We start from the raw sequence: 57,671 nt of genomic DNA on the forward strand, positions 1-57,671 counted from the left end.
AGTAAGCAACCATCCCGGAGGCCGCTGACCTTGATCATAGGCGGCCAGAAAGCTGAGCTGATCGGCGAATTTCTCCTCCGGCAGTGGCATCTGATCGCGCGGAGCGCGCTGGTTGGGAGAGAGCATATCGAAGAGTTTAACGAGACCGCCTGCCGTTGGTGAAGCTTTGAGAAGCAGCCGTCTAGGCGAGCGCACCGTTATGCAGGTTGAAGGTGCCTGCTTGCGGGAAGATGTCCGTGGCGAGGAATGCGCCAGCCTGCTTGCAGGCCTCCACCGCAGCGGCCGTGGCGCTGCCTGTTGCAGCAATCCCCGAAAATCCTGCCCGTAGCGCATGCTTGACGACGCCTTCGGTCAGGGGAGCATCCACGAATAGAAGACCACCGGCCGTAGGCGAATCGTCGATAAGCAAGGATCCGATGAGCTTGTCGACGGCGGTGGAGGCGCCTAAGTCCTCGCGAACCAGGTGGAGCTGACCATTAGAGAACGCGGCGGCGGCGATGCCGGCTCCGGTCTTGGCCAACATTGGTGCCATTCTACGAGCCAGCGAGGGGATCTCGAGGATGTCAGGTGCCCCGAAAGCGCTGGGCACCACGGGTGTAATGGTAGGCGTGGATTCTGCGGTAGAAATAGTGGACGCGGGAACCCCGCAGGAGACACTAGTGTGCCTGGCCTGATAGGACGCGAGGCGGAGTACGGAGTGAGGGTCTAAGTCTACGTCGAGGGTGTTATAGGAATTTAGCCCTGAAGCATCCGCCCCCGAGCAGAAGCTGGCCTTGACCATGCCCGCCCTGTCCTGGATGATCCCCTCGCCAAAGAGGAAGCCGTTGACGAGCTCGATGTCGTGGCCGGGAACCCGCGCCACGCTCAGTACCCGAGTACCGTGCGCATTGACGTTGAGCACTGCCTCCTGCAGGAGGCGAAGTGGGCGATAGGCGCTTGTCACGGTAGTTGCATCACCGTGGGGGGACGCGGGTCCCTTTGTAGTGACAGTGACGTGACGGACTCGGCGTGCCGATGAAAGCCTACCCATAGCTGAACATTCCTCTATTCGAGAGACAATTGCAGCTGCATTCTAATGCCCCTAGCTCGCAGACATGAAGCTCAGGGGGTGCCCGCGCGGCGGGCGTGGCCTTGCACTTTGTGTCCATTGAAAGTGGTAGCCACGTGTGGACAATGGTAGAGTGGCAAGGTCAATTATGTATAAGTCTGCCTTTAGGGCTGTCTACGAAAATTAGTTCCCTCGATTGCGTTTGCCGTTTCCATCATCGGGATGGGGCACACTGCGACGAGGATCTCAGGAGGCCATGTGTCCGCCATACTTCAGGCATTTAAGGACGCGGATCTGCGCAAGAAGATTCTCATCTCGCTTGCGCTGATCATCTTGTACCGCATCGGTGCGCAGATTCCATCCCCCGGCGTCGATTACGCCTCGATTTCCGGTCGAATCCGTGAGCTGACCCAGGAGTCTGGAAGCGTCTACTCGCTCATCAACTTGTTCTCGGGTGGAGCGCTGCTGCAGCTCTCGGTGTTCGCCATCGGCGTGATGCCCTATATCACTGCATCGATTATCGTCCAGCTGCTGACTGTGGTTATCCCGCGCTTCGAAGAACTGAAGAAAGAGGGCCAGTCCGGTCAGGCCAAGATGGATCAGTACACCCGCTACCTGACCCTGGCGCTGGCGCTGCTGCAGTCTTCAGGCATCGTGGCACTTGCTGACCGTGAGCAGTTGCTTGGCCAAGGCGTGTCCGTCCTCAAGGAAGACCGCACCATCTTCGATCTGATCCTGCTGGTGTTCGTCATGTCCGCCGGCGCGATCCTGGTCATGTGGCTGGGCGAGATCATCACCGAGCGCGGCGTCGGCAACGGCATGTCGCTGCTCATCTTCGCTGGTATCGCCACCCGCCTGCCTTCCGACGGTGCGAACATCCTTTCCAGCTCCGGCGGCGTAGTCTTCACCGTCGTCCTCATCGCCGTCATCATTTTGGTGGTGGGCATTACCTTCATCGAGCAGGGACAGCGCCGCATCCCGGTTCAGTACGCCAAGCGCATGGTGGGTCGCCGCCAGTACGGTGGCTCTTCCACCTACCTGCCGCTGAAGGTTAACCAGGCCGGCGTTATTCCGGTCATCTTCGCCTCCTCGCTGATCTACATGCCCGTGCTGATCACCCAGATCATCAACTCCGGCTCGGCGACCGTGCCGGACAACTGGTGGCAGCGCAACGTCATCGCGCACCTGCAGACCCCGTCCTCGTACCAGTACATCATTTTGTACTTCGTGCTCATCATCTTCTTCTCCTACTTCTACGTCTCGGTGCAGTATGACCCGAACGAGCAGGCTGAGAATATGAAGAAGTATGGTGGCTTTATTCCTGGAATCCGCCCCGGCCGCCCGACGGCGGAGTACCTTGGATATGTGATGAACCGACTTCTGTTCGTCGGCTCCCTCTACTTGGGTATCATCGCAGTGCTTCCGAATATTGCCCTAGACTTGGGCGTTGGGGCTTCCTCCGCGCAGGCAACCCCGTTCGGCGGAACCGCAATCTTGATTATGGTTTCCGTGGCACTGACCACCGTGAAGCAGATCGAATCCCAGCTTCTGCAAAGCAACTACGAAGGACTTCTTAAATAATGCGACTCGTTCTCCTCGGCCCTCCCGGCGCTGGCAAGGGCACCCAGGCAGCCATCCTCTCCGAAAAGCTCGGCATTCCGCACATCTCCACCGGAGATCTGTTCCGTGCCAACATCGGCGAGGGCACCCCACTCGGTGTTGAGGCCAAGCAGTACATCGATGCGGGCAAGTTGGTGCCCACCGATGTCACCGCGCGTATGGTCAAGGCTCGCCTCGAGGAGGCAGACGCAAAGGACGGCTTCCTGCTTGATGGCTTCCCGCGCACCGTGGAACAGGCCGATATCCTTGCTGGCTTCCTTGAGGAATTCGGAACCAAGCTCGACGGCGTGATCAACTATCAGGTCTCTGAGGACGTGGTGGTCGAGCGCATGCTGGCCCGCGGCCGTGCCGATGACAACGAGGAGACCATCCGCACCCGCTTGCAGGTCTACCGCGAGGAGACTGCTCCTTTGATCGAGCACTATGGTGATCAGATCATCAGCATCATTGCAGAGGGCACCGTCGAGGAGATTAACGCTCGTACCCTCGAGGCACTGGGCAAGTAATCCTTCATGCGGGCACCGAGGTGCTCGAAGCCGGGTGAATCGCAAAGCCGCGATAACAACATAAGAGGTAGGCTCAGGCCAGCGCTTAGTTCGCAGGCTTGAGTCTTATCTTTTGTTCAACAGCAATGTTCGTGGCTCCGGGCGTGGAAAATTCCCCGGCACGCCTCCAGAGACTTCAACTACACAACTACAAATCAGTACGCGCTGCACAGAATCTACGCTGCGCAGCCACGACATAAGGACAATCATGGGCTTTCGCTCAAAGAAGAAGATGATCCCGGCCAAGACTCCGACAGAGCTAGATGCGATGGAGGCCGCGGGCGCGATCGTCGGCAAGGCATTGCAAGCTGTGCGCAATGAGGCCAAGGCGGGAATGACCACCCTCGACCTTGACCAGATCGCTGAAGAGGTCATTCGCTCGCACGGGGCCGTCCCCACATTCAAGGGCTACCAGGGTTTCCCCGGCTCCATCTGCGCCTCGGTCAACGACGTCATCGTGCACGGCATCCCCAATAAGGAGACGGTGCTCAAGGAAGGCGACCTGGTCAGCATTGATTGCGGCGCCACCCTTGACGGTTGGGTGGGAGATTCTGCCTGGAGCTTCGGCATTGGTGAGTTAGATACACGCGCACAAGCGCTGAATTCGGCCACCGAATGGGTACTCATGGAGGGGCTCAAGGCAATGGTGCCGGGCAATAGGCTTACCGACGTCTCCCACGCGCTGGAGTTGGCAACCCGCGCCGCGGAAAAGAAGTTCGGCGTGAAGCTCGGCATCGTTGACGGTTACGGCGGACACGGCATCGGCCACACCATGCACGAGGAGCCATACCTTGCCAACGAGGGTAAGCCCGGCAAGGGGCCAATTATCCAGGCTGGATCGGTTCTTGCGATCGAGCCCATGCTCACGCTGGGCAGCGTGGACAGCCTGGTACTTGACGACGATTGGACGGTCGTTACCGACGATGAGTCATGGGCGGCGCACTGGGAGCACACCGTTGCTGCTACGGACGATGGCCCGCGAATCCTCACTCCTCGAAACTAAGAACAGCCTGATTTTTTGTGAGGAAGATGGGGTAAAATCCCCGGTCGAGTTCTTATAACATGAAGAATCAAGTTATAGTGTCCGTATGAACTACAAGCCACGTCACGCACAGCAGGCGGTAACCAGCCGTAAGATCGCCGCGATGGCCGGTTCGGCCGCCGCCGCAACGGCCCTGTTGATGGCATCTCCCGCCACTGCTTCGGCACAGTCGGCTTTTTTGTCGTCGGGATTTGACATCAACGCGGCACTCGCCCAAATCAACCAGCAGACCCGCGAAAGCGCCTGGGGGGTACGCGTAGCCCTCGTTGCGCAGGCACAGGCCGCACTGCCGGCAGCTCAAGCCGCGCAGGCAGTCGCCATGATTGACGGTGCCGTCAACGGACTGTTCCCGGGCCTTATTGAAGAAATGACTCCGGCGCCTGCGCCAGCACTGGCCCCTGAACCGGAGCCGGCTCCGGTTGAAGCTGCCCCTGCCTTTGATCGTGGTTCGTGCCCTGACTGGGCCGAGGCCTGCATGGACATCAATGGTGGCCGCGCATGGCTGCAGTCCGGCGGCCAGGTCACCTACGTGGCGCCCGCCTCCGCTGGAGCCCCGGCCCCAGACACTGCTACACCGACCGGCGCTTTCAAGGTGCAGTACAAGGTCAAGGATGAAGTGTCGCGCCAGTTTAACAATGCGCCGATGCCAAACTCGGTGTACTTCACCCTCAATGGACACGCCTTCCATGCAGGTGCGGTTGGTGTTTTGTCGCACGGCTGCATCCACCTCAACTACGCAGATTCTGAGGTATTCTTCAACACCCTGCAGCCAGGCGACGACGTCTACATCTACTAAGAACAGAAGTTTCGGATTCGGGTGGAACCCAGCTCCGAATCACGCGCATCGTGACTAGCACACAGTCATCGCGTATCGCGTATTGAACACAAGCCCTCGAGATAACTTTTCTCAAGGGCTTGTGTTTTCTTTTGGGTAGCTGTAAGGTAGTCAAATGGTGTATGGGCATGTCTCGTGCATCAATAGGTAAGCAACTCAAATTTAGGGCTACCACCTGCATGAATTCCCTTGTTATCAAATGGGGGTAGGGGACAAAGATTATCCCGCAACCGGTTCATGCGTTGGGGCTCGAAGAAAAGTGGAGGCTATGGCTAAGGAAGGCGCTATTGAGGTTGAGGGCAAGATCATCGAGCCCTTGCCGAACGCAATGTTCCGAGTCGAACTCGATAACGGACACAAGGTTCTTGCTCACATCAGTGGCAAGATGCGTCAGCACTACATCCGTATCCTCCCGGAAGATCGCGTGGTAGTGGAGTTGTCTCCGTATGACCTCACCCGCGGTCGCATCGTTTACCGCTACAAGTAAAACAGAAGCCTCCTTGCTTCACTGACGCTGCGATGTTTCCAACCGGTTCGGGATTACTTGTGCCCAACCAAATTGAGATTTCCAAGTCGCGGTGTCACTCTCACCTTTGGCTGCGGTGGCCAAAGCCTCGTGTATCTCACCCCATCGTCCGGCGTCCGTCCGGGCAAAGTGGTGGTTGACGAGGACGAGTAAGGAGAAAACCACCGTAACAACCGGAAAGGTTTTGCCACATGGCACGTCTAGCTGGTGTGGACCTCCCTCGCAACAAGCGCATGGAGGTTGCACTCACCTACATCTACGGCATCGGCCCCGCCCGTGCCGCCAAGCTACTCGAGGAGACCGGCATCTCCCCAGATCTGCGCACCGACAACCTCACCGATGAGCAGGTTGCTGCTCTTCGTGACGTTATCGAAGCTACCTGGAAGGTCGAGGGTGACCTCCGCCGCCAGGTTCAGGCTGACATCCGTCGCAAGATTGAAATTGGCTCCTACCAGGGTCTGCGCCACCGCCGTGGCCTCCCGGTTCGTGGCCAGCGCACCAAGACCAATGCACGTACGCGCAAGGGTCCTAAGAAGACGATCGCCGGAAAGAAGAAGTAATACATGCCTCCTAAAGCACGCACTGGCGCACGCCGCACTGGCCGTCGCGTAGTCAAGAAGAACGTGGCCGCAGGCCACGCTTACATCAAGTCCACCTTCAACAACACCATCGTTTCCATCACGGACCCGAACGGTGCTGTTATCTCTTGGGCATCCTCCGGCCACGTCGGCTTCAAGGGTTCCCGTAAGTCCACCCCATTCGCCGCACAGCTGGCTGCTGAGAACGCTGCCCGCAAGGCAATGGAGCACGGCATGAAGAAGGTTGACGTCTTCGTCAAGGGCCCAGGCTCCGGACGTGAGACCGCTATCCGTTCCCTCCAGGCTGCTGGCCTCGAGGTAACCTCCATCTCCGATGTCACCCCACAGCCGTTCAATGGCTGCCGCCCGCCCAAGCGTCGTCGCGTCTAGTAGGAAAGGAAAAGGTAACTTACAATGGCTCGTTACACTGGCCCAGCAACCCGTAAGTCCCGCCGCCTCCGCGTCGACCTCGTCGGCGGAGATATGGCATTCGAGCGTCGCCCGTACCCACCGGGACAGGCTGGTCGCGCTCGCATCAAGGAGTCCGAGTACTTGCTGCAGCTTCAGGAGAAGCAGAAGGCAAAGTTCACCTACGGTGTCCTCGAGAAGCAGTTCCGCCGTTACTACGCCGAGGCTAACCGCCTGCCAGGCAAGACCGGTGAGAACCTCGTTGTTTTGCTCGAGTCCCGTCTGGACAACGTTGTTTACCGTGCAGGTCTGGCTCGCACCCGCCGCCAGGCTCGCCAGCTGGTCTCCCACGGCCACTTCACCGTAAACGGCAAGAAGGTCAACGTTCCTTCCTACCGTGTCTCCCAGTACGACATCATCGACGTTCGCGAGAAGTCCCAGAAGATGGTGTGGTTCGAAGAGGCTCAGGAGAACCTCGTTGACGCAGTCGTACCTGCTTGGATTCAGGTCGTTCCTGCAACCCTGCGCATCCTCGTGCACCAGCTGCCCGAGCGCGCTCAGATCGACGTTCCGCTGCAGGAGCAGCTCATCGTCGAGCTTTACTCGAAGTAATCGATCCGTGGCGCATATGTGCGCTACTACGCATTACTTTTCCCATCCTTTCCGCCCCATTCGACGTCAAATAGTGGTCGTCACACAAGGAGAGTTCAATGCTCATTTCTCAGCGCCCAACCCTGAGCGAAGAGGTCGTCGACGCTGCCCGTTCTCGATTTGTCATCGAGCCGCTGGAGCCGGGTTTCGGCTACACCTTGGGCAACTCGCTTCGCCGCACCCTGCTGTCTTCCATCCCGGGAGCGGCAGTCACCAGCGTCAAGATCGATGGTGTACTCCATGAGTTCACCACCATCTCTGGCGTGAAGGAAGATGTCTCCGACATCATCTTGAACATCAAGGGTCTGGTTCTGTCGTCTGAGTCTGACGAGCCAGTCGTGATGTACCTGCGCGCCGAAGGCCCAGGCGTGGTTACCGCTGGGAACATCGAAACCCCAGCCGACGTGGAGATTCACAACCCGGATCTGCACCTAGCCACCCTTAATGAGCAGGGTCGTCTTGAGATCGAGATGATTGTCGAGCGTGGACGTGGCTATGTGCCCGCCACCCAGTACTCCGGCGTAACCGAGATTGGCCGTATCCCGGTCGATCAGATTTACTCCCCGGTCCTGAAGGTGAGCTACAAGGTCGAGGCAACTCGTGTCGAGCAGCGCACCGACTTCGACAAGCTCATCATCGATGTCGAGACCAAGAACTCCATGGCCCCGCGCGACGCCCTGGCGTCGGCAGGCAAGACGCTGGTGGAGTTGTTCGGCCTCGCCCGCGAGCTGAACACCGCTGCCGAGGGCATCGAGATCGGCCCGTCCCCGCAGGAGACGGAGTACATCGCTGCCTACGGCATGCCGATTGAGGATTTGAACTTCTCCGTTCGTTCCTACAACTGCCTGAAGCGTCAGGAGATCCACACCGTCGGTGAGCTCGCTGAGTGCACCGAGTCGGATCTGTTGGATATCCGTAACTTCGGTCAGAAGTCCATCAACGAGGTCAAGATCAAGTTGGCCGGTTTGGGTCTGACCCTCAAGGATGCTCCGGAGGACTTCGATCCGACGCAGCTCGAGGGCTACGATGCCGAGACCGGCGACTACGTGGACCTGGACGCGGAAGATTCCGAGTAAAAAGCAATTTTCGGAAGGGTAGCGCACGCGCTGCTGCTTCCACGCGCTCACTAAACCTGTACACGAGGAGTACACAATGCCTACACCTAAGAAGGGCGCCCGTCTCGGCGGTTCCGCGAGCCACCAGAAGCACATTCTGTCTAACCTCGCGGCACAGCTTTTCGAGCACGGTGCCATCAAGACCACCGACGCCAAGGCGAAGATGCTTCGTCCCTACGCTGAGAAGCTCATCACCAAGGCCAAGGCTGGTTCTGTTGCCGATCGTCGCAACGTTGCCAAGCTTATCCCGAACAAGGACGTCGTGAACTACCTGTTCAACGAGCTCGCTCCGAAGTTCGAAAACCGTGAGGGTGGTTACACCCGCATCGTCAAGCTGGAAAACCGCAAGGGCGATAACGCTCCGATGAGCCAGATCTCTCTGGTTCTCGAGGAGACCGTCTCCGCCGCCGCAACCCGTACCACCGCTGCTGCTGCCGCAAAGGCAGAGGCACCAGCTGAGGAAGCCGCACCTGAGGCTACCGAGGCTGCAGAGGCTGAGGTTGCAACCGAGGCTCCGGCAGAGGAGTCCGCTGAGAAGTAATAACTTCTTTGCACTGTGAAAGGCGTCCCATTGGGGCGCCTTTTTTTAGCGCAAAACGATACCCACGGGGGTATAGTTGGTGGTGTCCGTTCCCGTCGCTTCTTTCGAAAGGATGCGCACAACCATGAAGCCCAACGAGTCCTCCACCGATCGCATCGTCCGCCTCGTAGCGGGAATTGTTGCCCTCGTCGCCGCCTATATGGCGGGCATGAATACAGTAGGCGGTATTATCTTGCTGGTGATCGGCCTCATCGCCGTGATCACCGGTGCCGTGGGTTTCTGCCCGCTGTACCGCCTGTTCAACTTCAGCACTAAGAAATAACCTCTAGGTCGCCTGCTGCTTGCCTTCGACACGGTGGCAGGCGGGTTGCCTTTGTCTCACCGAGGCGCACCGTTCCCGCAGTGTTTAGCATGCGGGGTCACGGCGGCCACTTGGTCGCACGGTGGCGCTCCATGCCTGGCGAGACAAGGTCTGGGCTTGCCCCACCAACGCCGGGCCGGGGTTGTTTAGCTACACACTACTCAAGGGGATTGCCTGTGAGCGATGCACGCGATGCGCTGGTACGTCTGCGCCTCGATCTGGCCTATGACGGTAGCGGCTTTCATGGCTGGGCCAAACAAGGACAGTCGCAGCTGCGGACGGTGCAAGCAGAGGTGGAGCGGGCATTAGAACTGATCCTGCGCGTGCCCGTCGAGCTGACAGTTGCCGGTCGCACCGATGCCGGCGTCCATGCCGCCGGTCAGGTGGCCCACTGCGACATCCCGGCGTCGAGTCTGGATACCCGCAGCATTGACGGTGACCCGACCCGACTTGTACGCAGGCTAGCTCGATTGCTGCCGGAGGACGTGCGTGTTCATGCTTGCACGTTCGCCCCGGCCGGATTCGATGCGCGCTTTTCCGCTTTACGACGCCACTACCGCTACCGCATCACCACCCATCCCCGTGGTGCCCTGCCCACACGGGTCACTGATACTGCCACCTGGATCCACCAGGTTGACCTGGATGTCATGCAGGCGACCGCGGATGCCTTCCTAGGGCTGCATGACTTCGCCGCGCTGTGTAAGCACCGCGACGGGGCAACCACCATTCGTGATCTTGAGGTCTTCGAATGGGCGGATGTCTCTACCACAGCCGAACCCTTGACCTTTGAGGCAACAGTGGTTGCCGACGCCTTTTGCTGGTCTATGGTGCGTTCCCTCGTAGGCGCCTGCTTGGTGGCAGGGCAGGGGCGCCGGCCCGCCGATTTCGCCACGCGCCTACTCGGTGAGACCGCCCGCTCATCCCTGGTGCCGTTGGCGCCAGCCAGGGGCCTGTCACTAGTCGGGGTGGACTACCCGGACGATGACCAGCTCGCGGCCAGGGCGGCTTCGACCCGCGCCATGCGCACGCGGGAGGAGATTGAACCCATCTAGCGCGAGCCAAGACGGTTGGAGAGCGCCAACTTGGTATAATTTCGCACGTCAACTGTGCCTATCAAGGAAGGTATTCGCTCGTGGAGTCGCTGCCGGAGATCACGCAGGTTGCCGTCATCGCCATAGCCGTGTTCCTGATCCCCGGCTTCGTGCTCAACCTCATTTCCGGAACGAAGCTCCCGTGGGCGATCGCCGCCGCGGTGCCCACCAGCTTCGCCATCTTCGGCTTCACCGGGTGGCTCACCGGGCAAACCGGCATCCGTTACGGCATCCCCACCGTCGCCGCGATGTGGATCCTGCTGTGCATCGGGGCGTTTTTCTTCCACCGACTAGTGCGCCGGCGCCGGTCACGAACCCAGCTTGCACCCGCCCCCGCGGCTCGCACGGGTTGGTGGCGCGCAGGTGGGCGTCGGAAAGCAAGAAATGCTGAAGCACAGTCAACCAGTAACGGGCAAGCAACCTCGCCCATGCAGGAGCCATCAACCACAACGGACGCTGCCGCAAGCACGCTTGCCGACGTTCACGGCGCCGCGCCCACTGCGGTGACTTCTACCGATCACGGCGCCCCAATGGTCATCGCCCCAAGTCCCAGCCAGCCGGGCACCGGCGGGGAACAAGGTTTTCTTTCTCGCCACAACGTGACCTGGATCCTGCCGGGACTGGGCGCTATCGTGGGGTGCCTCCTTTTCCTGCGCGCTAGCATCAAGCAATTTGCCGGATTCGAATACACGCTGGGCGATATCTTCCAAGGCTGGGATGTGCACTGGCATGCCAGCGTGGTGCGTTGGGCAATGGACTCCGGCATCGTCGATCCCACGCGCATGGGCGAGCTGCGCAACCTCGACGGACACGCCACGATGTACTACCCCTCCGGATGGCACGCCGGCGCGGCGCTGGTCGGCGATATCGCAAAAATCACCCCGATCGAGGCAACCAACCTGACCGGTTTCGTACTTCCGGCGCTTGCTCTGCCACTGTCCGTGGCATTGCTGGCCTGGCGGATCGTGGGGAATCGAGGGCTGATGGCTCAGCTGGGCGCGGGTCTGGCGGGGATTGGAATCTACGCCTTCCCGACTGTGTTCTGGATCGGCAACTATGTCGGCGCCTGGCCCTACGTGGCGGCCATTTGTATGACCGGAATTGTCATCGCCTTGTTCATGTCGGTGCCTACCAACCCAGAACGAGCGCTGGCGGCAGGGCTATCCTTCATGGCGGTGGTGATGGTCCACCCCTCTGCCGCAACCGTCGTCGTGGTGTTCTTGGGTCTCTGGTGGCTGGCCAAGCTTGTTTTCCAGCCAAGTACCCCGGCCGCCGGGTTTTCCGGTGGGCTCAAGGTGCGCGCCAGGGATTTTGGCCTGCTGGCGCTGACGGGTGGCATCGCCGGAGCGTTGCTGCTGCCACAGCTGCTGGCCGGTTCCGAGACCACCGAAGAAGTGGCGGCCTATACAGACATCCAAGAAGTGACCCGCGCCGAAAGTTGGGGACAGGTCTTTACGATGGCCACCCGCCACACCGACGAATTTGGGCAGCTGAACTGGGCGCCGATGTTGGTGCTCGCCGCCATCGGCGCGATCGTTGCTGCTTGGAAGCTCAACCTGTGGGCACACCTGACCTTCGCCTTCAGCGCCTGGGTCACCACCAACTCCATATGGCCGTACCCTCAGCCCTGGGATCGCTGGCTCGAGGTCATCGGCGCGCTGCACTACAACTCGGCGCACCGGCTCATCATGCCGATCGCTATGCTGCTGTGCGCGGCAGCCGGTGTCGGCGCCGCCGCCCTCATTCGGCTGATCAGCGGATCCGTGCTGCGGAGCGACATCGCCCGACGCATCAGCGCCGTCGTGTCCATCATCTGCGGATTGGTAGTAGGGGCAGTGTTCGTACCGCTCGTGGAACCGGCAGTACGCGAAGGCGCGGACTTTGCCATCGGTAGCCCCCACGATTCCCGCCTTGTCGGTGACGCCGACCGACGCGCCTTCGACTGGCTGGCCAAGCAGCCCAAGTCCTACGAAGGAACCATCATGGGTGAGCCTGCCGACGGCCACGGCTGGATGTATGCCTACAACAGCCTTCCGGCCATCATGAAGCACTACGCACTGCCCACCTATGATGACGGCAGCGCGGAGGACCTGCTCGTGCAGTACGCTCACCTCGTCGGCGCCGGCAATCATGGCGACGCCCGCACCCGCAACAAGGTCGACTGGGCCTATGATGCGCTCGAAGTCAATTACTTAATGGCCTCACCGCCGAACTTCTGGGCCTTCCAAAAAGAAAACCGGGCGCTAAACTCCTGGCTGTATACCTCCCCGGGCCTGACTCTGGTCTACAAGGACGGCCCGATCGCCATCTTCGCCGTCAATGCCCACTTCAGCGATGCGCAACTAGAAGCCATGCGGGAGGCCGGCTCACCGGATCCGCTACCGGAACAGCTCACCTACGGGGAATTGGGGATCGACCTGGAAGCCACCGTCGACGAGCTGGCCGGCACAGGGGCACCTGGCACCGCCGACATCGAGCTCGACCGCGGCGACACCTCGCAGGCACCCGAAAGTGGAACCGATGACGATGGCAACGAGTATCTCTACGGCGATGCCACCACAAAACGCGACGTCAACCCCTATAACGTTCCGTATTATCACCGTCCGACGGTCAAGGATCAGGGCGGAATTGATATAACCGAGGTCACACCGGACCCCGTATCTTACTAGGCTGGAGGGGACTGTTTCTTATAGCCGTGGCTCAACAGATAGGAGAGGCCTATGCCGCGACTGTCCCCCACAACAAAAGTCCAAATCAGCGGACACAAATTCCTCAAACGCCGGCTCGCCCACGGGCTCGCATTCGGCGACATCCGCATGATCCACGACCCCCTAGCACGCAGGCGCCGCTCCCTCATTTTCGGGCTGGCCGCCAGCGCCCTCGTTGCCATCGGTGCCGGTGCTATGGCGCTTTTTGCCCCAGCCGCCCATCCCGGCGACGCGCCCATCCTCAAGGCCGACAGCGGACAGCTTTACGCCAAGATCGACCAGCGCTATCACCCCGTGCCAAACCTAACCTCTGCCAGGATCATCGTCGGGCAGGCCGCACAACCAGCCGACGTCTCAGACCCGCAGCTTGGCGAGCTACCCAAGGGGTACCCGGTGGGGATCGTCGACGCCCCGGGGATCTACTCGCAGGAACGCCACGAGGGTCAATGGCTGGCCTGTCACACCAGCCAGCCTGCGACAAGCCGCACGCAACAGGCAGTCGAAGAAGTCACCGTCGTGGCCGCAGGCGTTGGCCCTGCCCAACTCAGCCTTCCCCAGCCGTTGTATGCCCGCGCCGACGGGCAAGAATATGTAATCACCAACGCCGGTCGTTACCTGCTGCCGCCGGCGGATACTACTGAGGGCCGCCAGTGGCGCCGGGCTTTGGCCATCGCCCCGGACACCCCGGTGTGGCAACCGCCTACCCAAGTCTTATCGCTGGTTCCAGAGCAGCCCTTCATTATCCCGCCCGCAACCAGCCAGCTTTGGCACTCCGCCGGTGGTAGCTACCTGCACACCGGCGACGGCTTGGTAGCCATGAGCCCAGCGCAAGCGCTAACGCTCGCTGCCGCCGGATATACCTCGACCGAAGTACTGCCAGCGCAGCTTGCCACCGTTGCGGAGTCAGCCACCCCGGTTTCGCTTCCCGACGCCCACGGCGGCTTCATGGACATAGGCGGTACCTGGAAGCAGTCAGAGGGGGAACACCAGACCCTGTGCGTTGGCTCAGATGGGGCACTCGGGGTAATGGATAAAGATTCGCTGCCTGCGGGGCAGGAGCTGGCTGGCGAGGCCGTGGCCACCCACTACGTTGGACCGGGGGCTGCGGTGGCAGTAGACACCGGGTCCGGAACACACGTGGTCTCAGAGACCGGGCGCCGGCACCGCCTAGACGACACCTCCTTAGACATCATTGGTGCAGGCCAGCCTACTGCAGTCGACTGGAATCTGTTGCGCTTATTGCCCGAGGGCAGCGTGCTGGGGCCCGCAACAGCAGCCCTCGCACTGGACTAGATTCCCGACTTCGTTCCCGTCGCGTGCAAGAGTGCGACGGGGTGAGGGGCTGGTATCGACCGCTTCGGTCAAGCGTTTCGGGGCAGGGAAGGCAGGCGTGGGACGAAAGCCGGTCTCAAGCGGAGATTGAGGCCTGTGATGGTCCTGTCAAAGTGGCCAAAGAGGTTACTGCCTGCAGTGCAGGCGTGTAGAATCGTGCAAGATCACACAATGGCAACACGAAGTTCCCGCTGCTGTCCCTGAAGGACACGATCCAGAAGCTGGTGCTAGCCCGGGGAATTGTATAAAGAGAGCTGGAGCCTATGGCCACGATGCGCGATTCTGTAGCGGAGAAAGTAGACAAGATCTCCGCTCATCACGAGTCGCTGAAGTCGCGGCGCTTCGGCTTCCTTGTTCGTCCATTGACACTGGCTATCGGATGGCTCGTCGTGACCATCGGACTGGTCACCATCCCATTCCCGGGACCTGGTTGGCTGACCGTGTTCGTGGGAGTTGGAGTGCTCTCGCTGGAAGTTCATTGGGCACATCGCCTGCTGGGCTGGGGCGTGCACAAATACGAGGCCTTCTTTGCCTGGTATCGGAAGCAGTCGCGCGCCAACCGCTATTCCATCATCACCGCTACCTGCGCGGTGGCCTGGGTCGCCGTCGGTGGCGCCACCTTCGTGGCGTGGAAGATGGGTGCAATCCCGGCACTAGACCCAGTCATCGAGGCGATGGTGTCGAGCTAGACCACGGCTAAACAGGACACAACCCACCACCATCAAGGCGCCTATACCGAAAAGGGTTACCTTCTTCGGCAGCGAAGATTCGCACACCGTTGCCGGAATAATTGAACGCTCACGAGCATCGACCGGTCCCTCCGGGAGATGCTCGATTACTCTTTGCGCGTTCACGGCACCCGTGGACGGATCCGCGGTTGCTACCAGCATTTCGCGTAGCTGCGAGGCGGGAAGCTGCGGATAGCGCTGGCGAAGCAGCGCCGCCAGACCGGAGACCACGGGCGCGGCGAAGCTGGTTCCTTCGAAATAGCTGATCCCTGCGCCCTGAAATAGACCCGAGCTCATGGTATCGCCGGTCAGACCTGCTGGCACGTAGCCCGGGGCGCTTAACCCGCCCGGAGCATCCAAGGCATAGTCGCTTTGCCGGTGAGGGTCGTCATGCGCGGTAACTGCGATGACAGTGGGGAAGGAGGCGGGAACCACCTGCGACCCTCGCGGACAGTGCGTGGCCTCGTTGCCTGCGGCCGCAACCACAATCGCTTGTTCAGCCTCGGCACGAGCTAATGCCTGTTCAAGGACCTCAAAGTCGATCGGTGCTGCTGGATCCACGCAGCTGACCACGGACAAATTGATGACCTGCGCCCCATGATCAAGCGCACGGTGGATCCCCTCGCTCATGGAAGAAACGGTGCCCGCGTGAGTGAGCTCCTCGCTGTTTTGCCTGGATGAGGTCTGGCGTACCGCGACGATTCTCGCCTGAGGGGCGATACCCACGATGCCGTCGCCGGTATCGCGAGCGGCGATGATTCCGGCGACGACCGTTCCATGCGCATCGCAATCATAAAGCGCTGTCTGCCCGCCTATCAGGTCTCCGCCGTCAACTACCTCACCCAGACGCGCTGAAGGGGCGACCCCGGTATCGATGACGGCAACGGTGACCCCGGTTCCGTTGGCAAGCGCATGCACGCCGCGCAGGTTGTCACCGCGATCCGCCTGTGCGGCCAGCGCTATCCCATCGGCGGGCGCGCCCACCGCGCAATGATCTTGGGCAAAAGCAGGCATGCTCGCCGGGGCGAAGCCGGGTAGGCCTACACCCGTCAACAACGGTGTGGCCGCACAAAGAGCGAGCAGAATCGAGTATTGCTTTTTCATCCGAGCCCTCGCACAAGTTCAAAGAGTCCAGTGAGATGCAGCGCAATCGGCAACAAGGAAAACAACGCCAACGACTCAATACGCTCCAGCCAAGCAATCGTCGTCGGCTCCAGCCGGGGAACCGCTTGTGACCACAACGGCGCCGCCGCGACAATAAGCGCCATGACGGCAGAAAGGACAATCCCGAACGCATAGGCGCGGGCATCTGGGCCAGGTGCCGCCAACGCCATAGCAACGACGGCGAAGGCTGCGGTCAACCACGAAGACCAAGTACATAACGGATGCGCCTGACGGTGCGCGTGAAGACCCAAAGCGATGAAGGTCACCAGTGCCAAGATCAGCGCAGCCCACCCACCGAAGAACCCGAGACCACAAAGACCACCCACAATACTCACCGCACAACCCACGTGGATGCCAGCATGAATATCAATGGCAGCGCGGGCATCACCATCCGGATCAGCGGGGAGATCATCGCTTTCCTTGAGATCCGCACCGGCACTGGGCAGCCGCGGCACCGCCAGACCCGCGCAGGCCCCGGCGATGGTCGTGGCTGCCTGCATGCCCACCACGCCAGCGACCACTAGCAATGCGTACAATCCACGCAGCCACTCCGTCGGGGACTGGCCAAGCTCTGGGCGAAGCAGCCAGGCCGCAGGAGTCGCCGCGGCCAACGCCACTGCCAGCGCGCCCACCGCAAAAATGGATATCGTTGCCACTGATGCCAATGGCGATCGTGCCACATGGGGCCCCATTCCCGCGGCGTCTTCGGAACTCAATGTGCCATTATTGCTAGGCCACGGTGCGGTCGTTCCACCGCGAATCCTCGTTGCCAAGAGCACCCAGACCGCGACCACGTAGAGCACCGCGGTTGTCGCACCGATGAGGAGCGCAATGGCAGTTTCGGCCGCCGGTCGCTGAAAAACATGAACCCCACCCACCGCGAGCGTCGCGGCGCATGCCGCCCACAGCGCGCCGGGAACCGTTGCCATGATCCCGCGTGGCCAAGCCACCAACACAGTGCTGGTTACAGCCAACACCGTTGCCTTCAAGGCCAGTGGGATGGTGACTACTGGGTGGGAAAGGAGAACCGCAAGTGCTGTAAGACCGATCAGCATGCTCGCTGTCGACGTGTTACTCGCAGGGCGAATGCCCTGGGCCGCATCAACGAGTGCCTCGGCCGAGTCCTTGACCACCGGAGCCGGTTCCTTGCGGCGCGGGCCAAGCAGCAGGATCGTCCCATCGGCCACATCCAGCTCCGCGATCGGAGCATGCTGGTTGAGCACACGCCCTGCGGCTGTGGTGAACTCCCACGCCGGCGAGATCTGGGGCGCCTCGATGAAGGCGAGTACCTCTGGCAACACCTCCATCAGCGTAGAGGTAGTAGGCAAGCTGATATCAAGACCACGCCTAATTCGACGGACGTCTCCTCCCAGCGCAAGCCGAATGTGAACCCGAACGGCATTGCTGCCACGGTTACCGCGGGGTGCCACAGTGTGTGATTCACGGTGGGATGCCGAGTCGGATGATGGATAGGCCGACGCCGTGGCGTTCGTGGCTTGAAGCACCAACCCCGGTTGGGGTGCTACATGGTGCGCGGCCGTTTGTGGCAATTGCCCAAGCGCAGGGGGTGCGTGATTGTTTGTTTCGCTCATGCGGGCCTCCGTGGGGGATTACTAGTTGTGGCGGATTGATTTTTGTTTGGGCACTGCGCAACAGTGCGGATGCATGCGTATCGGCGTGAGATGGATGATGGACATGGACAAACAGGTGCCTTGGGCGCAGGTGCCTTCAGCTTTGTGGGGTATGCCCGCACGGCATTCATGGGGAATACGTGCGGGTGTCTAGAAAACGAGGGACGCTAATTCCTCGCGTTTGGTTCCCGCAGCTTTGATTTCTTTCGCATTGTGCTTTCCGACGACCACCGCGCAGTGCCTCCAGTGACACTTCGTGAACCCTGTGGGGGCCGGTTTTTAGTGAATAGGGGTGGGCAGGACGCCAGTTATTCGCTAACATGTGGGCAAACGTCGCGTTGGTACACGGGGTATGGCCACCGGCGTTTCCAACCTGTGCAAGGGGGAAACGCGGTGTTTACCGTAAGAAAGCCAAAAAAAGACAAGACCGCAGCCGGAAAAACGGCGCCCAGCAGGGCGCACTTTCCAAAAAGTTCCGAGGCGACACTGCCGCCTGGCAACATGATTCGGGTCAGAAAGCACAGTTCCGGCACCGGTGACGATACCGCGCCGGGTGCGGGGCCAGGCGGGGGTGCTGTGGACACTATCAACGCCGTGAGCACTGTAGACGCAGTGGGACCCGTGGGAACGGCGGACGCAGTGCCCCTCGTGGATCCGGCGCAGCGAGACGTGCTCGCTGGTGGAGAGGCCACCCCCGAGATCGAGGTGTATGGACCGCCGGAAAACTTCGATGTTCCCGTGGTCAGCAGCGCAGAGCGCGAACCGGCACCGCCGCTACCCAGCGGGAAGCTGACCCCTGATCGGGTTCCTGAGGCACCGAAACCGCAACCCATGCCGCTGATCAGAGCGCTCATGCCACTCGTGATGGTCATCATGGTTGTGGCCATGGTGGGTTTGATGGTCTTTTCCGGCGGGCCACTCAACCCGACAGTTCTCATTTTTCCCCTCATGATGGCTGCGTCCCTGCTGATGATGCTCAGCCCGCCACAAGGAGAGGACACGGACGAAACCCGCCGGGTCTATGTCCGCCATCTTTCCGCGTTGCGGGATAAAGCCTTAAAGAATGCGCAGGCACAGCGAAGACATGAGGAGTTTAAAAACCCGGCACCCGAGGATCTTTTCGCGCTCTTGGACACGCCACGAATGTGGGAGCGGGCAGCAGATAGCCCCGACACCTTGGCCATCCGGGTGGGAACTGGGCGAGCCCCGCTGTGCACCCCCGTGCATGTCGAAGATTCCGGGTCCCCGGAAGACCTAGACCCGGTATGCGCCATAAGCCTGCGGCACACCGTTCGTGCCATAAGCACGGTGCCGGACATGCCCATCGTGGTCCAGATGCAGGCATTTCCCGTCATCGGGTTGACCGGTCCGAAAGCTGCTGGTCTGGCCCGGGCGATCGTGGCATCTCTCGTCGTTCACCACGGCCCCGAGACGGTGGGGATTGCCACACTGGGACTCGGCTTCGACTGGTGCAAGTGGTTGCCACATATCGCCAACCCGCAAGCGGCCACGATGAGCATCCTTGTCGTCGATGACACCATCGATGCCGATCAAGCCCTGCTCAACGGTGATTACACCTGCATCATCAGCGTTGGCCTTCGCGAGGGAACAGCGCTTGCACAATGGGCTGAAAACGAGGGCATTGTCTTTGAGGCGGGGCAGGAATTGGCCACCTCCACCGAGGCGGGAACGGAGATTCTGGGTGTGCCGGATCAACTCGATGGCCAAGCAGCCCTAGCCTTAGCCCGTTCTTTGGCGAAGTATCGGCGTCCAGATTCCAAGGCCGCACATTCTTCGGACCTTCGCAGGCTGCTCGGCGTGGATGAGCTGGACCAGTGGAACGTCGCAAAGCTGTGGCAACCACGCGGCGCGCGAAGGCTGGCGGTACCGATCGGCCTTAACCACAACGGCGCTCCGATGATCCTCGATATCAAGGAGTCCGCGCATGGGGGAATGGGACCGCACGGCCTGTGTATCGGCGCGACCGGGTCCGGGAAAAGTGAACTATTGAGAACACTCGTGGTCGCGATGGCCGCAACGCACAGCCCCGACGATATCAACTTCGTACTCGTTGACTTCAAAGGTGGTGCCACCTTCCTCGGACTTGATGGGCTGCCCCACACAGCCGCGGTGATCACCAACCTGGAGGAAGAATCCGCCCTCGTGGACCGGATGCATGATGCCATAGCCGGCGAAATGAATCGTCGCCAAGAGCTGCTCCGTAAGGCTGGAAACTCCGCCAATGTCACCGACTACTCCCGAGCACGCGAGCTGGATCCGACGATGGAACCGTTGCCGGCGCTTTTCATCGTCCTCGACGAGTTTTCCGAGCTGCTTGGCCACCATCCGGACTTTGCGGAACTCTTTGTCGCGGTAGGCAGGTTGGGGCGCAGCCTCCATATCCACCTGTTGCTGGCCTCCCAGCGGCTGGAGGAAGGACGACTCCGCGGCCTAGATTCGCACCTGAGCTACCGTTTCGGGTTGAAGACTTTCTCAGCTGCGGAGTCCCGCCAAGTCCTCGGCGTCACCGACGCCTACCATTTGCCCAGCCAGCCCGGTAGTGGTTATCTCAAGACCGATGCCGAGCACATCACCAGATTCCGGGCATCCTATATCTCCGGCCCGCTGACCCACCGCACCCAGCAGGTATCCGGAACAGGGCAGGTGCGCGTGTTTGATTCGTGGGCTCATGATGCGCAGCTTTGTGCCGCAGAGGCAACCGACGTAGTGGTAGACCCACGCGGGCGCACCCTAGTCGATGAAGTTGTGGAGGCCACTACCGCGGTGGCCACCCAGCGCAACATGCGGGCACATCCGATTTGGTTGCCACCGCTACCCGCGGAACTGGCGCTGGCAGGGGTGGTTGAAAACCACGGATTCCTGGTGGCGGCTGTGGGGATCATTGACCGCCCCTATCAGCAACGACAAGACGTTCTCACCCTGGATTTTCACGGGCAATCAGGGCACGCGGCCATCTGTGGCGGGCCACAGACAGGAAAGACGAACGCACTTCGCTGCCTTGTGATTTCGATGGCCGTCACGCATTCGACTTCCGACATTCGCTTCTATGTGCTGGATTTGGCGGGAAGTGAACTCGTCCGATTGCAAGACCTAGCGCATGTGGCCGGATGCGCTACCAAGCATGAGCCGGAGAAGGTAAGAAGGATCGTCGATGAGGTCACCGGGCTGATCGCACAACCCGAATCACGGCATACATTCCTTATTGTCGATGGCTGGCACGTGGTCACCGCCGAGTTCGAAGACCTGGTGGACAAGCTTTCCGCCATCGCCGCCGACGGGCTCGCCGCCCGCGTTCACCTCGTGTGTACCACGCCTCGCTGGACCGCGCTGCGTCCTGCGGTGCGCGACCTGATTACTACCCGAATAGAACTCAAACTCGGTGAAGCGATGGATTCGCTCATTGATCGTAAGCTGCAGCAGAAGCTGCCGGCCAAGCCCGGGCAAGCCCTTATCTTCAGCAGAGAAACCAGCCTATTTTGCCTTTCCGGTCCACAAGATATCGCACATGCTGCCCAGGTTACCGCCCACATGGATCCAGTGCCCGCGCTGAAGCTCTTGCCGCAGCGCCTGAGCTTGCCGACGCTTCGTGGGCTGGCCCAAGACCCCGAGGGAAATCCATCCGATCCTATTGCCACCAAGCAACTACTGCTGGGAATCGGCGGCCCGCAGCTTGCACCGATGAGGTGGGACTTCCATCGCCTAAGCCACATCCTGTGTTTTGGCGGGCAAGGCTCGGGCAAATCAAATTTCGTGCGCCTGCTCGCGCAGCAGGTCGCGGGATTGGATCGCGAGCAGGCCCGCATCGTCATGATCGATCACCGCCGCGCCCATCTCGGAGCCCTGCCGGAACACATGGTGGCTTCCTATTCCGCTGGCGCCGCCAGTACCGAAACGACGCTGAAAGACACCGTCCACACCCTCTCGCAGCGCCTCCCGGGCCCTGAGATCACCCCGGCCCAATTGGCCGCGCGCTCGTGGTGGGAGGGACCGGAGATCTTCCTTATCATCGATGACCTCGACTTGGTTCCCGATCATGCCTTGCATCAGCTCCGAGAGATCCTGCCACACTCCCGGGACGTGGGTCTGCACGTGATCGCCGCACGAAAGTCTGGCGGGGTGCAGCGCGCCCTCTATCAGCCCTTCCTCGCGGAGTTGCGCGATCAATCACCGACCGTGGTGATTCTGGATGCGGACAAAGAAGACGGCCCGCTGTTTGGGTTGCGTACCACCCATCGTGAGCCCGGTCGCGGCGCCCTTGTGGAGCGCGGAGTCGATCGTGGCCTGATTCAACTGGCGCTGGCCGAAGATGAGGCTGCATCCAGCAACTCCCGACCGGAATCAAGCTCTCCCCAGCCCGAACGCCCTTGAGACCGACTGCCGGAAAGAAACTAGGAAGGAAGACTCGTGAACCAGCAACTTCACACCACCGAGGACATCGCGCAGCTTATCGAGGTTGAGCCGGACATCGTGGTCACCATCATTGAAAACGCCACGGTCTTCGAGGGGCCGGAATCGGTGTATCGCTATGACCTGCCTGCCGTGGGAATCAGGGACGGCTGGGCGGTGCAGGCCGTTATCGATCAAATTGCGCTCATGCTGGGTGGATCCTGGCCCAATGTTGAGGTAGCGGTCGATGCCCAGCCGGAGGTGGCGGCCGTGCTTGTCGAAGCACTCCTAGGAAAAGGAGTGGGAGCCTACCGTACCGAGGTCGAACGCCACGCCCCGCCCGAGGAAGTCGAGGATCCGGTTTCACATCACCCCAAACACAAGCTTCGGCAATCACCCCGCTTTGACGTCCTGCGCGGGATCAACCCGGTCTTCGTAGCCGGGGCGGCGCTCATCGTTGTCATTGTTGTTCTTGCCTGGTGGCTCATAGGAAAATCTATGGCCCCAGATCCACAACCGGCACCAAAGCCTGCACTCATGGCAAAGGAGTCCTCACAGGTTGCTTTGCCGAGCACAGCGCAACCAGTACCAGAAGCAGCAGAAGAAAATCCCTTCGACAGCGAGCAGGTGCTTCTAGAACATGACCTGCTACGCGTCCAGTTGCCCGTTGGCTATCGCCTCGAAGGCCGCGACGATGGGATGGTGGCCGCGCTTGGGCCGGATGAGAACCTCCGGGTGTTATTGTCCGCGGAATTTGTGGGCCAGCTTCCCGGGGAGCACATCGCCAGCGAGGTGCACCACATGATCGAGCAGGATCCCGCGCTCAGTGCTTCCTCACCGACCGGCGTCGGACGCGGGGAACCAGAACTTGCCTATGTGGAAGAACCCGGCGACGGTTCCACCGTGACGTGGAGCGTGTGGGTCCAAGGCGGTCACCTGTACTCGGTTGGCTGTCATACCCGCCAGCAGCCGACACTGTCGCAGAAGGCTGCCTGTCGAATGGCAGCCGCCAGCCTCAATCGCATCGACCATGGCTAATCGAGGGGTTTGGGCAGGTCGAGAAAAAAGTTTCCTCCTGGCGAGCAGGAAGAAGGCCTGGGAGAATTACGTGTCAAAAAGTTTTCCACGCTTCGGGGAACCGAATACGAACAACTCCCGTCCATCGTGATTGTGCGGGAGAGAAGGACGCACTGGCGATGAGCACCGCTTTCCACGCCTGTGCCGCAAGGGTTCAAGGCGCTCTCCATTTCAAGGCACACCCATCCACTTCACATCCTCGCAAGAAAGGGGACAGTACACATGTCTGGACTGTTTAGAACAGAAGCCGATGTAATGGTGGCAACTGCCGCCCGAGTCGATGACACCAACAATGAGGTTCAAAGTGAACTCAATCGCCTGCGCGGCGTAGTCGATTCCGTCCGCGGCTCATGGACGGGCTCGGCGCAGGTTTCCTTCGACAATCTCATGCAGCGCTGGAATGCATCTGCGGCTGACCTGCAGGAGGCACTCGGCAGCATCAGCGAAAACATCCGCGCCAACGCCACCTCTTTTGACACCATCGAAACCGACAACGCCGCGCAATTCGCCTCTGTCGGTGGCCAGGGACTTAGCCTCTAGTCTTTCTAGGCTTGGCCTTTATCTTCCCGCACGGGACACACCCCGCCTCTAAGGCTTTCTCGCACCGTGCACACTTATCTACCGAAAGGAAACGCATGAGCGTAATTAAGTATGGCTTCGGCGAAATCGACGCCGCCGCCAGCGATATCCAGGCAACCTCCGGACGCATCAACTCTCTACTCGATGGTCTCAAGCAACAAATCTCACCCATGGTGCAATCCTGGGAAGGTTCTTCCTCCACCGCCTACCAAGAGGCTCAGCGCAAATGGGATCGTGCTGCCAATGAACTCAACACCATCTTGGCCACCATCTCCAACACTGTCCGTGAGGGCAACGATCGCATGGCGGAGGTGAACCGCCGCGCAGCGGCATCCTGGGGATAAGTAGAAGCAACAGTCCCTCAGTGGCTCGCTAAGGCAAACATCGCGGAAGGGACACTGGCGCGAAAGGCAGGCGCGCCGGAAAACTTCGCGAAACAGCTGTTGTAGCCTTCGGCGGGAAACAGACGAGGTGAATGAGAAAAGAAGAATTCTATCGACCAAGGTGTAAGGACAGGACCCACCCGAACCTCTACCGCAGCCATTCTGGAAGATCCCTTCGATCGGATTGATGGCCGCGGATAGGGGAGAAGGTGGGTTTTTTATTGTGGCAATGGCATACTCGGCCACCGCCACTACCCGGCGTTGGGATTTTTCACTAGGTTCCCTAGCTCAACCCGAAAGGTGCATGAGTTGAATACAAAAGGAAATTTGGGAAAAGCGGCCCATATGGCGTAAACTTGCTCAATTGTGTGTATAGGGCGCATTGCTGTCGCTCGACCTTCTTGCTTGCGAGGGTGTTGGTGCAGCTAAGCGCAGTCGCATGGGAGCGGGTCACCACCGGCCGCCGCTGCCAATAGCTTCTATACGCGCCTTGGCTGGCAGTTTACTTAGACAGACTTATTAAGGAGTCAATGTGTCTACTTACCACCCGAAGAGCGGTGACATTACCCGCAAGTGGTACGTCATCGACGCCACTGACGTGGTGCTGGGTCGCCTGGCTTCCCAGGTTGCTGACCTGCTGCGCGGCAAGGGCAAGCCACAGTTCGCACCGAATGTTGACTGCGGCGACCATGTCATCGTGATCAACGCTGACAAGATTCACGTTTCTTCCAACAAGCGCGATCGTGAGATGCGCTACCGCCACTCCGGTTACCCGGGTGGTCTGAAGTCCTTGACCCTTGGTCGCTCCCTGGAACTGCACCCAGAGCGCGTCATCGAGGAGTCCATTCGTGGCATGATGCCGCACAACAAGCTGAGCCGTGCATCCGTGAAGAAGCTGCACGTGTTCGCGGGTTCCGAGCACCCATACGCAGCTCAGAAGCCAGAGACCTTCGAGATTAAGCAGGTGGCACAGTGACCGAGCAGAACGTAAACGACAACTTCGAGGTTGAGGCAGCTGAGGTTGCCGCTGCTACCGAAGAGTTCACCAACACCATCGGCGAGGCTATCGCCGCTGAGGCTGCCACCGAGGTTGAGGCCGCTGCGCCGGTCTACCACGAGGGCCCCATCCAGACCGTCGGTCGTCGTAAGCGCGCTATCGTGCGTGTTCGCCTCGTCGAGGGCTCTGGCCAGATCGTCTGCAACGGTCGTCCGCTGGAGGAGTACTTCCCGAACAAGCTGCACCAGCAGCTGATCAAGGCTCCGCTCGTTCTCATCGATCGCGATGGTCAGTTCGACATCCACGCTAACCTGCGTGGTGGCGGCCCGACCGGCCAGGCTGGTGCTTTCCGCCTCGCTATCGCTCGTGCGCTCAACGTCTACAACTCCGCTGACCGCGCTGCCCTGAAGAAGGCTGGCTTCCTCACTCGTGACGCTCGTGCCGTCGAGCGCAAGAAGGCCGGTCTGCACAAGGCACGTCGTGCACCGCAGTACTCCAAGCGTTAATATTTCTTTTCGCTTACGCCAAGGCCGCTTCCCTGTGGGGAGGCGGCTTTCGCCGTTGTGCGGCTACTTTTTTGCTTGCCGACGCCTACGGGCCCTAGCCCGCGTTGTTGCGGCGGGCGTTCATCCGGGCGATGGACTCGGCGACGTGTCCGCGCATGATGAATTCAATGTTGCCCACCAGCGTTTCGGGGTCGTCCTTCATGCCTTGGGCGAGCCAATGCACGAGGTGCCCGACCACCGCTAGGGTGTAGTGGTCGATGAGGAACGTGCGGTCGGTGTCGTGTAAGGACTCGTGGGGATCGAGGTCGTCGACCACCGCAGTCATCATGACCCGTAGGGATCGGAAAAAGAACCGCTCCGCGCGGTCCAACTCAAGCGACGCGAGCACCGCCTTGGTCTGGGGGCGGTGCTCAAAAAGGTAGGCCAAAAGCTTGTCAAAACCTTGGGCCCATGCCTCATAGGATGCGTGGCGATAGATGTGGTCGGAAATTTCGGTCTCGAAGACCCAAATCGCACAATCGCGAACGTCGTCGAAATGATAGTAGAAAGCCTGGCGGGTCACCCCTGCGGTGCGCGCGATGTCGGTGACGGTCACGCGGTCGAGGTCCTTGTGCTCGAGCAGGCTCTTGAGTGCCTGCCCGAGCAGTGATTTGGCGTCAGGGCGGGGTTCTTTACACATTTGAAAAACTGTCTATGTACAGGCAAAACGGATGAAATTAGGCTAATGATTGTCCATCGGGCGAGGCTTTTGCCACATGTTCAATCAAAGTGAGTGAATCCTTTGTGGTGCGACAACGAAGGCCAGTGCCCACCACCCCGCGCGCTGGCGCGGGACTTAAGTTCAAGGGAGCTTGCCATGTTCTTGTTTGACACCATACCGTGGTATTCCTGGCTGGCCTGGTTCGTCGTGCTCGGCGCGCTGATCGGTCTCAATGAGATCGGCCGGCGCTGGCGTCCGGCGGCCTGGGGACTGTTTATCGTTTTGCCTATAGTCCTCACTGTCTTCGTGTGGCCCCACACGGCTGGCGAGGGCTCATCCACCGGCACCTGGTTCCACTGGGTGAAGGTTTATTCGGCGCTCGCTGGCGTGCTGGGGTTTATGGCCCTGCGTTATCATCCCAAGCTTGCCGCGAATAAGTGGGCGCTGGCCTTCCCGCCAGCCATCCTTGCACTGAACATTCTTGAGGCTTGTATTCGTGATTTCCAGGTCGGCGCGATGGGTGCCAACGGCATGGTCGACGGCGTGTATATGGTCTCGGGTTCGTGGAATTACATGAACGGCGTTGCTGGCCTGCTTAACTTGGTCACCATCTGTGGCTGGGCAGGTATCATCATCTCCCGGGGCCCAGCCAAGGACATGATCTGGCCGGATATGCTGTGGTTCTGGATCATCGCCTACGATCTGTGGAACTTCGCCTACGTCTATAACTGTGTCGGTGATCACTCCTTCTACGCGGGTGCCGCGCTGTTAATCTCCTGCACGATCCCGGCCTTCTTCATCAAGAAGGGTGCTTGGCTGCAACACCGCGCCAATACTCTGGCGCTGTGGATGATGTTTACGATGGCCGTGCCTAGCTTTGTCACTGACTCGAAGTTCGCGGTCGCGGCATCGCACAACGAATCTGCCTTGTTTGCCGTCTCCTTTATCGCCTTGGCTGCCAACATCGCCGTCGCGGTGTATCAGATTCGTACCATCCGTACGCATAGGCTTAACCCGCTTCGCGATGAGCTCTACACCGATCACGCAGCTTATCAAGAGGTGCGTGGCGCCAATATCGCGGTGCCGGAGTCCTTCGAGGTGCGCGAGATGCACCGTCCGCCCGCCTTCCACTAGTTCCTTTTCCCGCCGCCACCCTTGTGGGTGGCGGTTTTTGCTTGCCGACGCCTACGGTGTGCGCCGGCCACCCCTTGCCGGACATAATGAATAGCGATAATATCGTTTATCGTAAGTAATGTTATTCATTATGTTCTGGCTCGGCGGAAAGGATGGCAGACAATGGGACACGCTGGTGAGAATGCTCGACATGGCAGGCATACGTGGAAGATGTCGTGGGATGTGACCGTGATCGGTGCGGTCACCACGTGCTTCCTGGTGGTCTATGTGTTGAATGTGCTCGTGGATCGCTCCTTTCACACCGAGCTCAGCCCGGCCGTGGCCGGCGGGCTCACCTTTGAGGTCACGGCGGGCGGTCCCTTCGGCTACCTCATGGCCGGGTTCGTCATCAAAGCACTCAGTCTCGGGGTCGCGATCGCGCTCATGTGGATCATGCTCAACCGGATAAAAAGGGGGCAGCTGTACTCTGAAAGCACTGCCCGCCTGGCCGGGGGAACCTCCGGCGCGATGCTTGCGTGGCTGCTGGGAAATTTTGTGGAGAACATGGGTAATAACTTCGCCGCCTCCCGCCTAGGGATTGGCGACCAATGGAGCGGCCCGCTGCTGACCAACACCTCGGTAATGGTCATCGTCTTCCTCCTGATTGCGATGTTGTATGTTCTCCAGCAGGCAATTAGGAACGCGCTTGGCATGCAGGAGGACATCGATGGCCTTGTCTAGTGTGGATGGCGGGCGAGGCGGCGACACCGGCATGGGGATCAACTGCCTTCTCGGCGAGCTCTTGGACAAACGAGGAATGACCTTGACGGAGCTTTCTGAACGGGTGGGCGTATCGGTGGTCAACCTCTCGAAGCTGAAGAACAATCATGCCAAGGCCGTGAGGTTTTCTACGCTGCTTGCGATTTGTCAGGCACTTGACTGCCAGCCGGGGGACCTGCTGGTCTTAGACGATTGAAATCGCGGTAGCGTCTAACTCCCCGCAACCCACGAGGGTAGGAAAAGCGCACCATAATGGGGCGCGGTGGGCGTCGGCAAGCAAGGCAGTGAAACGATGCTTGTTCGGTCAGCGCCGATCGGCAGAGTACGCGGGCCCGCATGGCCTACCAATGATGGCGTGTGGGAACTTGGGTCCGCGACGTTCAGGTATATCTCAGTTGCGGTGATAGCATTAGTCTTTATGACTCGACTCTTTGGAACCGACGGTGTCCGTGGCCTAGCCAATAAGAATCTCACCGCCTCGCTCGCGCTGCGGCTTGGCTCAGCGGCCGCCCACGTTCTCACCGCCGACCATGCTTCCTCCAAGCGACGTCCCCTAGCGGTTATCGGCCGAGATCCACGTGTTTCCGGCGAGATGCTGGCAGCAGCGCTGGCCGCGGGTATGTCCAGCCGCGGCGTCGATGTCTTGCGCGTGGGCGTGCTGCCCACCCCGGCTGTGGCTTACCTGACGGACTTTTACGGCGCCGACATGGGTGTCGTGATTTCCGCATCGCACAATCCCATGCCCGACAACGGCATCAAGTTCTTCTCCAAGGGCGGGCATAAGCTGCCCGACTCGGTCGAGGACGAGATCGAAAAGGCCATGGGTTCCCTTCCCGAGACCGGCCCCACCGGCCATGGCATTGGCCGCGTCATCGAGGAGGCCGTCGACGCCCAAAAGCACTATCTCGACCACCTGGCTCAGGCCATGCCGCGCAAGCTCAGCGGCATCAAGGTCGTCGTGGACTGCGCTAACGGCGCCGCCAGCGATGTGGCCCCCATGGCCTACGCTGCCGCTGGCGCCGAGGTCATCGCCATCCACAATTCCCCGAACGCCTACAACATCAACGACAATTGCGGTTCCACCCACATTGAGCAGGTGGAGCAGGCGGTCGTGGAACACGGCGCCGACCTGGGCCTTGCTCACGACGGTGACGCCGACCGTTGCCTGGCCGTGGATGCGCATGGCAACGTCGTCGACGGCGACCAGATCATGGCCATCCTCGCCCTGGCGATGAAGGAAAACGGTGAGCTGCGCAAGTCCACGCTCGTCGCTACCGTCATGAGCAACCTCGGATTGCGCTTGGCGATGGACGAAGCGGGCATTACATTGCGCACCACCAAGGTCGGTGATCGATACGTGCTCGAAGACCTCAACGCGGGCGGCTTCAGCCTCGGCGGTGAGCAGTCCGGCCACATCGTCATGCCAGACCATGGCACCACCGGCGACGGCACTCTTACCGGCCTGGCGTTGATGGGGCGCATGGCGGAGACCGGGCTCCCGCTGGAAGTGCTCGCCCAGGCCATGACCGTGCTGCCGCAGGTCCTCATCAATGTTCCAGTGTCCGATAAGACGCGCATCGAGTCCGACCCCAGCGTTGTCGCGGCTATCGAGCGTGCCGAGACCGAGCTGGGCAACACCGGCCGCGTGTTGCTGCGCGCCTCCGGCACGGAGGAGCTGTTCCGCGTCATGGTTGAGGCTGCGAGCGAGGAACAGGCTCGCGCGATTGCCGCCGATCTCGCAGCAATCGTCGCGAAGGTCTAATACTACTCGCTTACCTTTAGGCCGCCATTCGAGCCAAGGTCAGCGACTATAGACGTCGGAAAGCACAATGCACAAGCCCTGAAAAGATTTCAGGGCTTTTTGCCTGCCTGGGGAACCAAACGGGGTGTGAGTGCGTCTGTTGCCGGGGAAGGATTCGAAAAGCAATCCCACGTGATACCCCACAGAAAGGCAGCTGCTATGCCCCCTTTGAACCCCCATGTTGTAGGCAGGCCGCCTGTTTCCCGACTGCCTGGCGCAGCCGGTATCCATGTCGACGGCGAGGAAGCGAAGCAAAGGCTAGAAAACTTCGTCGAAGACATTGCCCACGACTTGGTAGCCCACCTGCGCCACAAGCCCCACTTGGACCCTTTGAGTTTTGGGCGCGGCTACAGCGAATACGCCACCGAGTTTCACCATCTGCTCGAGCAACTTCATGCCCGTATGACCGGGGAGTTAGAAAACCTGCGTGCCGGCGCGGAGACCGCGCTGCGGCACGTAGGTGAGCTCATTGCGCACGACCTTTCTCACGCGCATCAGTTGGATTCTCGGCCCTACAACGTGGTCGTGCCCGCCGACGACGGATCGGGGGAGTAATGGGTGCGCTGATTCAATTCCTCACCCGTGTGTTTCTGGGCAGCTCAGGGCGCCTTGCGGCCTCATCCGGCGGTCGGGTGGCCACGCGGGGGCTGTCCTCAAGGCTGGAGAATCTATTGGGGAAGTCCTCTGGCATTGACCTCGGCGGCTTGTTGTCCGCGTCGAAGAAGTCCGAGCTTATCGACAAGCTTCCCGACTCTATCGGCAAACCCGGAAGTCAAGTGGTCGAGACGATCAAGGATATCTTCGAAAGCATGGCGGCCGCGGGGCTGTGGGACCTCATCACGTGGGTTTTCGATGAGGTATTTCGCAATGAAGATGTCGAAGACGAGGCGCGAGATGCCGCCGATGCCGTGGATAGAATCAACGCTGAGGCCGAAAGCCAGTGCCAGCACGTGGCTGAAGAACTACAGCGGATCGCTGGTGAGATCGCGAACGTCCTCGACAGCATCGACCCGCAGGAACACCCCGAGGCCTACGCGCAGCTGTGTGCCCTAGCCGAAAGCATCTTGCAGGAAGCCGATGCCGCGCTTACCGACGTCGCCAGCGCCTACGACGATGCGTTGTGCGGCTGCTTCCAGCACCTCAACGATGCCACCCGGGCAAAAGTGGAAGCCCCGAAGAACCAAGCCCCTGCGGCCTGCGACGCGAACACGACTCCCGCATCGTGCGGTGATGGATCCTCAGTAGGGGCTTCGGCTGGTTCGGCTGCCTCCGGCGGGGGAGCGGTGAGCTCGGTAACGCCGATGACCCCGACCACACCGGCCTCGGTGGACGCCGGATCGACCGCCTCCACGGGTAGCAGCAGCGGTTCTAGCGCCTCACCTCCCGCACCTGCCAAGCCGATGGAACCACCTGCTGCGACACCACCGCCTACGGCTTCGACACCTGCTACCCCGGTGCCTCCAATTCCTAAGGATCCCACGCCTCAGGCGCCAACAACCCCCGCAGCCACAACGCCGTGCCCGCCGGAGAAGGCTGCTGAGGAGGCCACAGAGGAGTGCAAGCCGCTAACTTCCAAGCCAGCGGTTAAACCCGAACCCAAGCCTGAGCCGAAACCAGTGGTGGAAACAAAGCCTGCGTCTGTCACTGCAAGCCCAGACTCCCGGAGTCCGGAAACCCCAACTGCTGGGACCCCACCTACTGGGACCCCAAGTGTTGCAAACACCGAGTGTGAGCCGCAACCTGCGGAAGCCAGCGTGGATGATTGTGCCGAAGATGCGGCAGCACAGGAGGCAGAGGAGGCAAAGGACGCTGATGCTAAGGCAGAAGCAGAAGTTTCGGCGGAGGCTACAGCAAAGGCACAGGCGGACGCCAGTTGTGGAATCCTCGGGCTCGTCGGGGTAGGAATTGCCGTCATCGGCATTGGATGGTTCATTCATGAAGCAAGCCAATGGATTGCCGAGCTACCTCAACCTGAGGCACCACCTGCGCCGCCAGCGCCACCTGCGCCAGAACCACCGGCACCCGCGCCGACAGCGCCTCCCGTATCAACGCAGGAGCCACCGCCACCTGCGGCGAAGGTGGCCCATATGGGAGGAGGAAACGTTGTTCCAACTCCCGCACCGGCGCCTGCACCCGCACCTGCTCCGGCTCCGCAACCGGTGGCAGCAGGCGCCTCAGCGGGCCCAAACGACGCAGGATTGTCATCAGTAAAGATTCGTAAGGCAGGAGGCTGGTAATGGACTACGAAGAGTTCGTACGAATTTTCCGGGCACGTGCCGCAGCACGGATGGCTGAGTTCGACGCCCGCATCGCAGAAGCCGATAAACACCTCTCCGCTACTCGTGCCACTGTCGGAAAAGCTGCGAATAAGACTGCCAAGAATAACCCCGCCGCTCACAACGGCCCTAGCAATGCAGATGTCCATCCACCTGCAAGCACAATGCCGAGTGGTCAAACGAACGCACCATCGGGTATCAATCAAACCTCCGGCGAACCCCAGCGCCTTCGCCATGCCGCACCGACGGGCAAGACGCGTGCGCGAAAAGTCAAACGCATCATGGGTTAGGAAACAAGGCCAGTGCTGGACCTGGCCCCAGGAAGCGGAAAGGCCCGCAACCTTATGCATTATTGCGATAAAGGTGGCGGGTCTGTGGCTTCGTGTGCCGGGAAAGTTCTAGCTGACAAACGGCATCGGACCGGCGGCAAGATTTGCGCCGTTTGCCCTTTGCTCGAGCTCCTGCGGGGTGTAGCTGCGAAGCTTCTTTGCTTCGGCGTGAGGCGAGCTAAAACCAGCGTAGTGGCGGCCACCCTCAAACTGGTGCAACAGGTAACCGGTCAGGACGCCACGAACCGTCTCACGTGGTGCAGCTCTGAGGCCACCGAGTCCGGTGAGCAGTTTGAACATGGTGTCCTCTGACAGCGTGAGGTGGTTGGCGTTGTCGACCTCGAAGTAGGTGCAGCTTCCGCCCCACGATTGGGCAATCTTCGGGGCATTGCCGAAGTCCAGGAAGGGAGATTCATTCGATCCGATGACCAGGCCCGGCATGGTCAGCTGCGAGGCTGCGACCACCGGGGAGGGGACGGTCTGCGAGGGATAAAGGGCAGCAACGGCGGTCAGGCTGGGGCGTCCGACCGCTGCAAGGATGGCCGCCGAGGCCCCCATGCCGTGGCCGACCAAGCCGAGGCGACGCGGGGCAACGGTGACGTTGCCCGTGCCCAAACGAACCCCCGCTAGGATCTGCAGGGTGGTCTCAAGATCAGCGGCAAAACCACGGTGGTCTGGTGCGATGCCCTTTTCGGTATTTGGCGCGGCCGCAACGATGCCCCATGAAGCCAGATGGCGAAGAGTGCCCTCGTAGGAAGAGATGTCCTTCATCCAGTCGTGGCCGAAAGCGACCGCGGGCAGCCCTTGTCCCTCGGCGGGGGCATAGACCTTTCCCGGAATACCGGCATAATCAAGGTCGCCGACGAGGACTCGGTGCGGACCCCGCTTGGACAGTTTCGACAGTTGCTTATTCAAGTTCTCAGCCACATCACTAAGGATAGTTCAAAGCCCGCAGGCGTAGGTGCCAAGCATTCCTTTAGCTTGACTGGCTGTCAGGAGCTGAATTCTCACCTTCGCCTTTAGTATGTTGTCCCCCTGTCATCACCGCAATGGTACGGGGAGGTTCTTTGATGCGAAGGTGGGGCGTCGGCAAGCAAAACGCTGTGGGGTGCCCAGCGGGATGGGTGCCTAGGGCGTGCGGGCAGGTGGACGTCGGTAAGCGCGCTACGTATAGCAATCACGCGCGCAAATGGGGGAAACGCGCGGGCTGTGAGTGAGTTTCTGACAACGGCAGTGGCACAATTGCAGGTTATGAACCTGCTTGAAACCCGCATCAGTTTGACAGCCATCGCCGCCAATACCGCTTTAATAAAGAAGATGGTGGCGCCAGCGAAGCTCATGTGCGTGGTCAAGGCGGATGCGTACAACCACGGTGCTGTGCAGGCAGCGCGCGTGATGGAGGAAAACGGCGCCGATCAGTTCGGTGTGGCCACTATCGATGAGGCGCTTGAATTGCGTGCGGGCGGGATCACCCGCCCCATCTTGTGCTGGATCTGGTCGACGACACAAGAAAACGAAGCCATTGCCGCCATCGAGGCGGGAATCGACTTGGCGGTGGTGTCGATAGCGCATGCGCGATTAGTGTCGGAGCTTTCATTACGGATAGCACCCACCCGAGTTACGGTGAAGGTGGATACGGGGCTGCACCGATCGGGGGTTGATGAGAAGGATTGGGAAGAAGTATTCACCATGCTTCGCGATGCCGAAGGCGTTGAGGTCACCGGCATCTTTAGCCATCTGGCCTGCGCCGATGAAGTCGATAATCCCTACAACGATCTGCAAGCAGACACTTTCCGTCGTGCCATTGCTTGTGGTCGAAAACTGGGCCTTGACCTTCCCATCAATCACCTGTCCAACTCCCCGGCCACGTTGACTCGGCCCGACCTGCGCTTCGACATGGTTCGCCCGGGTATTGCCCTGTATGGACTCGAGCCAGTTGCCGGATACGACCATGGTCTGCAGGAAGCCATGAGCTGGGTGGGTAAAGTGACCGTGGTCAAACCTATACGTAAGGGAGAGACCACCAGTTACTCGCGCACCTGGGCTGCGCCGGAGGATGGCTTCACGGCGGTCGTGCCCGCGGGTTATGCCGATGGGCTGCCGCGTGCGGCTCAAGGGCACCTACAGGTCACCATTGACGGCCATCATTACCCACAGGTGGGACGCGTGTGCATGGACCAGTTCGTCATTTTCCTGGGCAAGAATGAGCATGGCGTAGCTCCCGGAGATGAAGCCGTGATCTTCGGTCCTGACGGAGTATCATCCACGGTGCTTGCGGAGGCGATGGGGACGATCAATTACGAGCTGGTGTGTCGGCCAACGGGGCGCACGCGCCGGGTAGTTATCGGTGCGTAGTGTCTTTACGGATACCGGCCGCGATGTGCGATCCATGCGCGGCGATGGGCGTGGTCTGCTTGCGGTGAGGGCGGCGTCGGCAAGCAGGAGTCGCTGAGAACAACGTCCTTAGCTATTGGCAGCTATTGGCCTTTGTGCCTCGGGCCGACAATGCCCGTTGTCCACAGCAGTTTGAAATTAGTCAAACGTATGCATCGTCTCAACTATGCATAATGTGAATGAGTCAGCGGGCTTGTGGGGATATCCGGGCAACAAGCAAGAAACCTCCCCCAGTCTCAGAGGGTGTGGTGCAGGGTTTGAGGACACAAAGGGTAAACAACTGTAGGTAAGGTCAGGACGTATCAGTCCCGACTCGGTCAGGGGCGATGGGATCAACGAAGGTTTCATAAAATCCGTCAAGAAAAGGGAGGCCGCGATGAAGAAAGACTTTCCAACGCAAGGCAGCAAGCGCCTGGAAACTGCTGCAGATACGCAGAAGTTGGGTGAGGAACTAGGTGCGGTCCTAGAGGCAGGCGATGTGGTGATCCTTGATGGGCCATTGGGCGCAGGCAAGACTACGTTCACCCAAGGGCTCGCCCGTGGCTTGGGGGTTAAGGGGAAGGTGACCTCCCCAACCTTCATCATCGCCCGGGAGCATCGGAGCCTCGTAGGTGGAGCGTCGTTGGTACATGTGGATGCCTATCGCCTCTTGGAAGGCGGTGGCGATCCGGCCGGGGCGCTGGATTCATTGGATCTCGATACGGAGCTGGAGGAGGCTGTGGTTGTCGCCGAGTGGGGCGGCGGGCTGGTGGAACAGCTGGCGGATCGCTATTTGCTTGTGTCTTTCGATCGCACGACTGCGGTAGCAGAGGATCCTGAGTCGGAGGCGCGAATTGTTTCTTGGCGGGTAGTAGGTGAGTAGGGGGCTGCTTAGGGGTAGCGTCATTGCGCATAAGACGTGTCCTGCAATCGGTGAAAACTGCCGTCGAATCCCCGGCTATGTCTGCTGGCACAGTTGTGGCCGCAGGTAACAAAGAATGACCGTTAATGTGACTTTTCTTTCGTTTGTGGCTGCAAGTTGAATTTTTTGCACGATAGGCCCACAATAAAACGGAACTAATCGGGCACGAAGCAACGGTATTTCACAAATATCTGTGGGCAGTGTGGACTGTTTTAGCGACAAGCCATCCCCGTGCATGTCCCGATGACGACACCGCAAGACACCGAATTCACCCGGCACATATGTGCATGCGTGCTAATTGGCCTGTGTAACGGTCACCTTCAAAGACGTGGCCATGTACATGAAATGTGCTGCATGCAGGGGAATGTGGATCTTGCCTTGCCGCGGACCGGAACAAACGTTTTTAAGGAACCGTCACGCCATGCTCAGCTTCCTTGTGGGGCAACCGCTTCTTACTCTCATTCTTATTCTCGCCGTGGGACTAGCCCTTGGTAAGGTTCGTATCCTCGGCATTTCTTTGGGCGCCGCCGCCGTGCTTTTTGTGGCGTTGGCGGTCTCGACGATCGAGCCAGACCTGGCGCTGTCGCCGCTGTTGTATCAGCTTGGTCTTGCCATGTTCGTCTACGCGATCGGCCTGTCAGCGGGTGGGGAATTCTTCGCGGAGTTTCGGCATCGCGGGTGGAAGCTGTCGGTGTTTATGATTGTGCTCTTGCTGGCCATGCTGGGGTTGTCGTGGGCGTTTGCCAAGATGTTGGGGCTGTCTGCGCCGCTTGGCGCGGGCATGTTTGCCGGTGCTTTGACATCCACGCCGGGTATGGCAGCGATCGTGAACATGATGGCAGGCATCGACCCAGCGCAGTCAGCGACCCCGGTGGTCAGTTATTCGCTGGCCTATCCCGGTGCAGTGATCGGAACGATCGCGGTCGCCGCGGTGGGGGCGAAGATCCTCAAAGTCAACCACAACGAGGACGCCGTCGCCGAGGGAATGATCGCCAAGCCTTTGCAGTGGGCGGGCGTGCGCATCGGGCCCGGCCACAGTGGCACGATCGCCCAGCTGCCGACGCTGGCTGGCGAGGAGATCATTGCCACTCGCGTGGTTCACAGCCCGACCAATCATTCGCTGGCCGCGCCCACGGATCGCCTCTACGAGGGCATGGTGCTGGTCATCAACGGCACCCCTGAGGCAATTGAGCGCGCTACCGCGGTGTTGGGTGAGCCGGTTGAGGTGGAAATCGCCAATACCGACCTTGAGTATCGCCGCGTAGCCGTGTCGAATAAGAACGTTGTGGGGCATACGATCGGTGAGCTCAACACCGTGCGCTCCGGATTCATCATTGCTCGTTTGCGCCGCGGCGATTCCGATGTCGTCCCCGAACCCGACGACGTGCTGCAGTACTCCGACCGTGTTCGCGTGATCGCCCCGGCCAACCGCATGGATGAGGTCCGTAAGTTCCTCGGCGATAGCGAGAAATCGCTTGCCGACGTCGACCTGCTTCCCTTCTTCCTCGGATTGCTCGCCGGCTTGCTCATCGGACTTATTCCGGTTCCCCTCCCTGACGGAAACTCCCTGTCGCTCGGCTTCGGCGGAGGCCCGATCGTCGCCGGACTTATCTTGGGGTGGGCCAACCGCTCCGGCCGGATCCAGTGGCAGTTGCCCTATCATGCCAACCGAACCATTTCCACGTTCGGACTTGCCATCTTCCTTGCCGGTGTCGGCACCTCGGCGGGTGTGGGCTTCCGCTCCGCACTGACTGACCCCAACTCTTTGAAGGTAATGGCAGCCGCGGTCGTGGTCACGGTGGTCTCGGCGATAGTGTGCGCGCTGGTGACGATGAACCTGTTCAAGCTGCGCTGGGATGAGGCAATGGGGGTGGCCGCCGGTGCGACAACGAACCCGGCGATGATTTCCTACATCAACGGCCAGACGGGCACCGAACTAGCAATGCGTGGCTACGCCACTGTCTATCCCACCGCGATGATCGGCAAAATCATCGCCTGCCAGATCCTGTTGTTAATTTTGATGTAGCGGTAGTGTCCTTACCGATAGCAACCTCCCAGCATTCGTTCAGCTTCTTACCGGCCCTCTCGTGGGGCATAGGAAGCCTTCGCGCGATAGAGTAGGGAGGTCTTTAGCCTTTCTGCGTGCGCTCCCTGTCGATATTGCTCGATAATGCTTGGTAATTCTAGGGATGTGCACGCTAGCCTTGTCGAGGAGAACTCACTATGAAGCTCGGAACCACAGCCAAGCAGATCGTTATCACCATCATCGCCTTGTTCGCCATCGCCGTCGCTGGTTTGATCGGCGTGGGGCATAACGGTGGCGTGTCCGCATCCGAGAATGGTCCGTTGGAAAAGGCCCTCCATGGCATTTCTGCCAACGGGCTTACTGCAACGGGCATTGCTTTTGCCGACGTGTATGGCGAGAACAATGTTGCGGCTGCCGTTGCCTGCCCGGGCGAGACCACGGGTGCTATTTCATCGCGCCTAGGTGTGGATGTTTCCGGCATGCGCCTGGGAATCAATGGGGTTCCGGCGAACTATAACTACCTCATCGTGGCCGATCAGGAAGGCAATCTGACCTTCGACCGCATGTCCATCGACGATGTGGATCTGTGTTCCGCACAGGCGCAGTCGCAGTCGGGAGGCACCTACCGTGCCTACGACATCGTGCCTTTCGTTCAGGATCCGGAGTCCGGCGCCTGGGTTTTGGCAGCCTAGATGCCGCCCGGCTGCCCGAGAAGTGTGTGCCAAGGGTTCATTAGCTTTTTGTCGTCAGGCGTTTTTCAGTCCGTGGCCGCTTGATTTAACCCTTCGGCTTCTTCCTGTACAAGCACGTCTGCCGTTTGGCCTAGCCCTCGACTAGGCTGGGTAGACGTGCTTGTTCTTGCTATTGATACCTCTACCGCCGATCTCATTGTTGGCCTCGTGCGCACCGACGCAACGGCTGAAGGCGAAAGAAAGCTTGTTGGCCAGGTCATCGTCGAAGACTGCCGAAAGCACAATGAGCTGCTGACTCCCACGACGCTTTCTTTGCTTGCCGACGCGGGGCTGAGGCTTGCCGACGTCGATGCTATCGTTGTCGGTTGCGGCCCGGGCCCATTCACGGGGCTGCGGGTGGGCATGGCCACCGCGGCCGCCTTCGGGGACGCGCTGGGGATTCCAGTTTTCGGGGTATGCTCACTCGATGCCGCAGCCTACGGGATTGAGGGAACCGTATTGGTGGCATCGGATGCGCGCCGCAAGGAAGTGTACTGGGCTGCCTACGATGGGGGGCGTCGCGTGGCGGGGCCCGACGTCATACGGCCGGAACAGCTTGACCCCCAGGCCGGCGTGAAGGGATTTGATACCGTATCCATCACCCCCAGCCTGGCCTCTCGTTTGCCACAGGCACTGAAGGACTGCACGCTCGTTCATACCCGCCCGCTTCCGCTAAACCTTGTGGCTGTGGCCGATCTTTCCGCAACGCCCGGCCCGTTGGTGCCGTTATATCTGCGCCGCCCCGATGCCACAGAGCCGGCGCTGCGCCCGCAATCTCCTGCTATCCCGAAGGTAGACTTCGATCAATGACCACAGCCGATGGCCCAGGATCTGACAACGCACCACAGTTAGCGCGCGATGATGCCACCACACCGGTGCTGCGAGAACTCAGAGACGCCGATGCCGCGCGGTTGGCGCAACTCGAGCAGGTCTTGTTCCCCGGCGATAACCCGTGGACGGCCTCGGATTTCCGCTCAGAGATGAGCCAGCCGCATTCTTTCTATATCGGTATTGACGTCACCGCCCATAGCGAGACGGTGCTGGCCGGCTACGCGGGACTGGCGATGCTCGGCCCGCGTGAAGATCCTGAGTTTGAGATTCATACCATCGGCGTGGATCCGGCCTATCAGCGCCGCGGATTCGCCCGCCTGCTGATGGACAACCTCATGCACGTCGCCGATCTGCTCGGCGGGCCTGTGTTTTTGGAGGTGCGCACCGATAACGTCGCTGCGATCGCACTGTATGAGGCTTACGGATTTCAGCGGCAGGGAATCCGCAGGCGTTATTACCAGCCGTCGGGGGCGGACGCGTACACGATGCTGCGCCCCGCGCGTCCCCGAAGCTAGTTCGCTTGTCGTGCGGCAGTTGACGGCGGTCACCTTGGCGTCGTAAAGCAAATACAAGCGCAAGTTGGGTGCACGCGCACGGTGAGTAGACTCTATTTCCATGATCATCTTGGGAATCGAGTCCTCTTGTGACGAAACGGGCGTGGGCATCATCGACCTTGCCGACGACGGAACCATGACCATCCTTGCCGATTCGGTGGCCAGTTCCATGCAACAGCACGCGCGCTTCGGCGGTGTGGTTCCCGAAATCGCTTCCCGCGCCCACCTCGAGGCCATGCAGCCGGTGATGCGGGCGGCGCTTGAACAAGCGGGCATTTCTAAGCCCGATGCCGTTGCAGCCACCGTCGGGCCCGGACTGGCCGGCGCCTTGCTGGTCGGTGCCTCGGCGGCGAAGGCGTACGCGGCGGCGTGGGACGTGCCTTTTTATGGTGTCAACCACCTCGGCGGGCATGTGGCGGTAGCCAACTTGGAAGGCGAACCTCTGCCGCATGCCATCGCGCTGCTCGTCTCCGGCGGGCACACGCAAATCCTTGAGGTTGAGGCGGTCGGCAAACCCATGAAGGAGCTGGGTTCGACGCTTGACGACGCCGCCGGTGAGGCCTACGACAAAGTAGCGCGGCTGCTGGGACTGGGGTATCCGGGTGGGCCGGTGATCGACAAGCTCGCCGCCCGCGGCAACAAAAAGGCGATTGCCTTCCCGCGCGGGCTTTCGCGCAAGGATGACTTACGGGGCGAGCACCGCTTCGACTTTTCTTTTTCCGGACTCAAGACATCGGTGGCGCGCTACGTTGAGGCCGCCGAACGCAACGGGGAGGTCATTAGCGTTGAGGATGTCTGTGCTTCTTTCCAAGAGGCTGTCTGTGACGTCCTTACCGCTAAGGCGGTTGCCGCCTGCGAGGAAACCGGCGCGCGGGTATTGCTGCTGGGTGGGGGAGTCGCGGCCAACTCGCGGCTGCGCGAACTGGCACGACGACGCTGCGAGTCAAAGGGCATCGAGCTGCGGGTGCCACGCTTTAAGTTGTGTACCGACAACGGCGTCATGATCGCAGCCGTCGGCGCGCAGCTCATTTTCGAGGGTGCGCAGCCGTCCGGGCTGGGGATTGGAACGGATACCTCCTTGGAGGTGGAGATTCCCCTCGTGCTTGCGCCGGCTTCCGCGTAGGGATGCGCCGGGGTGGGTACGCCCACAAGGTGTACGCAAGGTGTCGCACACGTGAAATTTGGGTGCTCCGGTGGCGAGGTGGGACAAGGTGGGGTTAGCTCACAGACGAACTGTGGCCACGTGGCAACTTGGTGACCTGTCGGTCCAAGGATGCCGCACACGAAGCGCTGGCTGCTCCAATGATGTGTGGAGGACACCCCATGACCCGAGGCTTTCTGGTTTTTCCGGATCTCACTCACCGTTTGATCGATTTTGAGCTCAACCACGCTCAGCAATTCCTCGGCGGGCTCGACGACGGCCGCCTGTCGGTCGCCTTCCAAGAAGATGGCACAACCTATGCGGCGATGTATTCCGCGGCTGCGAAGTCGGAGGGTGCGGAGCCAAATCCGGTGGCCTCCCTTGGTCGCTCCGAGGCAGAGACCGGCGATTCCGCATTCTTTACCGACCCCGTGCGCGCGGTGTGCGGTCCCGTTATCTTTGTTGGCGCAGAAGGCGGTGACATCAGCGACGCCGATGTCGACCGTATCAAGGATGGCATGCGAGCGGTGCGCAATTATATTGAGGATCTTCCGGAGGAGTACGCGCTGTGGCGTGGTGCGGTCAAGAACCTGGGGCGATTGAATCTTGACTAGCATTGCGCAATAGCTTGCTTGTATCCCGGCGCCTTTTCGTGGTGCCGGGTTTTGCTTTCCGACGTCCACAGGCTCCACGGGGGTGCGGCCCAAATGGGCAGGATAGGCACGCAGGGTGTTCGCTTTGAGCTAACAATGTTGTCGGTTAGCACTCGCAAGGGTAGAGTGCCAATAGGTTGTCAAACACACAGTTGTTCACCCGCGACGACGGCTGTGCTGGATTTGCACGCAACCGGCACAAAATAAGAACGCTCTTATTCACGAAAGGATCATCGTGGCTAACGTCAACATCAAGCCTTTGGAGGATCGCATCCTCATCCAGATCAGCGAAGCTGAGACCACCACCGCCTCCGGCCTGGTCATCCCAGACTCCGCCAAGGAGAAGCCTCAGGAGGGCGTCGTTGTCGCAGCCGGCCCAGGCCGCTTCGATGGCGATGACCGCGTCCCGATGGACATCAAGGTTGGTGACACCGTTGTGTTCTCCAAGTACGGCGGAACCGAGCTGAAGTACAACGGCCAGGAGTACCTCCTGCTCAATTCCCGCGACGTGCTGGCCATCATCGAAAAGTAAAAGGCCGGTATTTCTTCCATGTCTAAGCTGATTGCATTCAACCAGGAAGCCCGCGAGGGAATCCTGAAGGGTGTGGACACGCTGGCTGACGCGGTAAAGGTTACCTTGGGGCCACGCGGCCGCAACGTTGTGTTGGAGAAGGCCTTCGGCTCTCCGACCGTGACCAACGATGGTGTTACCATCGCCCGCGAGATCGACGTTGAGGATCCTTTCGAGAATCTCGGCGCTCAGCTGGTCAAGTCCGTTGCCGTCAAGACCAACGATCTGGCAGGCGATGGCACCACCACCGCAACCCTGCTCGCCCAGGCCATCATCACTGAGGGGCTGCGCAATGTAGCCGCTGGCGCTAACCCGATCGAGCTCAATGAGGGCATCGCAAAGGCCACCGAGCACGTCATCGAGCAGCTCCAGTCCCGTGCCACCGAGGTATCCTCCTCCGCGGACATTGCCAATGTGGCCACCGTGTCCTCCCGCGACGAGGTTGTCGGCGAGATGGTCGCCGCTGCCATGGACAAGGTGGGCAAGGACGGCGTGGTGACCGTCGAGGAGTCTCAGTCCATCGACTCGTACCTCGATGTGACCGAGGGCGTGTCCTTCGACAAGGGCTACCTGTCCCCCTACTTCATCACCGACACCGACACCCAGCAGGCCGTCTTCGACAACCCGCTCGTGCTTTTGGTGCGCAACAAGATCTCCTCCCTGCCGGATTTCCTCCCGCTCTTGGAGAAGGTGGTGGAGTCCTCCAAGCCGGTCGTCATCATCGCCGAGGATGTTGAGGGCGAGCCGCTGCAGACCCTGGTGGTCAACTCCATCCGTAAGACCATCAAGGCGGTCGCTGTGAAGTCCCCGTACTTCGGTGAGCGTCGCAAGGCATTCATGGATGACCTTGCCGTGGTTACCGCAGCCACCGTCATCGACCCAGAGGTTGGCATCAACCTCAACGAGGCCGGTGCTGAGGTATTTGGTACCGCTCGTCGCATCACGGTCACCAAGGATGAGACCATCATCGTCGACGGAGCTGGAACCGCCGAAGCCATCGAGTCTCGTCGGGAGCAGATCCGCCGCGAGATCGAGATGACCGACTCCACCTGGGATCGCGAAAAGGCTGAGGAACGCTTGGCCAAGCTGTCTGGTGGTGTCGCCGTAATCCGCGTCGGCGCAGCCACCGAGACCGAGGTTTCCGAGCGCAAGCTGCGCGTCGAGGACGCCATCAACGCTGCCCGTGCGGCGGCGCAGGAAGGCATTATTGCCGGCGGCGGCTCCGCCCTGGCTCAGATCGCCGCAGGCCTGGACTCTTATGCCGAGGACTTCGAGGGAGACGTCAAGGTCGGCATCAAGGCCTTGGCTCGCGCTTTGAGCAAGCCAGCCTTCTGGATCGCCTCCAACGCAGGTCTCGACGGTGCGGTGGTTGTCAACCGCATCTCCGAGATGGACAATGGCTTCGGCTTTAACGCTGCCACTCTGGAGTATGGCAACCTGATCGAGCAGGGGATCATCGACCCGGTGAAGGTAACCCACTCGGCAGTCGTCAACGCCACCTCTGTGGCGCGCATGGTTTTGACCACCGAGGCTTCTGTGGTTGAAAAGCCGGTCGATCCTGCAGACGTCCCTGCCGCAGGTGTCCACCAGCACTAACTAAAACCTTAAGTAGTGCGCTGAAACAAAAACCAGCCAACGAGAGCGTTGGCTGGTTTTTCGCGCCTTCATTACGCATAGAACCCACAGCAGCTAAAAAAATCCCCTGTACGTTTCGCAGACCACTAGTGGCGGACAGTGAAAACGCGCGGGGGAGTCAGAATGAGGAGCTTAAGGCTCGATCGTCTGAAGAAGATAAAAGAGCACGAGGACAGTACTACTAGGCGAAAACATGGCCGAGGGGGATGCTTCCCTTTTGGGTTGTCACCTAGTAGTGCGCTGGCAGGGCGTGGCTACTTATATCCAGTGCTGGTGAATACACAATTCGCCGCTGGGGCGAGTGAACTATACAGTGATTTTTGGGCGGCTACGGTTGCGGCTTCGCAGGACCAGCTGACGCTCCGACTCGGAAAGCCCGCCCCAGATTCCGTAGGGCTCGGCGACCTTGAGCGCGTGTTCACGGCACTGCTGGAGTACGGGGCAGTCGTTGCAAATGGCCTTGGCGCGAAGTTCACGCTGCATGCGGGCGCGTCCGCGTTCGCCGTCTGGGTGGTAGAAGACGTCCGAATTCTTCCCGCGGCAAGCACCTCGAAGCTGCCAATCCCAAAAGTCAGCATTTGGACCCGGGAGCAGGTTTGGCTGGGTCATGTTCGTGGATTCTCCTTGAAATGCGCAAACGGTAGTGCGGGCGACGCACGGAGGGGTGTGCGCTGCTCACCTTGATGCGGTGCCAAGTTTTCACGGGAAAGGTAAACAAAGGGTGTCCCGTGGTTATCGACCCCGTGGCCAGCGTTGAAACGCTAGGCATTCTTCCTGCAGTTTTAGGGAACTACACTGTTGTGACCTGCACTTTCTTCCGTAAGTGAAAACTAGGTTAACTCTTTGGTGGGAGATAAAACAAGAGAAAAATTAGGCGAATATAAGGTCTTGCGCACCCGACGTGTATGCGTGTAAGTGGCCTTTGAACCTACCCGCAGGCAATCGCCATCCTTGGCAGTGGTACTGCCGGATGGTTGGAATCCTTCCTTCCAAAGTCCCGGAACGGGATCTCCTCGTGGTTGAGAAAAGTCGAAAACATAGCCGTTGTGCAAACGGCAAATAGTCGTGGTGGGGCTAGGTTTGGGCCAATGAAAGCCGGTGATTGCAATCCTTCAAAAGCAAGGGATGTGAGAGTTTGCGCACGCCAACGCTGCGGTTTTCGGGATAGTTACAGGTATATTGTTTGGGGTATGCGCGTGTGGGGGCATCGGTTTCGGTGTCCCGGCAAGGAGAACAAGTGATTGTGCGCCATCAAGGGTGCACTGGAGGTTTGGGCTGTCGTGAGTGATCGTGAGCAAGAGTTAGCGGAGCTTGTTCCGCTGGCTGCTGCCGGTGACCAGCGTGCCCTGCGCTTCGTCATCGACATTGTCTATCCTCTGGTGCTGCGGTACGCACGCGCGCGCATTTCCGGTGGCAAGCATCCCACGGCAGAAGACGTGGCCCAGGAGATTTGCTTGGCGGTGGCGACAAGCATCGGCAAGTTTGTGGATCAAGGGCGCCCGTTTATGGCGTTTGTCTATGGAATCGCCTCCAATAAGGTTGCCGATGCCCATCGAAGCTTTGCCAGGGATCTTTCCAACCCCACCGATGATGTTCCTGATGTGGAGATTGATCGTCAATCACCCGAGGAATATGCCCTGCTCAGCGATAGTAGTAACAAAGTTCGGCAGCTGCTCGATTTACTCAGTGAGAAGTCTCGCGAAATCCTTATCCTGAGGGTTTTCGTGGGGCTGAGTGCGGAGGAAACCGCACAGATCGTAGGAAGTACCCCCGGTGCCGTCAGGGTGGCGCAGCACCGAGCCCTTGCCACATTGCGCAAGGAATTAGAGCAGGAGACCAGCTAACCATGACGAATCGTCGTTTCGGAGACAAAGACTCCGAGCAGTTCCCGGTCACGGAGCTTATTGCGCCCGTGAACGCGGACGAGGCGTTTGTTAACTCCCTTGCAGCTGGGGATCAGTCCCTTCGTGGTACTGATCCGTTGGCTGATCTCTTTCTCGATTTCAAGGGCGAGTTGGATCGGGACATGCCCGCCCCGCCTACTTTGGCGATGTTGGGCTTAGAGGATGTGTCTGCGGATGCGCCGGAACCGCTTGCCGACGGCGCGCCGGCCGATTCCCATCCGGCGACCGATCAGTTCCCCGCCAATGTGGTTCCGCTTCGCGGTCGAGGCAAGCGTCTTTCGGCGCAATCCGGAGGAAAACGTGGCTTCCGCAGCAATTTCGTCTCCGGCCTCGTAGGGGCAGCGGCAGCGACTTTGGTCATCGCTGGCGGTGGATCGATGGTGGCCGGCGCGGGTGTGGATTCCCCGTTGTATGGGCTCAACCAGCGCCTTTTTGGGGGCACGTCCGAAACTGCTGTCGTCGAACTGGCCTCCGCGCTGGAACAAGTCGATAACCTCAGTAATGCCGGCGATGCCGAGGGGGCTCGTCAAGCCCTCGAGCAAGCCCGAGCGATTGTCGATGGCATGAAGCCCAAGGATCGTCCCCCAGCGCAAACCCAGGTGGATCGGGTGGAGGCCAGCTTGGTCAAGACCACAGAGACCGTCACGGTCACCGAGACCGCCCCGGCTGAGCCGACGACGGTGACGGTAGTCCAAAGCCCGGGCACCACGCCGACCCCTGTGGCTGAGCCGACGACTACGGCCGCCGCGCCGGTCGCTCCCGTGGCACCCGTCCAACAGCCCACCAGCTCGGCTCAGGCAAGCCCTGCCCCGAGCGTTTCGCAGCCGAATCAGGATCCGGACGCCACTGCCCCAGCTGTGCCGTTGGAACCTCCGGTGGTCTTCAACTAAGGGGAGCGGTAGCGTCACTACCGATAGCAAAAATTCTTCGCAGGCCAGTGCATTGCGTGTTACGAGAAGTGCCGAGACTCACTCAGTGGTCTCGGCACCTGTCTTTTCCGGCCGATTCCGCGCGCAACCACGCGGGCTGGAAGGTGCTCACAACGCCTGCGGCGAGGTGTCGGGTCGGGTGTGGGCGAAGAAAACCCCGATCACATTGCGTGGCAGGTGATCGGGGTTTGGTGTTGAAGCCGCGTGCTAGAAGCGTGGCGCGTTGAGTCCGTCGAGATAGCCCAAGCAGTAGTCCCACGGAACGTAGGCCTCGGGGCGTGGCTGGGCGCTGGGTTCGTGGACGGGGCCTAGTTCGCCCGCGAGGGTGGCGCGCATGTTGGCGGCCATGATTTCCCAGTCGTAGTAGTGGTTTTCCTGGCAGTCCTCGCAGAAGAAGAACACCCCGTCGATGCCGTGGGGTTGCAGGACACGTCGGAACTCGGCGGTGAGCGCGAGGTCTTGCTCAATCTGGGCGCGTTCCTCCGCGGTCAGCGGCGGCAACGGCTCGTCATCGTCTTCGAGAAAGGACGCCGGATCGTTGGGGTCATCGGCGAAGGGATCACGAGGCATCATTGGATCGAAGTTCACGCCACCTACTCTAAAGTGCCGAGATAGGAACTTTCAAACGAATATCGAAAAAGTCCCCGCCCTGACAAATGTCCTTGACAATCAGTTAGCTGTGTTGAAGGCAGCCTGTCGGCAGGTCCCACCAACGCATGCGGTTCCTTCTCGCTTGGTGCTTGCTTGTCGACGCATCTAGGGCATTACTCACGCCACGACACACCAATCACCAGCACTTCCAGACGGCGGGTGCGCGCAAGTAACGGCTGGTCGGGTCGGCGGCCGCGGTGGACGTCGGAAAGCAATAAGAACAACGTTTCCAAGCTTCACGGACGGTTTTATGACCTAGCGCGGGAAAACGGGCACAAAGTGGCGCGGACTATGATCGATTGCTGGGAAAACGCGAGTTGAACGGGGAAATCTAACCCCGAAAAGCACACCTATGTGTCGCGGATTCACGGGCGGGCATAAAGCGTACTACTCTTGTATCAAACATCGGCGCGGGCACCACTTGTCGCGAGGTGTCCGCACCTTTTTGGGTGAACCTTTCTAGGAGGATAAAAGTGACGCAGCAGCGCGTTTCTACTGGTGGCGATGATCCGAACAAGGTTGCCCTCGTGGGCTTGACCTTCGATGACGTACTACTTCTACCGGATGCTTCTGATGTGATTCCATCGGAGGTGACCACAAAGACGCAGCTCACACGCAATATCAGCCTGAATGTCCCCGTGTTGTCCGCGGCCATGGATACGGTAACGGAATCCCGCATGGCTATCGCCATGGCCCGCGAGGGCGGCATGGGCATTTTGCACCGCAACCTGTCCATCGAGGAGCAGGCGCAGCATGTGGAGATGGTCAAGCGCTCCGAGTCCGGCATGGTCACCGACCCGGTCACCGCATCCCCGGACATGACCATCGCCGAGGTAGACGCCTTGTGCGCCCGTTTCCGCATCTCGGGTCTGCCGGTGGTGGATGAAAACGGAAAGCTGGTGGGCATCTGCACCAACCGTGACATGCGCTTCGAGCCGAACTTCGACCGCAAGGTCTCCGAAATCATGACCACTACGCCGCTGGTGGTGGCCCAAGAGGGGGTCACCAAGGAGGAGGCGCTGTCGCTGCTGTCGGCGAATAAGGTGGAGAAGCTGCCGATCGTTGACGCCCAGGGCAAGCTCACCGGCCTGATCACCGTCAAGGACTTCGTCAAGACCGAGCAGTTCCCGAATGCCTCCAAGGATGCGCAGGGTCGCCTGCTGGTCGGCGCGGGCATCGGCGTGGGCGAGGAGTCCTACCAGCGTGCAGGTGCTTTGGTCGACGCCGGCGTAGACGTGCTCGTGGTCGACTCGGCGCACGCGCACTCGCGCGGCGTGCTTGAGATGGTCTCGCGCGTCAAGCGCGACTTCGGCGATCGCATTGATGTCATCGGCGGCAACCTAGCCACCCGCTCCGCAGCCCAGGCCATGATCGAGGCGGGCGCGGACGCCATCAAGGTGGGCATCGGCCCGGGTTCGATCTGCACCACCCGCGTCGTCGCCGGTGTCGGCGCCCCTCAGATCACCGCCATTATGGAGGCCGCCGTGCCCGCCCACGCTGCGGGCGTACCGATCATCGCCGATGGTGGCATGCAGTTCTCCGGCGACATCGCCAAGGCGCTGGCCGCCGGTGCGTCGTCGGTCATGCTGGGCTCCATGCTGGCCGGCACCGCCGAGGCACCGGGCGAGATCGTCGTCGTCGACGGCAAGCAGTACAAGCGCTACCGCGGCATGGGCTCCATGGGTGCTATGCAAGGCCGCGGCCTGTCGGGCGAGCGCAAGTCCTACTCCAAGGACCGCTACTTCCAGGCCGACGTCAAAAGCGAGGACAAGCTGGTGCCGGAAGGCATCGAGGGTCAGGTCCCCTTCCGCGGACCGATCGGCTCTATCCTGCACCAGATCGTCGGCGGCCTGCGCGCAGCCATGGGCTACACCGGTTCCGCAAACATCCCGGACCTGCAGAAGGCCCACTTTGTTCAGATCACCTCCGCTGGCCTGCGTGAGTCGCACCCGCACCACATCCAGCAGACCGTGAAGGCGCCGAACTACCACTAAAAACTCGACGCAGCGCACCCAGGTTCCCTCGTTGGGGGCCTGGGTTTTTGCATTGCTTTCCGACGCCTACGGTGTCGCAGCCGGCGGGCGTCGGCACGCAACGTCGGTAAGCGCCTTCATTACGTATAGACAAATTAGTCACGGCGACTATGCCCGAGCGGGTGCGGCTGAGTAGACTTGGATGCTGTTGTTTGCCACCTCCTCGATGAAGGAAATGAGTATTCCATGCGGGACTACGTAGAAATCGGAATTGGGCGTGAAGCGCGCCGCACCTATGACTTGGAAGCCATCTCGGTGCTGCCGGCTCGCCGCACCCGTTCCTCTAAGGACGTGGACACCACTTGGCACATCGACGCCTATACTTTCGACACCCCATTCATGTCGCACCCCACCGATGCCCTGGCAACGCCGGAGTTTGTCATCGAGATGGACGAGCAGGGCGGGCTGGGCGTGATCAACGCCGAGGGCCTGTGGGGTCGCCACGCTGACCTCGAAGCAGCCATCGCCTCGGTGGTGGAGGCTTACGGCACCGACGAGTTGGATCCGGCGGCGTTCTCGCGCGCGACTCGCAAGCTTCAGGAGCTGCACGCAGCCCCCATCGATCAGGAGCTGCTGGCCGAGCGCATCGGCCAGGTGCGCGCCTCCGGCGCGACCGTCGCAGCCCGTGTTTCGCCGCAAAATGCGAGGGAACTCGCCCCGGCCTTGATCAAGGCTGGCGTGGAGATCCTCGTCATCCAGGGCACCATCATCTCCGCCGAGCACGTGGAGACCGGCGGCCAGCCGCTCAACCTCAAGGAGTTCATCGGCTCGCTCGATATCCCGGTCATCGCGGGTGGCGTCACCAACTACACCACCGCCTTGCACCTCATGCGCTCGGGCGCGGTCGGCATCATCGTCGGCGGCGGAACCAATACCAACGACATCGCCCTGGGCATCGAGACCCCGCTGGCCACCGCGATCGCGGACGTGGCCGCGGCCCGTCGCGATTACCTGGACGAGACCGGTGGGCGCTACGTGCATGTCATCGCCGACGGAGCCATCGCCAACTCCGGCGACGCGGTCAAGGCCATCGCCTGTGGCGCTGACGCTGTGGTCTTGGGTGAGCCGCTGGCGCGCGCCACCGAGGCCGCCGCCGGTGGCATCTACTGGCAGGCATCGGCTGCACACCCGCGCTTCCCGCGCGGGCTGGTGGGTAACACGGGACTGGCCGGCGAGGAGCGTTCCAGCTTGGAGGTCATCCTGCACGGGCCTTCCGCCAATGTCTTCGGCGAGGAGAATTTTGTTGGCGGTCTCAAGCGTGCCATGGCCAAGTGCGGCTACACCGATTTGAAGAGCTTCCAGAAGGTGGAGCTCGCCATCGGTTATTAGGAAAAGAAGCCTTGTCTTGGTTGATCGCGTGACTAAGTCGTGGCATCTACCGCCGACTAGCGCCAGATAGCGCTGGCCTTAAGAAAGCGGCATCCCCGGCCTGAGCCTTTTCAAGAAAGCTTAGGCCGGGGATGCGTGTATGCGGGCCACCGCGATTGGGGGTGGGAAGCTCGGCAGGGGGTTGTGGGCTGGCGGGCTAGACCGGCGTGGCAGCCGGGTTGCTGGCAGTGTCGCTTATATCACGTCCGTCACTGTGGGCACTTTGGGTGGGGTCGCTACTGATACGTGCGCGTCGATTAGCGGAAACGGTAATGCCGATACTGGCCGCGATCACCATGCAGGCCGCGACGCCGCCGAGCAGGCCGATGGGTTGGGATAACAAGATCCAACCGGCCGTTGCCGCGATGGCGGGTTCGAGCGAAAGCATGATGCTGAAGATGTTTGAAGGCATTCTCCGCAGCGCGAGGAACTCGAAAAGGTAAGGCAGGACGGATGCCAAAAGACCGGTTCCGAAGGCCAACAGGAGCAGGTGGGGGTCGGCCAAGACTGTCGGCACCTGGGAGAGACCGAGGGGCGCCGGGATCAGCGCACCTATTAGTACTGCCATGGCAAGACCGCCGGTGCCGGGCACGAGCGCGCCAGCGCGTGCCGACGACAGGATATACAGTGCCCAGAAGACCGCCGCCGCAAGAGTAAAGGCAACGCCAATGGGATCAAGCGGTTCCCCCGTCAACGACTCGAATCCCAGGAGACCAAGCCCGCAGGCGGCGAGTCCTACCCAAATGAAATCCCGCCCATTGCGCGACAATAGTGCCGAGAGCACCAGCGGGCCGATAAACTCGATTGTGACAGCCGTGCCGAGGGGGATGCGTGCAATGGCATGGTAGAAACAGGTGTTCATGCCACCGAAGCTGAGCCCGAAGAAGATCACAGCGCGCCATTGCGCAGCAGTCCAGGTTCGTATCTTGGGGCGAGAGAAGGGGATGAGGATCAGTCCCGCGACGATGAGTCGGAAGAAGGTGGTTCCTGAAGCGCCCGCGTGAGGGAATAGTTGAGTGGCCAGCGCTGCGCCAAATTGCAGGGACAGGCACGAGCCGAGCACGAGGAGAATACCTGTGGTCGGCACTGCGCTTGCCGACGCCTTCGGTGTGAAACTCATGGAACTAATGGTGACCTAAAATACCGGTTACGTCTAGCAACTGTTTATTTCGGATAATCGTTAGAATTTCTAACATATGTGGTGGGTAGATTCGTTCCGGATGAAAGGACTGTCACCATGCCGCTGAACCTTTCGCGCCTGCGCATGCTGAGTGAGCTGCGCAGGCTCGGCACCATCAACGCGGTCGCCGAGGTCTTGCACTTTACGCATTCTTCCGTCAGCCAGCAGCTTGCACAATTGGAGAGGGAGACGGGGCACGTGCTGCTGGAGAAAGCGGGCCGCGGGGTGATACTCACCGATGCAGGGAAGACGCTCGCGGACTATGCCGAACGCCTGTTGGCACTTTCCGAAGAGGCCGAGTCTTCTCTTGCCCGCCATGCGCCGGTGTCAGGAACGATTAGGGTAGCCAGCTTTCAAACGGTGCTCGTGGCCCTCATCCCTGAGGTGATTTCTCTTCTCGCCCAACGCCATCCCGGGCTGCGTGTGGAGTTCGTCCAGCACGAAGTGCTTGAGGGAATGCAGGCGTTGCTCAATCATGAGGTCGACGTCTGTATCGGTGAGCAATTCCCCGGGACCACGCCGATCGGCGATAAAGGCATTGCCCGTCACGACTTTTACAAGGAACCGTTGCTGCTCGTTCAGCCGGCTACGGGGCCTCTATCGGTAACGACGGGACTAGAAGAGCTATCCGCGGCACCGTGGGTAATAGACCCCCGCGAATCAGCAGCTGGGCAATTTGCTTGGGGCGTCTGTCAAGCAGCAGGCTTTGAGCCCAACGTCTTCATCGAGTCCCCTGACCCGATGTTGGCTTTGCAAATAGTGGGAAAAGGACAAGCAATCGCCATACTCCCCTCACTGATCGTGAAAAAGACGACCGACCCTGATTGGGCTTTCAGGGTGCCTACCTTGTCCCGGACCCTGCCCGGCGATCCTGGTCGCATTCTCTTTACCGCGGTTCGCTCTGGACGCGAGCATCACCCAGGCATCAAAGCCTTCTGCGAGGTACTTGCGGAAGTAACGAAGCAGACACAAATCGAGGCATTTGCATGGGAGGACAGTCGTTACGTATAGGAGTACCAAGCCCTCCTAGCGGCTGGGACTCCGGTGTGTGATTTTGTTATCACTGCCGCCAAGGTGGTTATCCGGCAGACACTCCTAGGAGGCGGCGCCTGCCATTTTCGTGCCTCCACTTCGTGCTGGTTTGTCAAAAGGTGGACTATGTCACCTTCGTTTATTCAGGCGAAGTTTGCCGGTATTTCCTTTTTGCGCCAGGGGGCGTAGAACTTCCTTGTGTCTTCGAATCAGGTGCGAGGTGCCGCAGAAAATACCTCTGCGAAAACTACTCGCCATCCGTGGTGGAAGGTGATGTGCCTCTCAGGGGTGGACTACTATTCCACCCTCGGGTACCAGCCTGGCATCGCCGTGCTCGCCGCGGGCGCGTTAGCACCGGTTGCCACCGTGTTCCTTGTCCTCCTTACCCTTTTCGGCGCGGTGCCCGTTTACCGCCACATCGCCCGGCAGGCACCGGGCGGGCAGGGAAGCATCGCCGTTCTCGCCCGCCAGATCACAGGGTGGAAAGGCAAGCTGCTCATCCTGGTGCTGCTCGGCTTTGTGTGCACCGACTTCGTCATCACCATCACCTTGTCGGCCGCCGATGCCACCGCCCACCTGCTGCATACCTCGGGTGGTTCCTGGAATCTGCCGGTCACGTGCCTGATGATCATCGCGTTGGGCGTGATCTTTCTGCGCGGTTTTAACGAAGCGATCGGCATTTCCTTCGTTCTGGTTGCGACCTACCTCTTCCTCAATCTCGCCGTGGTGGGCGAGGGGGTAGTTCACCTCATCGCCAACCCGGATCTCGTGGGCAACTGGTGGGCCAGCGTGCGCTTGACCCATCCCGATCCGGTCGGGATGGTGCTCATCGCAGCGCTCGTGTTCCCCAAGATCGCGCTCGGTCTGTCCGGATTTGAGACCGGGGTATCGGTGATCCCGCTCATCGAGGGCAAAGACACTGAGGATCAGTTGCGCGGTGCCACAAAGCTGCTTTCTGTCTCGGGGGTGATCATGTGCCTGATGCTACTTGCCTCGTCGATGGTGGTGACCACGATGGTGCCGGCGCAGGCCCTAGAACCTGGCGGTGGTGCTAACGGTCGTGCGCTGGCCTACCTCGCCCACCAGGAGTTAGGCCCCGTTGTCGGCGGAGCCTACGACTGGGTAACCGTGGCAATACTATGGTTTGCAGGGGCCTCGGCGATGGCTGGCTTGCTTAACCTCATCCCTAAGTTCTTGCCAAAATTTGGCATGGCACCTGCTTGGGTGGCCCGCCAGCGCCCGCTCGTGTTCGTCGTTTTGAGCATCGCGTTGCTGGTTACGGTTAACTTCAAGGCAAATGTGGACGCGCAGTCAGGTGCATATGCCACAGGTGTGTTGGTATTACTGTTTTCCGGGGCGTTGGCGTCAACCATGGCTGTCACGCGTTCGCTTCGTAGCCGTCGGAAAGCAAATGCGCTGCTATCGCAAGCGATGGACGCCTCCGATAACGGTACCGCGTTGCCGTTGCTTACCGACGCCTATGGTCTTGTGCATACGCAGGAATTTAGTGCCGTCGATCGACTCCGGGCACGGCGCGGGGCGGAGGCTGGACCGGAGAAGATTGAACTCGCTGCCTACCTGCTGCCGATCGTTTTCGCTCTGGTCAGTATCGCCTTTGCGTATACCGCCATAGCCAACATGATCGAACGCCCGGAAGGCCTCCATGTGGCCAGCTTTTTCATCGTGGCGATCGTAGTGATATCGGCGATCTCCCGCACCAGACGCGCTTTCGAGCTGCGAGCCCCGGCCATTGAGTACGATCCGCTTGCATTGAAACTGATCGACGCGGCTCGGGTCGGCGGGCTTACGATTGTGGCGCATAGCTGCGAGGCGACCGCCATCCAAGACTATGAGCGCAAGGAATACGAGGTGCGCCGCCGTCACCTCATCCCCGTCGAAAGACCCATCATCTTCCTCGAGGTTGGCGTGCGCAATGCCAGCGACTTCTTCTCACCGGTCAACGTCACCGGCTGCCGCGTGGGCGAGGCCTCGGTGCTGCGGGCAACCGCCACAGCGGTACCCAATGCTATCGCCGCCATAGCGGTAGACCTCTACCGGCGCGGGCCGGTGGATGTGTATTTCTCTTGGTCGCCAGGGTCGCCGATACGCGACATGCTGCGCTACCTCACCATCGGTAAGGGGCAAAACGCGGTCGTCGTCCACGAGATCCTGCGCCGCGCCTACCCGGACTGGCAATCGAGACCGCATGTGCATGTTGGCTAGTGGTAACGACGCGAGCGATACAACAACGTCACTACGGATCGAGTGAGTCTGGCACGGGGGACGTCGGAAAGCGAGAAGCCCGCGCCAACGGGACAAAAGCGGGTAGCTGGGGCGGGGAGGATTCAGGAATGGGCAGGTGCCAAGGTAGACTTGCAAAGCGTGACACAACCTACTACCCCTAAGCACAATCCGGTGCTGGTCGTCGATTTCGGCGCCCAGTACGCGCAGCTGATTGCGCGGCGCGTGCGCGAGGCCAACATCTACTCCGAGGTTGTCCCGCACACCGCGACCGTTGAAGAGATTAAGGCGAAAAACCCCGCAGCACTCGTGCTTTCGGGCGGACCGAGCTCCGTATACGAGGACGGCGCACCGCAGCTCGATCCGGCGGTCCTCGAGCTGGGTCTGCCGGTGTTCGGCATCTGCTACGGATTCCAGTACATGACAAATGCGCTCGGCGGCACTGTCGCATCCACTGGAGAACGCGAGTACGGTCGCACCGACCTTACTGTTGCCGGTGGCGTCCTCCACGAAGGCCTTGAAACCACCCACAAGGTGTGGATGAGCCACGGCGACGCCGTGACCCAGGCACCGGCGGGCTTTGAGGTGACCGCCACCTCCGCGGGCGCTCCGGTCGCCGCATTCGAGTGTGTAGACAAGCGGATGGCGGGAGTCCAGTACCACCCCGAGGTTCTGCACTCCCCGCACGGCCAGGAGGTGCTCACCCGCTTCCTGACCGAGGTCGCAGGCCTGGAGCAGAACTGGACCCCGGCCAATATTGCCGAAGAGCTCATTGCGACCGTACGCGAGCAGATCGGCCCCGAGGGGCGCGCGATCTGCGGCCTGTCGGGTGGTGTGGACTCCGCGGTGGCCGGCGCCATCGTGCAGCGCGCCATCGGTGATCGCCTCACCTGCATCCTGGTTGACCACGGCCTGCTGCGTGCAGGTGAGCGCGAGCAGGTCGAAAAGGACTTCGTTGCCTCCACCGGCGCCCGCCTCGTGGTTGCCGACGAGCGCGAGGCCTTCCTGGCCAAGCTCGCAGGAGTCACGGAGCCGGAGGCCAAGCGCAAGGCGATCGGCGCGGAATTCATCCGCTCCTTCGAGCGCTCCGTGGCCAGCGTGCTCGAGGGTGAGCAGGTGGACTTCCTCGTCCAGGGCACCTTGTACCCGGATGTGGTCGAGTCTGGTGGTGGCACCGGTACCGCTACGATTAAGAGCCACCACAACGTCGGCGGCCTGCCCGATGATGTCGAGTTTGAGCTCGTCGAACCGCTGCGCCTGCTGTTTAAGGACGAGGTCCGCGCGGTGGGCCGTGAGCTGGGCCTGCCGGAAGAGATCGTCAACCGCCAGCCCTTCCCTGGTCCGGGCCTCGGCATCCGCATCATCGGCGAGGTCACCGAGGAGCGCCTGGAAACCCTGCGCGCCGCCGACCTCATCGCGCGCACCGAGCTGACCGCCGCCGGCCTCGACAACGAGATCTGGCAGTGCCCGGTGGTCCTGCTTGCCGACGTCCGCAGCGTCGGCGTCCAAGGCGATGGCCGCACCTACGGCCACCCCATCGTGCTGCGCCCGGTCTCTTCCGAGGATGCCATGACCGCCGACTGGACCCGCCTGCCCTATGACGTGTTGGAGAAGATCTCCACCCGCATCACCAACGAGGTTCCGGATGTCAATCGTGTCGTGCTAGACGTAACGTCGAAGCCGCCAGGAACCATCGAGTGGGAGTGATCCTCACAAAAGGTCCGGGGTGCAGGAGCAATCTTGCACCCCGGACCTTTGTGTGGGCTGGCTTCCGGCTCCCGCACTGAGCGAGATCGCTTCCTCGGTGAGTTGGGGGCCGTAGGCGTCGGAAAGCAATGCCAAGGCGGATTGCTATGTGCGAAGCTTCCTCGCCGCTGTGCTTGCGTTGAGCAGTGAGCGTGCCACACGAGGCGCTTGGCCATGCGAGCATAAAGCGCCAAGGCCGGAAGGTTCCTTCTTGTCGTAGCCTTTTTGGCTACAACTTTCGCCGGTGGTTGTTTTGCTTGCCGACGCCCGGCCGAGCG

55 protein-coding genes (2 of these 55 cut by a window edge) are annotated in these 57,671 nt (G+C 60.5%); 45 read left to right on the forward strand and 10 right to left on the reverse strand.

Translation table 11 applies throughout. The annotated features are described in order from the left end of the window. A protein-coding gene (locus tag PAB09_RS02455; RefSeq protein ID WP_271034505.1) for an AAA family ATPase crosses the window boundary here: on the reverse strand, positions 1 to 126 show its 5' end (the start). Its footprint begins 507 nt before the window's first position; the window shows 126 of its 633 coding nt (coding positions 1–126); the start codon lies at positions 124 to 126; its stop codon lies beyond the left edge, outside the window. 55 nt (positions 127 to 181) lie between these two features. Then, complete coding sequence (locus tag PAB09_RS02460) at positions 182 to 943, reverse strand: formate dehydrogenase accessory sulfurtransferase FdhD (RefSeq protein ID WP_271034506.1); 762 nt, start codon at positions 941 to 943, stop codon at positions 182 to 184. 363 nt (positions 944 to 1,306) lie between these two features. Between PAB09_RS02460 and secY the strand changes: the two genes are divergently transcribed. From secY to PAB09_RS02535, 15 genes are all read left to right on the forward strand, one after another. Further along, positions 1,307 to 2,629: a preprotein translocase subunit SecY gene (secY, locus tag PAB09_RS02465; protein ID WP_271034507.1), complete on the forward strand. Its 1,323-nt coding sequence runs from the start codon at positions 1,307 to 1,309 to the stop codon at positions 2,627 to 2,629. Continuing rightward, positions 2,629 to 3,174, forward strand: a complete 546-nt coding sequence (locus PAB09_RS02470; protein ID WP_271034508.1) for an adenylate kinase — start codon at positions 2,629 to 2,631, stop codon at positions 3,172 to 3,174. The genes secY and PAB09_RS02470 overlap by 1 nt, the downstream gene beginning before the upstream one ends. Before the next feature lie 247 nt (positions 3,175 to 3,421). Further along, positions 3,422 to 4,216, forward strand: coding sequence for a type I methionyl aminopeptidase (map, locus tag PAB09_RS02475; RefSeq protein ID WP_271034509.1), 795 nt, complete (start codon positions 3,422 to 3,424; stop codon positions 4,214 to 4,216). 85 nt (positions 4,217 to 4,301) lie between these two features. After that, positions 4,302 to 5,051 (forward strand): L,D-transpeptidase, encoded by a 750-nt coding sequence (locus PAB09_RS02480; protein ID WP_271034510.1) that lies wholly within the window; start codon positions 4,302 to 4,304, stop codon positions 5,049 to 5,051. 307 nt (positions 5,052 to 5,358) lie between these two features. Further along, on the forward strand, positions 5,359 to 5,577 hold the full coding sequence (infA, locus tag PAB09_RS02485; protein ID WP_025251938.1) for a translation initiation factor IF-1: 219 nt from the start codon (positions 5,359 to 5,361) through the stop codon (positions 5,575 to 5,577). Between the two features lie 230 nt (positions 5,578 to 5,807). After that, complete coding sequence (gene rpsM, locus PAB09_RS02490; protein ID WP_025251939.1) at positions 5,808 to 6,176, forward strand: 30S ribosomal protein S13; 369 nt, start codon at positions 5,808 to 5,810, stop codon at positions 6,174 to 6,176. A gap of 3 nt (positions 6,177 to 6,179) precedes the next feature. Further along, the gene (rpsK, locus tag PAB09_RS02495) at positions 6,180 to 6,584 is read left to right on the forward strand and encodes a 30S ribosomal protein S11 (protein ID WP_271034511.1); all 405 of its coding nucleotides are present in this window, start codon (positions 6,180 to 6,182) and stop codon (positions 6,582 to 6,584) included. Between the two features lie 24 nt (positions 6,585 to 6,608). Continuing rightward, complete coding sequence (gene rpsD, locus PAB09_RS02500) at positions 6,609 to 7,214, forward strand: 30S ribosomal protein S4 (RefSeq protein ID WP_271034512.1); 606 nt, start codon at positions 6,609 to 6,611, stop codon at positions 7,212 to 7,214. A gap of 98 nt (positions 7,215 to 7,312) precedes the next feature. Then, the gene (locus PAB09_RS02505) at positions 7,313 to 8,329 is read left to right on the forward strand and encodes a DNA-directed RNA polymerase subunit alpha (RefSeq protein ID WP_271034513.1); all 1,017 of its coding nucleotides are present in this window, start codon (positions 7,313 to 7,315) and stop codon (positions 8,327 to 8,329) included. Positions 8,330 to 8,405: 76 nt separating this feature from the next. Next, entirely contained in the window at positions 8,406 to 8,909 is a 504-nt protein-coding gene (gene rplQ / locus PAB09_RS02510) for a 50S ribosomal protein L17 (RefSeq protein WP_271034514.1), read from the forward strand. A 124-nt stretch (positions 8,910 to 9,033) separates the two neighbouring features. Continuing rightward, positions 9,034 to 9,231 (forward strand): YgaP family membrane protein, encoded by a 198-nt coding sequence (locus PAB09_RS02515; RefSeq protein WP_271034515.1) that lies wholly within the window; start codon positions 9,034 to 9,036, stop codon positions 9,229 to 9,231. Between the two features lie 215 nt (positions 9,232 to 9,446). Continuing rightward, positions 9,447 to 10,322, forward strand: coding sequence for a tRNA pseudouridine(38-40) synthase TruA (gene truA, locus PAB09_RS02520; RefSeq protein WP_271034516.1), 876 nt, complete (start codon positions 9,447 to 9,449; stop codon positions 10,320 to 10,322). 80 nt (positions 10,323 to 10,402) lie between these two features. After that, positions 10,403 to 13,030: a DUF6541 family protein gene (locus tag PAB09_RS02525; RefSeq protein WP_271034517.1), complete on the forward strand. Its 2,628-nt coding sequence runs from the start codon at positions 10,403 to 10,405 to the stop codon at positions 13,028 to 13,030. 51 nt (positions 13,031 to 13,081) lie between these two features. Then, positions 13,082 to 14,362 (forward strand): type VII secretion protein EccB, encoded by a 1,281-nt coding sequence (eccB, locus tag PAB09_RS02530; protein ID WP_271034518.1) that lies wholly within the window; start codon positions 13,082 to 13,084, stop codon positions 14,360 to 14,362. A gap of 302 nt (positions 14,363 to 14,664) precedes the next feature. Beyond that, on the forward strand, positions 14,665 to 15,090 hold the full coding sequence (locus PAB09_RS02535) for a TIGR02611 family protein (protein ID WP_271034519.1): 426 nt from the start codon (positions 14,665 to 14,667) through the stop codon (positions 15,088 to 15,090). Here PAB09_RS02535 and PAB09_RS02540 read toward each other — a convergent pair. Beyond that, positions 15,055 to 16,143 (reverse strand): S8 family serine peptidase, encoded by a 1,089-nt coding sequence (locus tag PAB09_RS02540; RefSeq protein WP_271034520.1) that lies wholly within the window; start codon positions 16,141 to 16,143, stop codon positions 15,055 to 15,057. The two genes, PAB09_RS02535 and PAB09_RS02540, sit on opposite strands and share 36 nt — an antisense overlap. 86 nt (positions 16,144 to 16,229) lie before the next feature. Beyond that, entirely contained in the window at positions 16,230 to 17,621 is a 1,392-nt protein-coding gene (eccD, locus tag PAB09_RS02545) for a type VII secretion integral membrane protein EccD (protein ID WP_271034521.1), read from the reverse strand. 1,251 nt (positions 17,622 to 18,872) lie between these two features. Here eccD and eccCa point away from each other — a divergent pair. The 6 genes from eccCa (at position 18,873) to rpsI (ending at position 25,873) form a co-directional block, all read left to right on the forward strand. Continuing rightward, positions 18,873 to 22,313, forward strand: a complete 3,441-nt coding sequence (gene eccCa / locus PAB09_RS02550) for a type VII secretion protein EccCa (RefSeq protein WP_442873731.1) — start codon at positions 18,873 to 18,875, stop codon at positions 22,311 to 22,313. Between the two features lie 36 nt (positions 22,314 to 22,349). After that, entirely contained in the window at positions 22,350 to 23,369 is a 1,020-nt protein-coding gene (locus tag PAB09_RS02555) for a type VII secretion-associated protein (protein WP_271034523.1), read from the forward strand. A gap of 261 nt (positions 23,370 to 23,630) precedes the next feature. After that, on the forward strand, positions 23,631 to 23,948 hold the full coding sequence (locus tag PAB09_RS02560) for a WXG100 family type VII secretion target (protein ID WP_271034524.1): 318 nt from the start codon (positions 23,631 to 23,633) through the stop codon (positions 23,946 to 23,948). A gap of 95 nt (positions 23,949 to 24,043) precedes the next feature. After that, a complete protein-coding gene (locus tag PAB09_RS02565; protein WP_271034525.1) occupies positions 24,044 to 24,331 on the forward strand; it encodes a WXG100 family type VII secretion target in 288 nt (95 codons plus the stop codon). A 571-nt stretch (positions 24,332 to 24,902) separates the two neighbouring features. Then, complete coding sequence (gene rplM, locus PAB09_RS02570) at positions 24,903 to 25,346, forward strand: 50S ribosomal protein L13 (protein ID WP_271034526.1); 444 nt, start codon at positions 24,903 to 24,905, stop codon at positions 25,344 to 25,346. Next, positions 25,343 to 25,873, forward strand: a complete 531-nt coding sequence (gene rpsI / locus PAB09_RS02575; RefSeq protein WP_271034527.1) for a 30S ribosomal protein S9 — start codon at positions 25,343 to 25,345, stop codon at positions 25,871 to 25,873. Before rplM ends, rpsI begins: the two co-directional genes overlap by 4 nt. A 94-nt stretch (positions 25,874 to 25,967) precedes the next feature. On the opposite strand, the gene PAB09_RS02580 is transcribed toward rpsI, so the two are convergent. Continuing rightward, the gene (locus PAB09_RS02580; RefSeq protein WP_271034528.1) at positions 25,968 to 26,552 is read right to left on the reverse strand and encodes a TetR/AcrR family transcriptional regulator; all 585 of its coding nucleotides are present in this window, start codon (positions 26,550 to 26,552) and stop codon (positions 25,968 to 25,970) included. Between the two features lie 177 nt (positions 26,553 to 26,729). Between PAB09_RS02580 and PAB09_RS02585 the strand changes: the two genes are divergently transcribed. The 7 genes from PAB09_RS02585 (at position 26,730) to PAB09_RS02615 (ending at position 32,833) form a co-directional block, all read left to right on the forward strand. After that, positions 26,730 to 27,707, forward strand: coding sequence for a DUF5692 family protein (locus PAB09_RS02585; protein WP_271034529.1), 978 nt, complete (start codon positions 26,730 to 26,732; stop codon positions 27,705 to 27,707). Positions 27,708 to 27,869: 162 nt separating this feature from the next. Further along, entirely contained in the window at positions 27,870 to 28,427 is a 558-nt protein-coding gene (locus tag PAB09_RS02590) for a DUF2975 domain-containing protein (RefSeq protein WP_271034530.1), read from the forward strand. A gap of 31 nt (positions 28,428 to 28,458) precedes the next feature. Beyond that, complete coding sequence (locus PAB09_RS02595; protein WP_333780190.1) at positions 28,459 to 28,662, forward strand: helix-turn-helix domain-containing protein; 204 nt, start codon at positions 28,459 to 28,461, stop codon at positions 28,660 to 28,662. A gap of 222 nt (positions 28,663 to 28,884) precedes the next feature. Continuing rightward, complete coding sequence (glmM, locus tag PAB09_RS02600; RefSeq protein WP_271034532.1) at positions 28,885 to 30,228, forward strand: phosphoglucosamine mutase; 1,344 nt, start codon at positions 28,885 to 28,887, stop codon at positions 30,226 to 30,228. 198 nt (positions 30,229 to 30,426) lie between these two features. After that, on the forward strand, positions 30,427 to 30,822 hold the full coding sequence (locus PAB09_RS02605; RefSeq protein ID WP_271034533.1) for a hypothetical protein: 396 nt from the start codon (positions 30,427 to 30,429) through the stop codon (positions 30,820 to 30,822). After that, a complete protein-coding gene (locus tag PAB09_RS02610; protein WP_271034534.1) occupies positions 30,822 to 32,504 on the forward strand; it encodes a hypothetical protein in 1,683 nt (560 codons plus the stop codon). Before PAB09_RS02605 ends, PAB09_RS02610 begins: the two co-directional genes overlap by 1 nt. Further along, complete coding sequence (locus PAB09_RS02615; protein ID WP_271034535.1) at positions 32,504 to 32,833, forward strand: hypothetical protein; 330 nt, start codon at positions 32,504 to 32,506, stop codon at positions 32,831 to 32,833. Before PAB09_RS02610 ends, PAB09_RS02615 begins: the two co-directional genes overlap by 1 nt. 108 nt (positions 32,834 to 32,941) lie before the next feature. Here PAB09_RS02615 and PAB09_RS02620 read toward each other — a convergent pair whose 3' ends face one another. Beyond that, the gene (locus PAB09_RS02620) at positions 32,942 to 33,799 is read right to left on the reverse strand and encodes a dienelactone hydrolase family protein (RefSeq protein ID WP_271034536.1); all 858 of its coding nucleotides are present in this window, start codon (positions 33,797 to 33,799) and stop codon (positions 32,942 to 32,944) included. A gap of 324 nt (positions 33,800 to 34,123) precedes the next feature. Between PAB09_RS02620 and alr the strand changes: the two genes are divergently transcribed. The 10 genes from alr to groL all read left to right on the forward strand — a co-directional run bounded on the left by alr (position 34,124) and on the right by groL (position 44,270). Then, positions 34,124 to 35,227: an alanine racemase gene (alr, locus tag PAB09_RS02625; RefSeq protein WP_271034537.1), complete on the forward strand. Its 1,104-nt coding sequence runs from the start codon at positions 34,124 to 34,126 to the stop codon at positions 35,225 to 35,227. 415 nt (positions 35,228 to 35,642) lie between these two features. After that, positions 35,643 to 36,128: a tRNA (adenosine(37)-N6)-threonylcarbamoyltransferase complex ATPase subunit type 1 TsaE gene (gene tsaE, locus PAB09_RS02630; RefSeq protein WP_271034538.1), complete on the forward strand. Its 486-nt coding sequence runs from the start codon at positions 35,643 to 35,645 to the stop codon at positions 36,126 to 36,128. A gap of 460 nt (positions 36,129 to 36,588) precedes the next feature. Further along, positions 36,589 to 38,193, forward strand: coding sequence for an aspartate:alanine exchanger family transporter (locus PAB09_RS02635; RefSeq protein ID WP_271034539.1), 1,605 nt, complete (start codon positions 36,589 to 36,591; stop codon positions 38,191 to 38,193). 197 nt (positions 38,194 to 38,390) lie between these two features. Further along, positions 38,391 to 38,885: a hypothetical protein gene (locus PAB09_RS02640; protein WP_271034540.1), complete on the forward strand. Its 495-nt coding sequence runs from the start codon at positions 38,391 to 38,393 to the stop codon at positions 38,883 to 38,885. A 156-nt stretch (positions 38,886 to 39,041) separates the two neighbouring features. After that, positions 39,042 to 39,734 (forward strand): tRNA (adenosine(37)-N6)-threonylcarbamoyltransferase complex dimerization subunit type 1 TsaB, encoded by a 693-nt coding sequence (tsaB, locus tag PAB09_RS02645; protein WP_271034541.1) that lies wholly within the window; start codon positions 39,042 to 39,044, stop codon positions 39,732 to 39,734. Next, on the forward strand, positions 39,731 to 40,270 hold the full coding sequence (gene rimI / locus PAB09_RS02650; RefSeq protein ID WP_271034542.1) for a ribosomal protein S18-alanine N-acetyltransferase: 540 nt from the start codon (positions 39,731 to 39,733) through the stop codon (positions 40,268 to 40,270). The genes tsaB and rimI overlap by 4 nt, the downstream gene beginning before the upstream one ends. A gap of 100 nt (positions 40,271 to 40,370) precedes the next feature. Further along, a complete protein-coding gene (gene tsaD / locus PAB09_RS02655; protein ID WP_271034543.1) occupies positions 40,371 to 41,432 on the forward strand; it encodes a tRNA (adenosine(37)-N6)-threonylcarbamoyltransferase complex transferase subunit TsaD in 1,062 nt (353 codons plus the stop codon). 200 nt (positions 41,433 to 41,632) lie between these two features. Further along, positions 41,633 to 42,064 carry a hypothetical protein gene (locus PAB09_RS02660; RefSeq protein ID WP_271034544.1) on the forward strand — a complete coding sequence of 144 codons (432 nt, stop codon included), beginning with the start codon at positions 41,633 to 41,635 and terminating at the stop codon, positions 42,062 to 42,064. A 274-nt stretch (positions 42,065 to 42,338) separates the two neighbouring features. Next, complete coding sequence (gene groES, locus PAB09_RS02665) at positions 42,339 to 42,635, forward strand: co-chaperone GroES (protein ID WP_025251969.1); 297 nt, start codon at positions 42,339 to 42,341, stop codon at positions 42,633 to 42,635. Positions 42,636 to 42,653: 18 nt separating this feature from the next. Beyond that, positions 42,654 to 44,270: a chaperonin GroEL gene (gene groL / locus PAB09_RS02670; protein ID WP_271034545.1), complete on the forward strand. Its 1,617-nt coding sequence runs from the start codon at positions 42,654 to 42,656 to the stop codon at positions 44,268 to 44,270. A gap of 345 nt (positions 44,271 to 44,615) precedes the next feature. Here groL and PAB09_RS02675 read toward each other — a convergent pair whose 3' ends face one another. Continuing rightward, positions 44,616 to 44,918 (reverse strand): WhiB family transcriptional regulator, encoded by a 303-nt coding sequence (locus PAB09_RS02675; protein WP_271034546.1) that lies wholly within the window; start codon positions 44,916 to 44,918, stop codon positions 44,616 to 44,618. 671 nt (positions 44,919 to 45,589) lie between these two features. On the opposite strand from PAB09_RS02675, the gene PAB09_RS02680 reads away from it, so the two are divergent. Further along, the gene (locus PAB09_RS02680; protein ID WP_271034547.1) at positions 45,590 to 46,153 is read left to right on the forward strand and encodes a sigma-70 family RNA polymerase sigma factor; all 564 of its coding nucleotides are present in this window, start codon (positions 45,590 to 45,592) and stop codon (positions 46,151 to 46,153) included. Positions 46,154 to 46,155: 2 nt separating this feature from the next. Further along, entirely contained in the window at positions 46,156 to 47,103 is a 948-nt protein-coding gene (locus PAB09_RS02685) for a hypothetical protein (protein WP_271034548.1), read from the forward strand. A gap of 246 nt (positions 47,104 to 47,349) precedes the next feature. Here PAB09_RS02685 and PAB09_RS02690 read toward each other — a convergent pair whose 3' ends face one another. After that, positions 47,350 to 47,730: a DUF5319 domain-containing protein gene (locus tag PAB09_RS02690; RefSeq protein ID WP_271034549.1), complete on the reverse strand. Its 381-nt coding sequence runs from the start codon at positions 47,728 to 47,730 to the stop codon at positions 47,350 to 47,352. Between the two features lie 536 nt (positions 47,731 to 48,266). Between PAB09_RS02690 and guaB the strand changes: the two genes are divergently transcribed. Beyond that, positions 48,267 to 49,787: an IMP dehydrogenase gene (gene guaB, locus PAB09_RS02695; protein ID WP_271034550.1), complete on the forward strand. Its 1,521-nt coding sequence runs from the start codon at positions 48,267 to 48,269 to the stop codon at positions 49,785 to 49,787. 225 nt (positions 49,788 to 50,012) lie between these two features. Continuing rightward, a complete protein-coding gene (locus tag PAB09_RS02700; RefSeq protein WP_271034551.1) occupies positions 50,013 to 51,155 on the forward strand; it encodes a GuaB3 family IMP dehydrogenase-related protein in 1,143 nt (380 codons plus the stop codon). Positions 51,156 to 51,351: 196 nt separating this feature from the next. Here the strand turns inward: PAB09_RS02700 and PAB09_RS02705 are convergent, their stop codons facing one another. Continuing rightward, complete coding sequence (locus PAB09_RS02705) at positions 51,352 to 52,314, reverse strand: EamA family transporter (RefSeq protein ID WP_271034552.1); 963 nt, start codon at positions 52,312 to 52,314, stop codon at positions 51,352 to 51,354. Positions 52,315 to 52,431: 117 nt separating this feature from the next. On the opposite strand from PAB09_RS02705, the gene PAB09_RS02710 reads away from it, so the two are divergent. The 3 genes from PAB09_RS02710 (at position 52,432) to guaA (ending at position 57,354) form a co-directional block, all read left to right on the forward strand. After that, positions 52,432 to 53,385, forward strand: a complete 954-nt coding sequence (locus PAB09_RS02710) for a LysR family transcriptional regulator (RefSeq protein ID WP_271034553.1) — start codon at positions 52,432 to 52,434, stop codon at positions 53,383 to 53,385. Between the two features lie 294 nt (positions 53,386 to 53,679). Continuing rightward, positions 53,680 to 55,629 carry an amino acid transporter gene (locus PAB09_RS02715; protein ID WP_271035246.1) on the forward strand — a complete coding sequence of 650 codons (1,950 nt, stop codon included), beginning with the start codon at positions 53,680 to 53,682 and terminating at the stop codon, positions 55,627 to 55,629. A 159-nt stretch (positions 55,630 to 55,788) separates the two neighbouring features. Beyond that, positions 55,789 to 57,354, forward strand: a complete 1,566-nt coding sequence (guaA, locus tag PAB09_RS02720) for a glutamine-hydrolyzing GMP synthase (protein ID WP_271034554.1) — start codon at positions 55,789 to 55,791, stop codon at positions 57,352 to 57,354. A gap of 268 nt (positions 57,355 to 57,622) precedes the next feature. Here guaA and PAB09_RS02725 read toward each other — a convergent pair whose 3' ends face one another. After that, positions 57,623 to 57,671, reverse strand: the end of a protein-coding gene (locus tag PAB09_RS02725) for a LysR family transcriptional regulator (RefSeq protein WP_271034555.1). The gene runs 863 nt beyond the window's last position; only the last 49 of its 912 coding nucleotides appear in the window; the start codon falls outside the window, past its right edge; it ends in the stop codon at positions 57,623 to 57,625.

The sequence above is a fragment of the Corynebacterium sp. SCR221107 genome, from assembly GCF_027886475.1.
Classification (GTDB): Bacteria; Actinomycetota; Actinomycetes; order Mycobacteriales; family Mycobacteriaceae; genus Corynebacterium.

Bases quoted from the DNA above. Each gene is read 5' to 3' on its own strand.
- groL (WP_271034545.1), top strand. From the start codon at position 42,654: ATGTCTAAGCTGATTGCATTCAACCAGGAAGCCCGCGAGGGAATCCTG.
- PAB09_RS02595 (WP_333780190.1), top strand. From the start codon at position 28,459: ATGGGGATCAACTGCCTTCTCGGCGAGCTCTTGGACAAACGAGGAATG.
- eccCa (WP_442873731.1), top strand. From the start codon at position 18,873: ATGATGGCTGCGTCCCTGCTGATGATGCTCAGCCCGCCACAAGGAGAG.
- PAB09_RS02640 (WP_271034540.1), top strand. From the start codon at position 38,391: ATGAAGCTCGGAACCACAGCCAAGCAGATCGTTATCACCATCATCGCC.
- PAB09_RS02590 (WP_271034530.1), top strand. From the start codon at position 27,870: ATGGGACACGCTGGTGAGAATGCTCGACATGGCAGGCATACGTGGAAG.
- PAB09_RS02710 (WP_271034553.1), top strand. From the start codon at position 52,432: ATGCCGCTGAACCTTTCGCGCCTGCGCATGCTGAGTGAGCTGCGCAGG.
- alr (WP_271034537.1), top strand. From the start codon at position 34,124: ATGAACCTGCTTGAAACCCGCATCAGTTTGACAGCCATCGCCGCCAAT.
- PAB09_RS02505 (WP_271034513.1), top strand. From the start codon at position 7,313: ATGCTCATTTCTCAGCGCCCAACCCTGAGCGAAGAGGTCGTCGACGCT.
- rpsM (WP_025251939.1), top strand. From the start codon at position 5,808: ATGGCACGTCTAGCTGGTGTGGACCTCCCTCGCAACAAGCGCATGGAG.
- PAB09_RS02580 (WP_271034528.1), bottom strand. From the start codon at position 26,552: ATGTGTAAAGAACCCCGCCCTGACGCCAAATCACTGCTCGGGCAGGCA.
- PAB09_RS02715 (WP_271035246.1), top strand. From the start codon at position 53,680: ATGTGCCTCTCAGGGGTGGACTACTATTCCACCCTCGGGTACCAGCCT.
- PAB09_RS02660 (WP_271034544.1), top strand. From the start codon at position 41,633: ATGACCCGAGGCTTTCTGGTTTTTCCGGATCTCACTCACCGTTTGATC.
- PAB09_RS02565 (WP_271034525.1), top strand. From the start codon at position 24,044: ATGAGCGTAATTAAGTATGGCTTCGGCGAAATCGACGCCGCCGCCAGC.
- PAB09_RS02540 (WP_271034520.1), bottom strand. From the start codon at position 16,143: ATGCCTGCTTTTGCCCAAGATCATTGCGCGGTGGGCGCGCCCGCCGAT.
- PAB09_RS02560 (WP_271034524.1), top strand. From the start codon at position 23,631: ATGTCTGGACTGTTTAGAACAGAAGCCGATGTAATGGTGGCAACTGCC.
- rimI (WP_271034542.1), top strand. From the start codon at position 39,731: ATGACCACAGCCGATGGCCCAGGATCTGACAACGCACCACAGTTAGCG.
- PAB09_RS02515 (WP_271034515.1), top strand. From the start codon at position 9,034: ATGAAGCCCAACGAGTCCTCCACCGATCGCATCGTCCGCCTCGTAGCG.
- rplQ (WP_271034514.1), top strand. From the start codon at position 8,406: ATGCCTACACCTAAGAAGGGCGCCCGTCTCGGCGGTTCCGCGAGCCAC.
- tsaE (WP_271034538.1), top strand. From the start codon at position 35,643: ATGAAGAAAGACTTTCCAACGCAAGGCAGCAAGCGCCTGGAAACTGCT.
- PAB09_RS02610 (WP_271034534.1), top strand. From the start codon at position 30,822: ATGGGTGCGCTGATTCAATTCCTCACCCGTGTGTTTCTGGGCAGCTCA.
- eccB (WP_271034518.1), top strand. From the start codon at position 13,082: ATGCCGCGACTGTCCCCCACAACAAAAGTCCAAATCAGCGGACACAAA.
- tsaD (WP_271034543.1), top strand. From the start codon at position 40,371: ATGATCATCTTGGGAATCGAGTCCTCTTGTGACGAAACGGGCGTGGGC.
- rpsK (WP_271034511.1), top strand. From the start codon at position 6,180: ATGCCTCCTAAAGCACGCACTGGCGCACGCCGCACTGGCCGTCGCGTA.
- PAB09_RS02615 (WP_271034535.1), top strand. From the start codon at position 32,504: ATGGACTACGAAGAGTTCGTACGAATTTTCCGGGCACGTGCCGCAGCA.
- PAB09_RS02685 (WP_271034548.1), top strand. From the start codon at position 46,156: ATGACGAATCGTCGTTTCGGAGACAAAGACTCCGAGCAGTTCCCGGTC.
- PAB09_RS02480 (WP_271034510.1), top strand. From the start codon at position 4,302: ATGAACTACAAGCCACGTCACGCACAGCAGGCGGTAACCAGCCGTAAG.
- glmM (WP_271034532.1), top strand. From the start codon at position 28,885: ATGACTCGACTCTTTGGAACCGACGGTGTCCGTGGCCTAGCCAATAAG.
- map (WP_271034509.1), top strand. From the start codon at position 3,422: ATGGGCTTTCGCTCAAAGAAGAAGATGATCCCGGCCAAGACTCCGACA.
- infA (WP_025251938.1), top strand. From the start codon at position 5,359: ATGGCTAAGGAAGGCGCTATTGAGGTTGAGGGCAAGATCATCGAGCCC.
- PAB09_RS02700 (WP_271034551.1), top strand. From the start codon at position 50,013: ATGCGGGACTACGTAGAAATCGGAATTGGGCGTGAAGCGCGCCGCACC.
- PAB09_RS02535 (WP_271034519.1), top strand. From the start codon at position 14,665: ATGGCCACGATGCGCGATTCTGTAGCGGAGAAAGTAGACAAGATCTCC.
- PAB09_RS02675 (WP_271034546.1), bottom strand. From the start codon at position 44,918: ATGACCCAGCCAAACCTGCTCCCGGGTCCAAATGCTGACTTTTGGGAT.
- PAB09_RS02605 (WP_271034533.1), top strand. From the start codon at position 30,427: ATGCCCCCTTTGAACCCCCATGTTGTAGGCAGGCCGCCTGTTTCCCGA.
- PAB09_RS02470 (WP_271034508.1), top strand. From the start codon at position 2,629: ATGCGACTCGTTCTCCTCGGCCCTCCCGGCGCTGGCAAGGGCACCCAG.
- PAB09_RS02705 (WP_271034552.1), bottom strand. From the start codon at position 52,314: ATGAGTTTCACACCGAAGGCGTCGGCAAGCGCAGTGCCGACCACAGGT.
- PAB09_RS02585 (WP_271034529.1), top strand. From the start codon at position 26,730: ATGTTCTTGTTTGACACCATACCGTGGTATTCCTGGCTGGCCTGGTTC.
- PAB09_RS02635 (WP_271034539.1), top strand. From the start codon at position 36,589: ATGCTCAGCTTCCTTGTGGGGCAACCGCTTCTTACTCTCATTCTTATT.
- rpsD (WP_271034512.1), top strand. From the start codon at position 6,609: ATGGCTCGTTACACTGGCCCAGCAACCCGTAAGTCCCGCCGCCTCCGC.